Raw genomic sequence first — 57671 nt, 5'->3', positions numbered from 1 at the left:
CCGTCCGGGCTGTACACGGTGGCGGTGAGGAAGAGCAGGCCGTCGTCGATCACGGCCGTGGCGCCGATCGGGGCGGCGCAACCGGCCTCGAGCCGGGCGAGCACGTGCCGTTCGGCGGTGACCGTGGCCTCGGTGGTGGCGTGGTTCAGCACGGCGAGGGCCTTGCTGAGCAGGCGGTCGGGCTTGCCCTGGCGCACCTCGATGGCCAATGCACCCTGGCCGGGCGCGGTGGGCCAGTCGGAGAGCTCGAGATAGTCGGTGGCCATGTTCTCGAGCAGGCCGAGCCGGCCGAGGCCCGCCGCGGCGAGCACGACGGCGTGCAGGGTTTCGTCCTCCACCAGCTTGAGCCGGGTACCGACGTTGCCGCGGATGTCGACAACCTCCAGATCCGGTCGCAGCTCGCGCAGCTGGGCCGCACGACGCGGTGATCCTGTGCCCACCCTCGCGCCCTCCGGCAGCGTGGCGAGGGTGTAGCCGGCCCTGGCGCAGAGCACGTCCCTGGCGTCGGCACGCTTGGGCGTGGCACCGATGACCAGGCCGGCGTACGGCTCGGTCGGGAGGTCCTTGAGGGAGTGCACGACAACGTCGCACTCGTCGTTCAGCAGGGCCTCGCGCAGGGCGCTGGCGAACACGCCGGTTCCGCCCAGGCTGGACAGGGACTCGCGGGAGACGTCACCGTGCGTGGTGATCGGGATGATCTCCACCTCGCTGCTCGTGGCCGCCTGGATGCGGTTGGCCACGGCCGTGGTCTGTGCCATGGCGAGGGCGCTCCCCCTGGTGCCGACGCGAATGACGCTCACGGCGCCACACCCGCGACGGCGGGCTTGAAGCCGAGACGCACGTTCTCGCAGCAGCCGGGGCGGCAGATGTCGTACCAGGGTCCCAGGTCGGTCAGGGCCGGACGATCCTCGGCAGGCACGTCGTTCAGGCGCTCCTCGACGAGGTCGATCAGGCCGCTCACGTAGACCGGGTCGGCGCCCGGGGTGGGCACGCGCACCGAGAACAGGCCGTTCTCCGCGGCCGTTTCGGTGGCCTCGTTGTCGAGGTCCCACATGACCTCCATGTGGTCGCTGACGAAGCCGAGCGGCACGATGACGACCGCACGGATGCCGCGGGCCGGCAGCAATCCGATGGCGTCGTTGATGTCGGGCTCCAGCCACGGCATGCTGGGCGGGCCGCTGCGGGACTGGTAGACCAGCTGCCACGGCGACTCGAGGCCCTGCATGACCACATCGGCCACGGCCATGTGCTGGGCGGCGTAGGCGCCGTCCGGTCCGAAGCCGCGCTCCGCTGGGCCGCTCTTGGCGGCATCCGTGGACGGGATCGAGTGGGTGGAGAACAGGACCTCGACCTCGGTGGCCAGGTTGATGCCGGGGTTGGCGGCTACAACATCGGCCAGGCCCTGGCGCACACCGGTGATGAACGGGGTGACGAAGCCGGGGTGGTCGAAGAACTGGCGGATCTTGTCGATCTGCACGGTGCCGGTGAGCCCGGTCGTGTCCAGCGCCTGCGCGAAGTCCTCGCGGTACTGACGGCAGCCGGAGTACGAGCTGTACGCGCTGGTCGCGATCGCGAGCAGGCGGTCCTGGCCGTTGGCGTGCGCCTCAGCGATGGTGTCCGGCAGGTACGGCGCCCAGTTGCGGTTGCCCCAGATGACCGGGATCTCGATGCCGCGGCGGTCGAGCTCGGCCTGCAGGGCGGCCTGCAGCACGCGGTTCTGCTGGTTGATCGGGCTGATGCCACCGAAGTGGCGGTAGTGCACCGCGACCTCTTCCAGGCGTTCTTCCGGGATGCCGCGGCCGCGGGTGACGTTACGCAGGAACGGGATCACGTCGTCCTGGCCCTCTGGTCCACCGAAGCCGGCGAGCAGGATGGCGTCATAGTTGGCCATTACTGCAGGACCTCCACGAGCTCGGCGGTGGTGATGCGACGACCCGTGTAGAACGGAACCTCTTCGCGCACGTGCATGCGGGCATCCGTTGCACGCAGTTCGCGCATCAGGTCGACCAGCTCGACCAGCTCGTCGGACTCGATCGGCAGCAGCCACTCGTAGTCACCCAGAGCGAAGGAGGACACCGTGTTGGCGATGGCCCCGCGGAACGCGGCGCCCTTGCGGCCGTGGTCGGCGAGCATCTTGCTGCGCTCGGCCTCCGGCAGCAGGTACCACTCGAAGCTGCGCACGAACGGGTAGACGGTGAGCCAGGACTTGGGCTCGACACCGCGGAGGAAGCCGGGCACGTGACTCTTGTTGAACTCGGCGTCACGGTGCACGCCCATGGCATTCCAGGTCGGCAGCAGGCTCTTGAGCAAGCGGCTGCGACGCAGCTCCCGGTTGGCCCACTGCAGGGTCTGAGCCTCATCGGCGTGGGTCCAGAGCATCACGTCGGCGTCGGCGCGGAGGCCGGACACGTCGTAGATGCCGCGCAGGGTCACACCCTCGGCCTCGACGAGGGCGATGATGTCGTCGAGCTCGTCCACGAAGCGCGGAACGTCACGGCCGTCGAGGTCGTCGGGGTTGGACGGGTCCTTGCGCAACACAGTGAAGAGGGTGAATCCAGAGGGCGATGCCTCGGTGGGTTCAGCCTCTGCTGAGGTGTGTGAATCGGGGGTGGGCACGGTCATGTCTACTGCCTCTCCGGCAGCCGGGTGAGTCATGTCTACTAGTCTCTACCGCTTTGCCCGGAGAGCCAAAAGTAGACCGACTCACCCGGTCGATCAGCGGCGGTCGAGAACCGCCCGCAGGCCCCACCACACGCAGGTGCCGACCGTGGCGGCCGCCGCGAGCGCGATGCCGGCCAGCGCGGCCGGGTTGTCGTCGCCGAGCCTGTGCAGGCCCAGGGTGACGCGCCTGGTGTTGATCTTGATCTGCTTGGGCACGTTGAGCTTGTACTCGATCGCGTCCAGGGTGCCGGCCAGCGCGGCGCGGGCGCGGTCGGCGTCTGCACGCTTCTCGGCGGTGCTGCGGTGGTCCGGCCGGGTGTCCTGGGTCTTGTCAGTGCTCATACTGGCCAACTCCCTTGAGTGCGTCGACGTCCTTCTGGATGTTGGCGGTCACGCCGTCCGGGTCGTGACTGGTGCCCTTCTTGACCTTGTTCAAGCCGATCAGGGCCAGGATCACGGCGACGAGGAGCAGTGCGACGGCCACGATCAGCGCCGCCAGCCAGAGCGGCAGCACCAGGTCGAGGGCGATGACGGCCAGCGCGATGAACACGATGATCGCGAAGAACGCGAAGACCGCGGCGCCGACGAACAGGCCGATCCCGATGCCCACGTTCTTGGCCTTGCCGGAGATGTCCGCCTTGAAGGCGTCGATCTCCGCCTTGATCAGGTCGGTGATCTGGCCGGGGAGTTCACTGAGGAGCGTGAACAATGACTGTTTGCTCTTGGGGTTGTACCCGCTGGTGCTCACTGGCATCCTTCCTGGACGGCTGGGGCTTGAGTTACTGCGCGTCGGAGTCGGACGCGGCCTTCGCGGACCTGGCCGCGGATCCGGCCGATGCGGCTGCCGATTTGGCGGACTTCGTGGCCGCGGCAGCGGCCTTGCCTGCGGCCGTGGCGCTGCCGGCCTCTGGGGCCGACGCGTCGGAACCCGTGGCGGCCTTGCCAGGAGCCGACTTGGTCTTGTCCTGCACGGCAGAGACGACCTTCTTGCCCGCCTCGAAGAGCACACCGGGAACGTCGCCGACGCGCTCGAGCGCGAAGTCCTTGACCTCGTTCACGCGGCGCTGCACGGGAGGCCGGTTCCACAGGTCAGAGGCGGCCGACGCGATCTGGTCGTAACGCTGACGACCTGCACGGGCGCCGAGCACATAACCGACGAGCCCGCCGGTGATGAAAAGAAGCTTTCCCCGCATTGTGACTCCATTCCGTTACGTTCATGTTTTTTCCAGCGTAACCCCCCGAACCGGCGAGGAACATGTGCGCGGCCGCAACAACGGCCCTGATCAGAGGTCTAGCACTGCCCGTCTGCCGCGGATACCCGCCTGGATCGCATCGGGAATCACGGATGCCAGACCGGTGCCGGAGAGCCACCCGCCGGTCACCTCGAGCCCCGGGGTCTGCTCGACCACAGCACGCACCCGGCGGATGCGCTCGGGGGCGCCGATGGTGGCCGGCGAGAGCCCGTCGCTCCACAGGGTGCGGGCGAAACCGTGCACCGTGGCCGCGGACAGGTCGACACCGAGGATCGCGGCGGCGTCGTGCAGAGCGAGGTCCCTGAGTTCCTCGTCGCTCAGGCCGAGGGTGGGCACGGGGGCGCCGGCCCGACCGAACGACAACCTGATCACATGCCGGCCCGGCGGGGTGAGGGCGTCGAGCCAGCCCCATTTGGCGGTGGCATGGGTGAGCGCCTTGGCCGTGACGCCGGGGGTGTCGACGGCGACGAGTACTCCGGTGCCGCGCGGGTTCGCGTCGAGGGCTGGGGCGTCGAGCACCAGGGTCGCCAGCTCCACCGCGGCGGGAGCCGGCCAGTCCAGCGCGGCCGCCTGCGCGAAACCGGGGCCGAGCGGCGCGAGCAGCGCCAGGGCCGGCGCCGCGGGAACGGCGAGGATCAGGTGCCGCGCCTGGACGGTGTGCGGCTCGGCGCCTGGGCTGTCGGCGGCGGAAGCGGCAGCCGGGGTCTGGACGAGGTCGACGACCCAGCTGCGCGTGTCGGTCACGGCGCCGTCGGCCGCGACCGTGTCGGTGTCCACCGGGCGGAAACCCGTGACGGTGACCCCGGTCTGGATCGTGGCGCCGTACGTCTCCAGGTCGGCGACGAGGGCGGCGACCAGCCGGTGCATCCCGCCGTTCAGGCCGCGCACGGCCGACCCGGCCGGGGCCGCGGTACGGAGGGCCATGACCGCACCGGAGAGCGACCCGGCCGTGGCGAGGGCCTTGTTCAGGCCGGGCGCCACGACGTCGACGTCGAGGTCGCCCGCTGCGGTGGCGTAGACCCCGCCGGCGACCGGGCTGACGAGCCGGTCGAGCACCTTGGTGCCCATCCGTTTGCCCACCAGCTCGCCGAGGCTGTGCTCGCGGCCGATCTTGAGCACCGGCATCAGCCGGTCGGCGTAGGCGCGCAGGGCGCCGGACCAGCCGATGGCCCTGCGCACGTCGTCGGAGAGCGGCGACCCGGGGATGCCGAGCACGCCGGCGGCGGGCAGCGGCACCGACATCGGGGCTCCGCCGGCTCTGGTCGCCGGCAGGTGCAGCCAGGCGCCGGCCGGGTTGGGTTCCACGATCTCGCCGGCCAGGCCGAGGTCGTCGATGAAGGCCGTCACGGTGTTGCCGCGCACGGCGAAGCTTTCCGCCCCGCTGTCCAGCCGGAGGCCGGCCACCTCGTGGCTGTTCACGGCACCGCCGACGGTGTCGGCCGCTTCCACGATCTGCACGCTGAGTCCGAGGTGGGCGCATTCACGGGCGGCCACCAGCCCGGCGACGCCGCCGCCGATGACCAAGACGTCTTTCATGACCGTGCCTTCCGCCCGCGGGGCTCGCCGCGGGCTCACTGCTCGTTACAGGGCGAGCGAGGGGGTGGAACTGTTCTCGTGCACGAACTCGACCAGACGGGTGAGCACGTCGGGGTTCGTCTCTGGCGGAACGCCGTGGCCGAGGTTGAGCACATGCGCCGGCGCGGCGCGGCCGCGGTCGAGCACATCCAGGACGTGGGCCTCCAGCACCGGCCAGGGCGCGTTGAGCAGGGCGGGGTCGATGTTGCCCTGCACGGGCACCACACCGCCGAGGCGCCGGCTGGCCTCGTCGAGCGGCACCCGGTAGTCGACACCGACGACGTCTGCACCGATGCCGTGCATGGCCTTGAGTAGTTCGCCGGTGCCGACACCGAAGTGCACCACGGGCACATTACGGCGAACGGTCTCCGGGTTGGCGGCCTCGTCGGCAGCGGCCTCGAGGTAGGTGAGGTCGCGCACATGCGCGATCGCCGCGGTCGACGCCGGGGCCACGAAGCGGGAGTAGTCGGCGAGGGAGAGCGCGCCGGCCCAGGAGTCGAACAGTTGCGCGGCGCTGGCGCCGGCGAGCACCTGGGCGCGCAGGAACCGGCCGGTGACGTCGGCTGTCCACGCCATCAGCTTCGCCCAGGCGTCTGGGTCCGAGTGCATGAGCGTGCGGGCATGAATGTGGTCCTTGGACGGACCGCCCTCGACGATATATGCCGCCAGCGTGAAGGGGGCCCCGGCGAAGCCGATCAGCGGGGTCGAACCCAGCTCGGCGACGGTGAGCGCGACGGCCTCACGGATGGGGGCGAGTGCGTCATCGAGCACGGCGGGGTCCAGCGCGGTGAGGCGTTCGACATCCGCTGCCGTGCGCACGGCCTCGGCGAGCACCGGGCCCTTGCCCGCGACGATCTCCACCTCGACACCCACGAGCTTGAGCGGCACGACGATGTCGCTGAACAGGATGCCGGCGTCGACGCCGTGCCGACGGATCGGCTGCAGGGTGATCTCGCTGGCCATCGCGGGGTCCAGGCAGGCGTCGAGCATGCGGGTGCCCACCCGCAGCTCGCGGTACTCGGGCAGCGATCGGCCGGCCTGGCGCATGAACCACACCGGGGTCACGTCGGGCCGGGTGCCTTGGTAGGCCCGAAGCAGGCGGGAGTCGGAGGTGAGGCCGGCGGAAAGTGGGTGGAACTCGTCGAGGTTCATCACCATCAATTGTCTCCTATATCCGGGCGTCAAACGATTCTCGGCCGCGCTGCTACACAACGTAGAATTGAGCGGTGTTGATTTGTCTGTCCGCGAACCACAAGAACTCCAGCTTTGACGTGCTCGAAAAGCTCTCCGTCGGTGCTGACGCCGCCGCCGGCAGCATGCTCACCGGGCACGAGACACTCAGCGGAGCCGTGGTCGTGGCCACCTGCAACCGCTTCGAGGCCTATCTCGACCTGGACGAACCGTTCGGTGTTTCACCGCTGCCCGCGGTCTACGCCGCCATCGACGCCGTGAGCGCGAGCACCGGGGTGAGTGCCGACCTGCTGCGCGACACCCTCGACCTCGTGCACGGCAACGGCGTGGCCGAACACCTCTTCGCCGTGACCAGCGGGCTCGAATCCGTCGTCGTCGGTGAGGGCGAGATCGCCGGCCAGGTGCGCCGCTCCCTCGAGGACGCCCGCGCCCAGGGCACCACCAGCCCCGAGTTGGAGCGCCTGTTCCAGCGGGCGTCGCAGACCTCCCGCGGGGTGAAGAACCGCACCGGCATCGGCGCCGCCGGCCGCTCGCTGGTACGGCTGTCGCTCGAGCTGGCCGAGAGCCGGGTCACGGACTGGGCCCAGACGCGGGTGCTGCTGGTGGGCACCGGCCGGTACGCCGGCGCATCCCTCGCCGCGCTTCGCGACCTCGGCGTCACCGACGTGCGGGTGTATTCGCCGTCCGGCCGGGCCGTCGGTTTCGCCACCTCGCACGACATCGAGGCTGTACCGGCGGATGCAGACGCCCTCGCCGCCGAGACCGCGCTGGCTGACCTCATCCTCACCTGCACCACCGCCGAGCACCACGTCATCGATGCCGGCATCCTCACCGCCGGCCGCGCGCTGCTGGCCGCCAGGCACGCCGAGGTCATCCCCACCATCGACACCGACGGACCCGCGCTGCGCACCTGCCCGGTGGGCCTCGGCACCGAGGCCAGCCGGCAGCTGGTCATCGACCTGGGCCTGCCCCGCAACGTCGACCCCGATGTGAGCGACGTGCCTGGGGTGGAGCTGCTCGACCTCGAGACCATCCGCATCCACGCGCCGCTCGAGCAGCTCAACGCCACCAGCGAGGCCCGCGAACTGGTGGGTCGCGCCGCCAAGAAGTTCTCCGCCGTGGCCGAGGAGCAGAGTCTCGCCCCCGCTGTGGTCGCGCTGCGCTCCTATATCTTCGACATCCTCGACGGCGAGATCGAGCGGGCCAAACGCCGCGGCGACACCAGCGAGGAGACCGAGTCCGCCCTGCGGCACCTCGCCGGGGTCCTGCTGCACACGCCGATGGTGCGCTCCCGCGAGCTGGCCACGGCCGGCGAGCAGGACGCCTTCCTCGGCGGGCTCGACGCCCTGTTCGGCATCAACGTGACCCTGCCGGAGACCGCCGTAGCGGTGGCGGACATCGCCGGCGGCGGTACCCGACGCTCGCCGGCTCCCGGCGACGCCACGGCCGACCCCACCGCCATCGCCGACGCGTCCTGACGTGCGCGCGGTCTGGTTCGACGGGTTCGGTGCGCTGCCCGAACTACGCGAGGTGGCCGACCCCGTGCCCAGTGCCTCCGGTGCGGTGGTGCGGGTTCAGGCCACCGGCCTCTGCCGCAGCGACTGGCACGGTTGGCTCGGCCACGATGACGGCATCGTGCTGCCGCACGTTCCCGGGCACGAACTCGTCGGTGTGATCGACGCGGTCGGGCCCCTGGTCACCCGCTTCAGCGTGGGGCAGCGGGTCACCGTGCCGTTCGTCTGCGCCTGCGGCGACTGCCAGGAGTGCGCCAGCGGCAATGCCCAGGTCTGCCGCAATCAGACCCAGCCCGGCTTCACGCACTGGGGCTCATACGCCGAGAAGGTGGCGCTGCACAACGCCGACGTCAACCTCATCGCGGTGCCGGAGACCCTGGACGCCGGGGCGGCCGCACTGCTGGGCTGCCGTTTCGCCACGTCCTACCGCGGACTCGTGCACCAGGCGAAGCTGGTCGCAGGGGAAACCCTCGTGGTGATCGGCTGTGGCGGGGTGGGCCTGTCTGCCGTGATGATCGGCGCCGCACTCGGTGCCCGGGTGATCGCCGTGGACATCAGCGTGGACGCCCTCGCCGCCGCCGCCCGCGCCGGCGCCGTCTACACGGTCAACTCCAGCGGCATGACCGACGCCCAGGTGGTCGAGCGGGTGCGGCTGCTCGCCGACGGTGGCGCCCAGGTGTCTGTGGAGGCACTCGGCCGCCAGAACACCGTGGGCATCGCCATCCGCTCGCTGGCCACCCGCGGCCGGCACGTGCAGATCGGCCTGCTCGCCGAAGACCCCGTGGTACCCCTCGGCGTGGTGATCGGCCGGGAACTGGCCGTGCTCGGCAGCCACGGCATGCCGGCGAGCGACTACCCCGAGCTGCTGGCGCTCGTGGCCAGCGGCCGGCTGCGCCCGCAGGACCTGATCAGTCACCGCATCCCGTTGGCCGATGCGCCCGCGGCCCTCGCCGCGATGTCGGCGCCGCAGCCCGCGGCCGGCGTCACCCTGATCGACCTCACCCTGCCCTGACCTGCCCCCACGAGCTCCCACCCGAACACGACGGCGGCGAGCGGGCGCAAGCATAACTCCTGCAATTTTCATCCCAACCGGCCGGATTGGCCGGTTTTGGGCTGTTTTCAGGAAAATTGCAGGAGTTATGCGCGACGGGGCTGGCTCTCGGAGGCCGAGCCGGGCCGGGGGCGGGGTTACGCTCCGCGCAGGCGCACCGCGAGGTAGGCGTCGAGCTCGGCCAGGGGCACCCGCTCCTGCGCCATGGTGTCGCGGTCGCGCACGGTCACGGCCTGGTCCTCGAGCGAGTCGAAGTCCACCGTGATGCAGTACGGGGTGCCGATCTCGTCCTGGCGGCGGTACCGGCGGCCGATGGCGCCGGCGTCGTCGAAGTCCACGTTCCACGATTCGCGGAGGCGCGCGGCCAGCGAGCGGGCCATCGGCGAGAGGGCCTCGTTGCGGCTCAGCGGCAGCACGGCGGCCTTGATCGGGGCCAGGCGCGGGTCGAGCTTGAGCACGGTGCGCTTGTCGACGCCGCCCTTCGCGTTGGGCACCTCTTCCTCGTGGTACGCGTCGACCAGGAACGCCATCAGCGAGCGGGTGAGGCCGGCCGCGGGCTCGATCACGTACGGGATCCAGCGTTCGTTCTTGGTCTGGTCGAAGTAGGAGAGGTCCTTGCCGGATGCCTCGGAGTGCGTCTTGAGGTCGAAGTCGGTGCGGTTGGCCACACCCTCGAGCTCACCGAACTCGCTGCCGGAGAAGCCGAAGCGGTACTCGATGTCGACGGTGCGCTTGGAGTAGTGCGAGAGCTTCTCGGCGGGGTGCTCGAACAGGCGCAAGTTCTCGATGTTGATGCCGAGGCCCGTGTACCAGCTCATCCGCTGGTCGATCCAGTACTGGTGCCATTCCTCGTCGGTGCCGGGCTCGACGAAGAACTCCATCTCCATCTGCTCGAACTCACGGGTGCGGAAGATGAAGTTTCCGGGGGTGATCTCGTTGCGGAAGCTCTTGCCGATCTGGCCGATGCCGAACGGGGGCTTCATGCGGGCGGCCTGCAGCACGTTGGCGAAGTTCACGAAGATGCCCTGCGCGGTCTCGGGGCGGAGGTACACCATGCCGGCCTCTTCGTCGACCGGGCCGAGGAAGGTCTTGAGCAGGCCGGAGAACGCGCGCGGCTCGGTCCAGGTGTGCCGGTTGCCGCAGTTGGGGCAGGCGATGCCGTCGATGCCGCCCTCGGGCGCGCGGCCCTTCTTCTCTTCGAACTCCTCCACGAGGTGGTCCTCGCGGAAACGCTTGTGGCAGCTGGTGCACTCCACCAGCGGGTCGGAGAAGACCTCGACGTGGCCGGAGGCCTCCCAGACCTTGCGCGGCAGGATCACCGAGGAGTCCAGGCCCACGACGTCGTCGCGGCTGGTGACCATGAATCGCCACCACTGCTTCTTGATGTTCTCCTTGAGCTCGACGCCGAGGGGCCCGTAGTCCCAGGCCGACCGGCTGCCGCCGTAGATTTCACCGGCCTGGAAGACGAAGCCGCGGTGGCGGGCGAGGGCGATGACGGAATCAAGACGGGAAAGTGCGGCCACGGTGGCTCCAATGGTCCAAAAGGATGGTCAAAAACACCGGGCGGGGGCCCGGGTACGGATTCGTCCATTTTAGCGAGGCGGGCACGGCCCCCGATTACGGGCGTTGTCTGCGGCCGGCGGCGGCGATATCTTCGACTCGTTCGGCTCTCGCTCGGCTCGCTCCTTCGCTGTTCCATCAGCTCCATCGACCGGCTCCGGGGGGAGGACCGCCGTGCGGCAGGACCCAGACCTCACCCGGCGCACCGTGCTCGCCTCGCTGGGCCTCTCCCTCACCCTCGCCGGCTGCGCGGCCCTCGCGCCCGCCGCGCGCCCGGGTGTCCCGGCCCAGACGACGCCGCCGATGCCCAGTCCGCTCCCCCGGCCGCTGCCCGCCGCGGTGCCGCCGCCGGCGCCCCTCGTCTTGCCCGCACCCAGCCTCGTGCGGGTGCCCGTGCCGCCCGGGACCCTGTCCGACCTGCCCGGCGAGGGCGCCCTGCTGGCCTGGACGGTCGACGACGGCACCAGCAGTGAGGTGCTGGCCCGGTACATCCGCTTCGCCACCGAGACGGGCACCAGGCTCACCTTCTTCGTCACCGGCTGTTACGACGCCTGGACCGACAACGCCGACCAGCTGCGGCCGCTCGTGCAGTCCGGCCAGATCCAGCTCGGCAACCACACCTGGTCGCACCCCGACCTCAGCACCCTCTCCGACGCCGACGTCACCGCAGAGCTCCAGCGCAACCACGATTTCATCAGTGACAGCTACGGCGTCGACGCCCGGCCCTACTTCCGGCCGCCGTACGGGGTGCACGATGACCGGGTGGATGCCCTGGCGGCCGCGCTGGGCTACACGGTCCCGACCACCTGGTACGGCTCGCTGGCGGACTCGGGGCTCCTCACCGAAGACCAGGTGGTGGCCTTCGCCACCACCTGGTTCCTGCCGCAACACATCGTGATCGGACACCTCAACTTCGACCCGGTCACCAACGTGTTCCCCCAATTGAGCGCTCTGCTGCACGACCGGGGGCTGAGCACGGTGACCCTCAACGACGTGTTCACCAGCACGGCGCACCCCTGAGCCGGACCGGCGGGAAGGTCGTCCGGCGACACGCGCGGGACCTTAGGCCCCCGTCTGAGAAGTTCTCGGCTGTTACCGTTACGTAGTTACCCGGCAATCAGCTGTGAGTTTCTCTGCATCTCAAAGGGGAGAATATGGGCGCCACGTCCAAGATTCCGCACGACGCCATCGACGACCCAGACCTGACCCAGGACCCGGCCCTTCCGCCCGTGGCCCTGGATCCGAGAATCCACGAGGCCGAAGAGGCCCACTGGACCCCGGTGAAGGTCGCGATCTGGGTGGCCATCGCGCTGCTCGGCGGGCTGAGCTGGGTGATGCTGGCCGTCGTCCGCGGCGAGACCGTGAACGCCATCTGGTTCGTCTTCGCCGCGATCTGCACCTACCTGATCGGGTACCGGTTCTACTCCAACTACATCCAGAAGCACCTGCTGCGCCCGGATGACCGGCGCGCGACGCCCGCCGAGTACAAGGCCGACGGCAAGGACTACGCCGCCACCGACCGCCGGGTGCTCTTCGGCCACCACTTCGCCGCCATCGCCGGCGCCGGCCCCCTGGTGGGCCCGGTCCTCGCCGCGCAGATGGGCTACCTGCCCGGCACGATCTGGATCATCGTCGGCGTGGTCTTCGCCGGCGCCGTACAGGACTACCTGGTGTTGTTCTTCTCGATGCGCCGCGGTGGCCGGTCGCTGGGCCAGATGGCCCGCGACGAGCTCGGCAGGGTCGGCGGCACCGCCGCGTTGCTCGCCACGCTCACCATCATGGTCATCATCGTGGCCATCCTCGCCCTCGTCGTGGTCAACGCCCTCGCCGAGAGCGCCTGGGGTGTCTTCTCGGTCGGCATGACCATCCCGATCGCCCTGTTCATGGGCTGCTACCTGCGCTTCCTCCGCCCGGGCAAGGTCACCGAGATCTCGATCATCGGCTTCGTGCTGCTCATCGCCGCGATCGTCGGCGGTGGCGCGATCAGCGAAACCACGTGGGGCGCGGCCCTCTTCACCATCGACAAGGTGCCGCTGGCGATCGGCATCATCGTCTACGGCTTCATCGCCGCCATCCTGCCGGTCTGGCTGCTGCTGGCCCCGCGCGACTACCTCTCCACCTTCATGAAGATCGGCACCATCGGCATGCTCGCCATCGCGATCATCATCGTGCGACCCGAGATCCTGGTTCCCGCGGTCACCGAGTTCGCCTCCAGCGGCGCCGGCCCCGTCGTCAGCGGCACCCTCTTCCCGTTCCTCTTCGTCACCATCGCCTGCGGTGCACTGAGCGGTTTCCACGCCCTGATCGCCTCCGGCACCACGCCCAAGCTGATCGAGAAGGAACGCCAGAGCCGCTTCATCGGCTACGGCGGCATGCTGATGGAGTCGTTCGTGGCGATCATGGCGCTCGTCGCCGCGCTGTCGATCGACCAGGGCATCTACTACGCCATGAACGCGTCGCCCGCCCTCACCGGCGGCACCGTGCAGGGCGCGGCAGCGTTCGTGAACGGCCTGGGCCTCACCGGCGTGAGCGTCACCCCTGAGCTGCTCACCCAGACCGCGATCAACGTCGGCGAGGAGTCGATCGTGTCCCGCACCGGTGGCGCCCCGACCCTCTCGGTGGGGCTGGCCAACATCATGCAGCAGGTCGCCGGCGGCAGCGGCATGATGGCGTTCTGGTACCACTTCGCGATCATGTTCGAGGCACTGTTCATCCTCACCGCAGTGGATGCCGGCACCCGCGTCGCCCGGTTCATGCTGCAGGACAGCCTGGGCAACATCTTCCCGAAGTTCAAGGACACCGGCTGGCGCACCGGCGCCTGGATCTGCACCGGCATCATGGTGGCAGCCTGGGGCGCGGTGCTCGTCATGGGCGTCACCGACCCGCTCGGCGGCATCAACACGCTGTTCCCGCTGTTCGGTATCGCCAACCAGCTGCTGGCCGCGATCGCCCTGGCCGTGTGCATGGCCATCGTGGCCAAGCGCGGACTGTTCAAGTACATCTGGATCGTGGCGCTGCCGCTCGGCTTCGCGGCCGTCGTGACCATCACGGCCTCGATCCTGAAGATCTTCTCGACGGTGCCGTCGGTGGGCTACTTCGCCCAGAACGCCGCGTTCTCCAACGCCCTGGCCGCCGGGGAGACGAGCTTCGGCACGGCCACCTCGGTGGAGGCGATGGAAGCCGTGGTGCGCAACACCATGGTGCAGGGCATCCTCTCGATCGTCTTCGTCACCCTCGCCGTGGTCGTGATCTTCACCGCCCTGCAGGCCACCTGGAACGCGTGGAAGACCCACGCCAGTGCGACCAGCGAAGACCCGGCCGTGCCGTCGCGGATGTTCGCGCCGTCCGGCATCATGGCCACGCCGGCCGAGAAGGCCACCCAGGCCCTCTGGGACGCCCTCCCGAAGACCGGCAAGCGCAAGGCCCGCGAGCACTGATGGGCGTCGCCACCGCGGTGCGCTCGGCGGCGGCCGGGCTGGCCTGGTACGTCAAGGGGGTCATGGGTGAGGATGCCTACGACAAGTACCGCGCGCACCACGAGGCCGTGCACGGCACGGCCGCCGCGGTGCCGGTGATGACCGAACGGGAGTTCTGGCGCGACCAGACCGACCGGCAGGACACCAACCCGCAGGGCCGGTGCTGCTGAGCCCCTGCCCCACGGTTGTTGCGGCCCGCCCGGGTGGAAATCCGGGCGGGCCGTAGCATTGGAGGCGATGACTGACTCAACGAAGCCCACGCTGCCGACTCCCACGCCGACCAAGCCCGCGCTGAACAAGGACACCCGCCTCTGCATCTCGCTGGCCGCACGGCCGAGCAACTTCGGCACCCGGTTCCACAACTACCTCTACGAGCAGTTCGGGCTGGACTTCGTCTACAAGGCGTTCACCTCGACCGACCTGGCCGGCGCCATCGCCGGGGTGCGGGCGCTCGGCATCCGCGGCTGCTCGGTGTCGATGCCGTTCAAGGAAGACGTCATCGCGCTCGTCGACGAACTCGACGCCTCGGCCACGGCCATCCAGTCGGTGAACACCATCGTCAACGACGACGGTTACCTGCGGGCGTACAACACCGACTACATCGCCGCGGCCGACCTGCTGAAGAGCAACGCCCTCGACCCGGCCACCCCGTTCCTGCTGCGCGGCTCAGGCGGCATGGCCAAGGCCGTCGGAGCGGCCCTCCGCGACTCCGGCTTCGCCCACGGCGCCATCGTGGCCCGCAACGAGAGCCGCGGCCGCGCCCTGGCCGACGAGCTCGGCTACAGCTGGCTGGCCGAGCCGGGAACCGCGACCGCGCCGTTGCTGGTGAACGTCACGCCGATCGGTATGGCCGGTGGAGCGCAGGCCGCCGAGTCCGCGTTCACCGACGCGGTCATCGCGGCCGCCGACACGGTCTTTGACGTCGTGGCGCTGCCCGCGGAGACACCGCTGATCCTCGCGGCCCGCGCCGCAGGCAAGACCGTGATCACCGGCGCCGAAGTCATCGCCCTGCAGGCCGCCGAACAGTTCGAGCGCTACACCGGCGTGCGGCCAACGCCGGAGCAGGTGCGGGCCGCGTCGGCCTTCGCCCGCGCGTGAGCGACGCCCCGGCCGCGCACCCCGACATCCTGGTCGCGGCCGTCGCGCTCATCCGCGACCGCAGGGTGCTGATGGTCACCGCCCGCGGGCGCGACGTGTGGTTCATGCCCGGCGGCAAGATCGACCCCGGCGAGAGCGAGGCGGATGCCGCCGCCAGGGAAGCCTGGGAAGAGGTGGCGGTGCGCCTGGACCCCACCGCCCTCACACCCCTGTTCACCGTGTTGATCCAGGCACACGGCGAACCCGACGGCCGGCTGGTGCGGATGAGTGTCTTCGGCGCGGAGAGCACCGAGGAACCCGCCGCCAGCGCCGAGGTGAGCGCCGTGCACTGGGCCACCTCGGCCGACCAGCCGCGCTGCCCGCCGGCCGGCGTCGAGGTGCTGCGCCGGCTGCACGCCGCCGACCTGATCGACTGAGCATCCGGCGGCGCGGGCGGTGGGCGCCTCGAATGCCCCTGCCAGGGTGAAGCCGGTACGGTGGACAGGCCGAACACGATCACGCAGCACCTGAGCTGCCTTCGGCTTCCCCATTGCACGAAGGAGATCTATGTCGGTGCTCGACAAGCAGCTGGTTCCCATCTTCGAGGAGGTCCTCGACCGGAACCCGGGCGAAGCCGAATTCCACCAGGCGGTCCGAGAGGTTCTGGAGAGCCTCGGACCGGTGGTGACGAAGCATCCGCAGTACGCCGACTCGGCCGTGATCCGGCGCCTGTGCGAGCCCGAACGACAGATCATCTTCCGGGTGCCGTGGGTGACGGATTCGGGCAAGATCGAGGTGAATCGCGGGTTCCGGGTCGAATTCAACTCGGCCCTCGGCCCGTACAAGGGCGGCCTCCGGTTCCACCCGAGCGTCAACCTCGGGATTGTGAAGTTCCTGGGCTTCGAGCAGATCTTCAAGAACTCCCTCACCGGGCTGCCCATCGGCGGCGGTAAGGGCGGCTCCGACTTCGATCCCAAGGGCCGCTCAGACGCCGAAGTGATGCGCTTCTGCCAGTCGTTCATGACCGAGCTGTACCGGCACCTGGGCGAGTACACCGACGTCCCGGCCGGTGACATCGGCGTCGGAGGGCGTGAGATCGGCTACATGTTCGGCCAGTACAAGCGAATCACCAACCGCTACGAGTCCGGCACCATGACCGGCAAGGGGCTGAGCTGGGGTGGGTCGCAGGTGCGCACCGAAGCGACCGGCTACGGCACGGTCTTCTTCATCGACGAAATGCTGAAGGCGACCGGTGCGAGCTTCGAGGGCAAGCGGGTGGTCGTCTCCGGCTCCGGCAACGTCGCCATCTACGCGATCGAGAAAGTGCACCAGCTCGGCGGCACGGTCATCGCCTGCTCGGATTCCGGCGGCTACGTCGTCGACCCGGCCGGTATCGACGTGGCGCTCCTCCAGGAGGTCAAGGACGAACGTCGTGGACGTGTCTCCGAGTATGCGACCCTGCGGGGCGACACCGTCACCCATGTGGCCGACGGCTCAATCTGGGACCTGGCGTGCGACATCGCGTTGCCCTGCGCGACCCAGAACGAGCTCGACACCGAGGGAGCTCTGGCCCTGATCCGCAATGGCTGCCAGATCGTCGCCGAGGGCGCGAACATGCCGACCACCCCGGATGCGGGCCGGCTGTTGCTGGAGGCCGGCGTTCGGTTCGCTCCGGCGAAGGCGGTCAACGCGGGTGGCGTGGCTACCAGCGCGCTGGAGATGCAGCAGAACGCGTCGCGGGACTCGTGGACCTTCGAGCACACCGAGGATCGTCTCGCCGAGATCATGCGCGGCATCCACGATCGGTGCCTGGAAACCGCTGACGAGTACGGCACGCCGGGAAGTTACGTGGCCGGGGCGAACATCGCCGGCTTCACCCGGGTAGCCGACGCGATGCTCGCGCTCGGCGTGATTTAGCGGGGTCCGCGCAGGGTGCGGCCGGGTGGGAGCGGGCGTAGCCTGCCTGCATGACCGACGAGCAGCCGCTGCCCTGGGCCGATATCCGGCTCTGGGAGATCGGTATGCTGCAGTTGGCCACCGGCAGCGGGCTCGAACACTGGCTCGCCCGCATCCGTGAGCTCGACCCGCCGGACGAACGGGCCCTGCGCGACTGGTTGAACACCGAGGGCGTCACCGGCTACCCGCGGTCGCTGCTGGTGCACGAGACCTTCGGCTACCCGCACTCCACGGTGCGGGCCGCCGACGAGCTGATCGACGCGCAGTACGCCGACCGTTCGGCGCTACGCCCCATTCTCGACGCGGTGCTGCTCCTGGCCGGCGAACTCGACGATGTGGGCATCCAGACCCGCACCACCCACGTGGCCCTGACCGGCCCGCAGCGGATCTTCGCCGTGGTGCAGCCCACCACCAGGCACCGGGTCGACCTGGGCCTGCGCATAGAGCTGCCCGCACCGGCGCCGAGCACCCGGTTGCGCCCGGCCACCGACCTGGGCGCCGACTTTCCCGCGCGCATCATTCTGACCTCCAGCAGCCAGGTCGACTCCGAGGTGGCGGCCTGGCTGAAGCACGCCTACGACGCCACCCAATAACAACGCCACCCCGACGGGCACGGCGGGGTCAGCGCGCGAGGCCGCGTTCGGCGAGGATCTCCTCGACGGTGGTGATCTCGATCAGCGGTGCGTACAGCGCCATGATGTTCAGCGCCCGCCGGTGGTCGGCGTCGGTGAGCCCCGCGCAGGCGTCAGCCACGACCCGCACGCGCACCCCGTCATCGGCCGCGGCGAGCGCCGTGGAGAGCACACAACAGTCAGTGGAGACCCCGGCCAGGACGATATCGCGGGTGTCGCCGAGCGCCGCGCGGGTGCCGGCATCCCACTTGCCGAAGGTGGACCGTTCGATGAGCACGGCGTCACCGGGCGGCAGGGCCGGCATCAGGTCGTACAGGCCGGCGTTGCCGGGGTCCAGCGCGAACGAGAACCGCTCGTAGTAGGGCACCCAGGCGCCCATCGGTGTCTCAGGGGCCACGAACCGGCTCAGCGCCGTGCGGCCGGGGAAGAGTTGGCGCAGCCGGACGGCCCCGGCCTCTGCCTCGGCGAAGCGCGGCGTGAACCACTCGCTCTGCGGCTCACCGAAGATGCGTTGCAGGTCGATCAGGACCAACCAGGACCCGGCGCTCACGCGCGCTCCGCCGCATCCATCGCGTCCGTCAGGTGGTCACCGTCGGCCAGCGGCAGGGCCTCCTGGCGGCGCACGGCGCCGCGGCCGAGAACCAGGGTGCCGGCGAAGCCGATCACCAGGGCGACGAGCACACCGAGGTTGGCGTAGGCCCAGTCACCCTCGCGGCCGCCGAGACCGACGGGGTCGAGCAGGTAACCCTGCCAGGCCAGCCACTCGGCCGACCCGTTGGTGACCAGGCCCCAGCCGATCACCGCGCCGAACACGATGAGCAGAATCGCGCTCCAGCGCACGCTGCCGTACCGGCCGGCGGGGTCGAACAGGTCCCTGGCCGAGTAGCCGGTGCGGCGCATCAGCACGTCGGCCATGACGATGCCGCACCAGGCGGCCACTGGCACACCGAGGGTGATCAGGAAGCCCTGGAACGGGCCGAGGAAGTCGGCCGCGAAGAAGACCACGTAGATCGCGCCGAGCACCATGATCACGCCGTCGATGGCCGCTGCGACGGGTCTGGGCACACGCACCCCGGTGCTGAGCAGCGCCAGGCCGGAGGAGTAGACGTCGAGCACGGCGCCGCCGACCAGGCCGAGCACGGCGGTGAGCGCGAACGGGATGAGGAACCAGACCGGCAGGATGGTGGTGAGCGCGCCGATCGGGTCGATGGCGATGGCCGCGCTGAGCTCGGGCGACGAGCCGGCCAGCAACAGGCCGAAGAGCAGCAGGATGAGCGGTGCCAGCGACGCGCCGAAGGTGGTCCAGCCGATCACCCCCGCGCTCGACGCGGTGCGCGGCAGGTAGCGGGAGTAGTCGGCGGCGGCGTTCACCCAGCCCAGGCCGAAGCCGGTCATCATGAACACCAGCGCCCCGATCACCTGCGGGGTGGACCCGGCCGGGATGGCGGCGATGGTGGCGACGTCGATCTGGCCGAAGGTGAGCACGATGTACACCACGGTGAGCACGCCGGTGATGATGGTGATCCATTTCTGCAGCTTCATGATGAAGTCGAAGCCGAGGATGCCGCCGGTGACGATCAACGCCGCCACGACGATCAACGCCACCACCTTGGTGGTGTCGCCGGCGGCGAGTCCGAGCTCGCCGAGCACGGTGGCCGTGGCCAGCACGGCGAGGGACGCCAGCACGGTCTCCCAGCCGACCGTGAGCATCCAGGACAGCGCGGAGGGAACCCGGTTGCCGTGCACACCGAACGCGGCCCTGCCCAGGGTCATGGTGGGCGCGTGCCCCCGCTTGCCGGCCAGGGCGATGAACCCGCAGAACAGGAACGACAGCACGATTCCGATGCCGCCGACGATGGTGGCCTGCCAGAAGGAAATGCCGAAGCCGAGCAGGAACGAGCCGTAGCTGACCCCGAGCACCGACACGTTGGCGGCGAACCACGGCCAGAACAGGTCGCGCGGATGCCCCCGATGCTCGCTCTGGTCGATCGAGTTGATGCCGTTCACTTCCACGCTCAGCGCGCTGGTCTGCTCACCCATGCGATGACCCTACCCGTGCGGAAGGCCGCAACCCGCCGATTTTCGGGCGCGGCTCCCGGATCGAGAATCGTCAGTGCACGTATTCGAGCAGGTCAAGACCCACCGACCGCATGCCGTCGAGCACCGAGAGACGGCTCGAGAGGTTGTGATCCTCGAAGAAGACCGAGACCGCGTAGGCGACGCCGGCCCGCGGGCCGCGCAGCACACCGACGTCGCTGCGCACGCCCGCGTCTGAGCCGGTCTTGTTCACCAGCAGCACCCCGTGCGACGGCTGCCGGTGGGCGTGCGGGGAGAGCCCGAACGCGCTGGCGACCATGGACAGGTCGGAGTTCAACGACAGCCAGCCGAGCACCCGTTCGCTGCCCTCGTCGTCGAGGATCTCGCCGCGGGCCAGGGCCGTGAACAGCCAGGTGAGCTCGTTGGCGCTGCCGATGGACAGGTTGGGGGCGTCGTCGGGGCCGCGGCTGTCGCGCACCAGGTCGAGCAGCCCGGTTCGGGCCAGGCCGAGTTCCTCGGTGCGCCGCCGCACGGCCTCGAGTCCGACGGCGCGCAGCAGAACATTGGTGGCCAGGTTGTCGTTCGTGGCGCCGACGAGGGCGGCAAGGTCGGCCACCGGCAGCGACGGCGCCTGCAGGTGCTGCCACAGCCCGGATCCGGCCACGGAGTCGCTCACCGTGCGGTCGAGGATCGTGTACGCACCGAAGTCGGGGTCGCGCAGCCGGGAGGCGACCTCGATCAGCAGCAGCACGGTGCCCACCCCGGCCATCGGCATCACCACGTGGTCGTCGACGGAGAGCAGCACCCGGCCGGTGGCCAGGTCGGTGGCGCGGGCGGACACCTGCGCTCCGCCCATGGCGAGCTCGCCGAGCGACTGGAAACCCCGGTCGAAACTGGACGGCACCGGTGCCTCGCGGTGTTTGCCGTGCCGGTCGACGGCGTGCCGGGAACGTCTTTCTGATTCCTGTGCTGGCGCGACCACTACTGTACTGTCCTTACCGCTCTCACGGGCTGCTTCGGCCCTCGCGAACACCCTAACCCACCGGGTTTCACCCCGCTCGGGTCGCTACCAGATCGTGACGCGCTTCTCAGGCGCCAGCCACGCCGCATCCGTCTCGGTGACGCCGAAGGCGCTGTAGTACTCGTCGATGTTCGCCACGATCTGGTTGCAGCGAAACTCGTTCGGCGAGTGCGGGTCGATGGCCAGCAGACGGATGGCCTCCTCGTCGCGCAGCTTCATCTGCCAGGCCTGCGCCCAGGAGAGGAAGAACCGCGCTGCGCCGGTGAGACCGTCGATGACGGGCGGTTCTGCGCCCTCGAGGGAGAGCAGGTACGCCTTCCAGGCGATGGACAGGCCGCCGAGGTCGCCGATGTTCTCGCCGATGGTGAGGGCGCCGTTGACGTGGTGGTCGGGCACCTGCGCCGGCGAGAGCGCGTCGAATTGCTCGATCAGCGATGCGGTGCGCTGCTCGAACGCCGCCTTGTCGGCCTCGGTCCACCAGTCGGTGAGCCTGCCGTCGCCGTCGTACTTGGAGCCCTGGTCGTCGAAGCCGTGGCCGATCTCGTGGCCGATGACGGCACCGATCGCGCCGTAGTTCGCGGCCGCATCCCTGTTCACGTCGAAGAACGGCAGTTGCAGGATGGCGGCGGGGAAGACGATCTCGTTGAAGCCGGGGTTGTAATAGGCGTTGATGGTCTGCGGGGTCATGAACCACTCGTCGCGGTCGAGCGGGTTGCCGATCTTGCCGAGTTCGCGGTGGAACTCGAACTCCCCGACGGCGCGCACGTTCTTGATCAGGTCGCCCGGCTCGATGCTGAGGCTGGAATAGTCCCGCCACTTCACCGGGAAGCCGATCTTGGGGGTGAACTTGTCCAGCTTCTCCAGCGCGCGGCCGCGGGTCTCCGCCGTCATCCAGTCCAGCCCGGTGATGCTGGCCCGGTATGCCTCGACGAGGTGACCGACGAGCACGTCCATGCTGGTCTTGGCGTCCGGTGAGAAGTGCCGCTCGACGTAGATCCGGCCAACGGCCTCGCCGAGCGAGCCCTCCACCAGCGAGACGCCGCGCTTCCAGCGCGCCCGCATCTGCGGGGTGCCGGTGAGGGTGCGGCCGTAGAAGTCGAAGTTAGCCTCGACGAAATCGCTCGACAGGTACGACGCGCTCGAGCGGATGACCTGCCAGCGCAGCCAGTCCCGCCAGGCGTCGAGCCGGTCGTCCGTGAGCATCTCGGCCAGGCCCACCACGAAGCTGGGCTCGCGCACCACGAGTTCCGCGAACGCCTCGGCCGGGGCATCCAGGCCCTGCAGCCAGAGGTCGAGGTCGGCACCGGCGGCGAGCGCGGAGAGCTGGTCCCAGGTCTTGAGGTTGTAGGTCTTCTCGCTGTCGCGGGTGCGCACGTTGTCCCAGTGGTGACTGGCCAGCTCGGTCTCGAGGGCGACGATGCGGCCGGCACGCCCCTGGGCGTCGTCGAGGCCGGCGAGGGTGAGCATCCGTTCGACGAACGCGAGGTAGGCGGTGCGCACATCGGCGAACTTCTCCTCGCGGTAGTAGGACTCGTCCGGCAGGCCCAGGCCGGCCTGCTCGACGAAGACCAGGTAGCGCTCGGGGTTGCCGGGGTCGTTGTCGACGTAGAGCTGGAAGGTGCCGGCCACTCCGGCCCGCTCGAGGCGGCCGAGGGTGGCCAGGAACACCGGCACGCTGCTGATGCCGTCGACGGTGGCCAGGTCGGCCGCGAGCGGGGTGGCGCCGAGCTGCTCGATGCGCTCCTCATCCATGAAGCTGGCGTAGAGGTCGCCGAACTTGCGCTCCTCTGTGCCCTCCTGCGCGGTCTGCGCCTCGAGGATGATCGCCTGCACGGCCTTCTCGGCCTCTTCGGCGAGCAGATAGAACGAGCCCCAGCGGGCCTTGTCGTTCGGGATCTCGGTGCGGGCGATCCACTTGCCGTTCACGTGGCGGAAGAGGTCGTCCTGCGGGCGCACGCCCGGGTCGAGTTCGTCGGTGTCGATTCCGGATGCAGTCACCTGATCAGTCATCGCACCAGCCTAAACCTCGTCGGCTGTTCAGAGGATGGGATCCGGTCGGAGTGGGACCATCGGCCATGGTGGGGGGTGGTGTGGCCATGGGACCATGAGCTTCACGGCGCTCCACCCGGGTCGCTGGTGACCCTGACCCAGGAGACCCCCATGCGCGTCATCACACTGCCCGAGTTCGGTTCCGCCCTCGAGCTGGCCGAGATCCAGACCCCCCAGCCGGCCGCGGGCGAGGTGCGCGTGCGCGTGCACGCCGCATCCGTGAACGGCTTCGACCTGGCCGTGGCCGCCGGCGCCCTCGATGGACTGCTCGAGCACCGTTTCCCCGTGGTGCTCGGCAAGGACTTCGCCGGCATCGTGGACGCCCTCGGCGACGGGGTGACCGGGTACGCGGTCGGCGACCGGGTCTTCGGTGTCGTCACCAAGGCGCACGTGGGCGACGGCTCGTTCGGCGAGTTCGTGGTCGTGGACGCCGCCACCGGCCTGGCCCAGCTGCCCGCGCAGATCGACTTCGCCCGTGGCGCCGCCCTGGGCCTGGCCGGGACCGCCGCCCAGGCCGCGGTGGATGCCGCCGAACTGACCGCAGGCAGTACCGTGCTGATCGTGGGTGCCACCGGAGGGGTGGGCAACCAGGCCGTGCAGCTGGCCGCGGCCACCGGCGCCACCGTGATCGCCACCGCCCGCACCGCACTCGGCATCGCGCAGGTACGGATGCTCGGCGCGAGCGAGATCGTCGACCACACCCAGAACCTTTCCGCGGCCGTGCTCGCCAGCCACACCGACGGCGTGGACGTCGTGCTGCACTTCGCCGGCGACGCGGCCACCGTGCTGCCGACGGTGCGCGCAGGCGGCCGTCTCATCTCCACCCTGCTCGGCTCGCCAGACCAGCTGACCCGCGACACCGTCACCGTCGTGCCGATCCACGCCGACCCCACCACGGCGGTGCTCACCCGCCTGGCCGAGAACCTGGCCGCCGGCCGGGTGTCGGTCACGGTGCAGGGCAGCTACGCGCTGGAGGACACGGCAGAGGCCCTCGACGACTTCGAGTCCGGGGCGCGCGGCAAGCTGGTGATCCTGCCGTAGCCACCCTCCCCACCGGGGGCCGGACTAGCCGGCCGCCGGTGGATCGAGTACGGCGTTGATCTCCGCCGGCGTCAGCTGGCGCCACGGCGAGACATCGGCATCAACCGCGGCAGCCTGCGGGCTGTCGCCGGTCGTCCACCACTTGGCTTCGAAGGTGTGCGAGTCGAACATCACCCGGTCCCCCGCGGTGAACACGCTTGAACCGTCCCACTCCGGGTAGCTTCCGGGCGGCAGCGTGGCGACCGGCACCGGCGTCTCGCCGGGCAGAACGGGTCCGATCAGGGTCCAGGGCGTCTCGGTGGCCTGCAGCACGGGGTTGTCTGGCAGGTCGCCCTGCGTCCAGTACTTCGCGACGTAGACCTCGCGATGCCACACCACCTTGGTGTCCTTGGCGTACGCCACCAGCTCCGACCACACCGGGTACGGGCTCGTCTCTGGGTCGTCGACCAGATCGGCGGCCGACGTCGTCGGCCCTGAGGTGGTCACGGCCCCCGCCGAGGCCTCCGGCGTGCCGGTGAAGGAGGCGCCGAGCAGGTCGGCGTAGCGCAGGTCGCCCTGGTCCACGCCGCTGCAGGAGTCGGAGACCCTGGTGACATCGGGGTAGTTCGACCCGCAGGTCTGGTCACGGTTGAGCGACCACATCGACACCCGTCCGATGCCGCTCTCGAGCCCGAACGCGTTCAGGGCCGTGGCGTCCTCGAGGGTGAGGATCTCGCCGGCCACATCGTTCTGACCGATCATCGGGGTCATCCCGATCTTGTTCCACAGTTCCCGGCTGCCCAACTCCACCCCCTGACGCTCGTAGAGCGTGCGCAGCTGGCTGTGGGTACCCGTCAGGGCCCCCTCGGTCGCCGCCACCATGCTCAGACCCTCCCGGCTGGCGCCGTAGTCCATGGTCATCACGTTCACACCGGCCAGGTCCACCCCGGCGTCGAGCATCTGGGCGACGGCCGTGGTGCCACCCTCCGAGAGCCCGGTGGGCAGGACCGGCAGGGTCAGCCAGACCGCCAACGGCGACTGGGTCGTCGAACGCTCCTGCTGGATGGCGGCGATCGCCTGTGCGCGCCGCTCGCCGGCGGCGGTGTCGGTGAGGTTCTCGCCCTCGATGTCGAGGTCGATGGTGTTCAGCGAGTACCGGTCGATCACCGACTCGTAGCCGCGCCGCAGGTCGGCGGCGTCGGTGCAGCCGGTGGCCAGCTCGTTGTTGAGCAGCCCCCCGAACGAGACCAGCACGTCACCGCCCTGCTGAATCCGGCGGGCCACCCGGCGATCCAGGTCAAGCGCGACGTCCGCCTCGTCGAGCGAGTAGTAGGTGCCCCAGGACGGTGTGCAGGCGTCGTCGGTGGACGCGACCACGAACGACAGCACCACGTGCGAGCCGGCCGGACCGGTCGGGTTCTCGAACGCATAGCTGGGCGTCGCGGTGACGTCGACGTAGCCGGCCATCCAGGCCGCTGCCCGCTCCGTGGTGGTGTCCTGGAACCAGCGCCAGCCCTGAAAACCGGAGAACAGCAGACCGGCGACGACGACGATCACGCCGGTCAGGCGAAGAATCGACAGCCGCTGGCCGGGAAAACGCTTGGACATGGGCACCCCGTTCATGGTTCACTACGATCACGATACAGTTGCATACAATTTCGGCGCGTGGGGAACTGAGGAAAAGATGGACCTGACCGGTGAGATTACGGCCGGACGCCGTCGTCAGTGGGGATCGGAGCGGCGCAGTGAGCCGCTCCCGATTGTGCACGCCCGACCCTCGACGCGCACCATCACCCTCGGGCGCCTCGGAATTGTATGCACGGTGGGCTTTTGGCTGTTCTACGTGTTCACGACCATCGTGCGGGAATTCGTCAACAACCCCGAGTCCGGGTTTCGCTTCACCGTCGAGGCCGTCGGCTATGTGACCGTGGTCACGATTCTCAGCTTCTCCGCGCTGATGTACCTCGTGGCCCGCCAGGGCGCCCTGTACCGGTTTCGCAGCCACGACCGGGTGCCGCGCGGTGAACTGGACCGGCACTTCGCCGACTACGACGAGGCCATCACCGTGCTCGTGCCCAGTTACGCGGAGGAGACCAACGTGGTGCGGGCCACCCTGTGGTCGGCGGCGCTGCAGGAATTCCCGCACCTGAGCGTGGTGCTGTTGCTCGACGACCCGCCGTTCCCGACCGATCCGGACAAGTTGGCCACGCTCACCGCCACCCGCGCGCTGCCCGGCCAGATCGAGGATGCCCTGCGGGAGCCCGGCGAGCGATTCCGGGCCGCCGCGGCGAACCGGGCGGCGCGTTTCGCCACCGACAGCGTCGTGGTGCACGCCGATGTCGAGCTTCTCGCCGCCGACTACGCGGCCGCGGCCGACTGGCTGGAGGCGCTGGCCGACGCCGAGCCGGTGGCCGACCACGTGGACGAGTTCTTCGTCGACCAGGTGATCATGGGCCTGGCCAGAGAGCTCCGGCTGTCCCTCCTGGCGCTGAACGCGTCACTGGCGCAGGGCAGCTATCCCACCGCTGAGGCTCTGGGAACCTTGGGGCTGCGCCTGGCCAGGGTGTTCACCAGCACGGTGGGGTTCTTCGAACGCAAACTGTTCTCGTCGCTCTCGCACGAGGCGAACAAGGCCATGAACCTGAACTCCTACATCGGACTGATGGGCACCAACTGGACGACCGAACAGACCTCGGACGGCGTGGTGTTGCGCGAGACCCCGGACGGTGACGTACCGGACCTCGTGGTGCCGGACAGCACCTACCTGCTCACCCTGGACGCCGATTCGCTGCTGCTGCGGGACTACTGCGTGCGCCTGGTCTACCTGCTCGAGCAGGCCGAGAACGCCCGGGTGGCCGTGACGCAGACGCCGTACTCGGCCTTCCGCGGGGCGCCCACCCGCATCGAACGCGTGGCCGGCGCGAGCACCGACCTGCAGCACATGCTGCACCAGGGCATGACCTACTTCAACGCCACCTTCTGGGTCGGCGCGAACGCCGTCATCCGCAAGCGTGCCCTCGAGGACATCGTGGAGACCGAGGTCGTGGCCGGCTTCACCGTGAAGACCTTCATCCAGGACCGCACCGTCATCGAGGACACCGAGTCGAGCATCGACCTGGGCACCCACGGCTGGACGCTGGTGAACTACCCCGAGCGGCTCAGCTACAGCGCCACCCCGCCCGACTTCGGGTCGCTGATCGTGCAGCGCCGGCGGTGGGCCAACGGTGGTCTGCTCATCCTGCCCAAGTTCTTCGATCAGCTGCGCACCAGGCGATTCAACCGCGAACACGTGCTGCTGACCGAGATCGCGCTGCGCGGCAACTACATGGCGTCGATCGCCTGGGGCAGTTTCGGCCTGCTGTTCCTGCTCGCCTACCCCTACGACAGCCGGCTGCTCAGCCCGTTCGTGTTCCTCGCCGCCATGCCGTACTTCATCGCCATGGGCTTCGACCTGCGCGAGGCCGGCCACCGGTTCAGCGACATTTTCCGCATCTACGGCTTCAACCTGGTGCTGCTGCCGGTCAACCTCGCCGGAGTGCTCAAGTCGTTCCAGCAGATGCTCAGCGGCGAGAAGATCCCGTTCGTGCGCACCCCCAAGGTGAAGGACCGCACCGCGGCCCCGGCACTGTACGTGGTGGTGCCGTACCTGATCGTGCTGTTCTCCCTGCTCACGCTCTACCGCGATGTGGTGCAGCAGAACTGGGGCAACGCCCTCTTCGCCGGGTTCAACGCGGTCATGGCCGCGTTCGCCATCCGCAACTACATCGGCCTCCGCAACTCGATCGTGGACATGTGGCTGGGCCTGCTCGGTTTCCTCTACGTGGACAAGAAGAAGCCCAAGAAGCCCCCGGTCGACCCGGCCTCGCTCGTCGATCCGACCAAGCCGGTCGACTGGCAGCGCATCCTGTACCACGGCGACCGCCGCCTGGCGCGGGACGTGCGGAGCACCAAGGACCGCCGTCGCCGGATCGGCATCCGCTGACCGGCGTGGGCTGACCCACCTCCACTGACCGGCTCAGGGGCGCAGGCCGGGCGGTCACCCGGCCAGATCGCGGCGGCGGATGCCCAGGGCCGCCGCGGCCGCGAGGAGCACGGCCAGCGCGCTCATCCACCAGGCGCCGCTCCAGTCCACCTCGGCGGCGGCCACCACGGGCGTGTGGCTGAACGGCGACAGGTCCTGCACCCAGTCGGGCAGGTCGAGCAGGTCCCCGAACTGGCCGATGACCACGGCGGCGAGCAGCAGGCCCCAGCTCAGGCCGATGCACAGGCGCGGCAGCACCGCCACGAGCACCGCGGCGACGGCGAGCAGCAGCAGCGCCGCGGGCACCTGGGCCGCGCCAGCCTGCACCACGCTCTCGATGCGGTCGGCGGCCGCATCCGTGGGCAGCAGACCGACCGCGGCCCCAGCCACGGCGGCCACGAGCACCAACGCGATGGCGACGACGCCGACGGTGAGGTAGTCGAACAGCCAGCGGATGCGGCCAAGGCCGGTACTGAGCATCGCCTCGGCCACTCCGGCGGCCTCCTCCTGGCGCGCCCGGAGCACGGCCTGGATGCCGGCGGCCGCGGCGATCACCCCGACGAGGCTGAACAGGGTGGCGGTGAAGAGGTCGATGATCGCGCCAGGGCCGCCGGCCAGGCCGACGAGCACGTTCTGGAAGACCGGGTTGCCCTCCATCAGGTCGACCACGGTTTCGCCGAGGCTGCCGGCCAACAGGCCGAAGAGCAGCCCGGTGATGGCCCAGCCGAGGATCGACGACCGTTGCAGCCGCCAGGCCAACCCCCACGACCCGCGCAGCAGCGCGCCGGCCGCCGGGCGGCCGGCGCGTTCGGCGAACACGCTCGAGCCGGTGTCGCGGCGGGACTGCAGCAGCACGGCAACGGCCACGAGCAGGGCGGCGCAGCCGAGGGCGAGCAGAAGCGGCGCCGGGTTGTTCTCGGTGAAGGCACGGGTGCGCTGGCCCCAGCCGATCGGGGACAGCCAGCTCGGCCAGGCGCTGGCCAGGCTCAGGCCGTCGGCGGCCGGAGTGCCGCCGGCGTCACCGACCGCCCGCAGCACGTACGCCACGCCGATGACGGCGGCGGCCAGCCCGTTCGCGCCGCGGGAGGTGCACATCAGCTGCGCCGCCACCAGGCCCACCCCGAGGAAGACGACGCCCGTGCCGGCCAGGGCGGCGCCGGTGAGGAGTGACCCGGTGGGATCCAGCCCGGCCACGACGAGAGCCGCGGCCACCACGGCGCCCGCACCCAGGGCCGCGACGGTGCCGAACAGCACCGTGGCCACCAACGGCACCACCCGGGACGCCACGGTGGCGCCGATCAGTTCGCTGCGGCCGGCCTCCTCCTCTGCGCGGCTGTGCCGCACCGCCAAGAACGTGCTCATGAACGCGACCGCGGCGGCGAGATTGGCGAACAGGCTGAAGAACAGCAGCGCGTCGGCGGCGGGGCCGCGCGGTTCGCCGCGCAGCATCAGGATGCTCGGCGTGCCCACCGCGATCTGCACGAGCGCCTCCCGGTCGGCGACGGTGCCGAAACTGGCGGGCACCGCGATGCCGCTGAGCAGGGCGATCAGCCCGAGGGAGAGCAGCCAGACCGGCACCTGCACGCGGTCCCGCCGCCAGCGCAACCGCAGCATCGGCCACAGGGTGGGCACCGCGGTCGCGGGCGGCGGCGTGATGGCCGCGCGGGCCGTGCCGGCGGCGGAGGTCATCGTTCGTGCCGAAGCTGATCGGGGGACGCCCCCGGGGTGTCGCTCTGCCCCTCCCCGTCGGCGCCGTAGTGGCGCAGGAACAGGCTCTCCAGCGTGGGCGGGGACACCGTCAGGCCCTGCACCCTCAGCTCGGCGAGGGCCGGCAGCAGGTCGGGCAGGGCGGCGCCGTCTATCGTGAAGCTCACCCGGCCGTCCCCCGCGACCAGATCCTGTGCGCCAGGCAGCCGCCCGCTCAGACCGGCCAGCTCGGCCGGCGTGACGTCGGCATCGGCGAAGGCCACCTCGGTGTGGGTGAGGTGGCGCAGTTCGGCCAGGGTGCCGGTCTCGATGATGCGGCCGGCACGGATGATGCTCACCCGGTCGCAGAGCCTCTCCACCTCGCTGAGGATGTGGCTGGACAGCAGCACGGTGGTGCCGGCCGCGACCGCGGCGGCGACCTCCGTCCGGAAGACGGCGTCCATCAACGGGTCGAGGCCCGAGGTGGGTTCGTCCAGAATGAGCAGCTCTGCCGGCACGCTGAACGCGGCGACCAGGGCCACCTTCTGCCGGTTGCCGGTGGAATAGGTGCGGCCCTTACGGGTCGGGTCCAGCTGGAAACGCTCGAGCAGCTGCCGCCGCCTGGCCTGGTAGGCCGGATCGCTGGTGCGGGCACCGCGCAGCCGGGCGAGCAGGTCGATCGCCTCGCCGCCGGAGAGGTTGGGCCACAGGCTGACGTCACCGGGCACGTAGCCGATGCGCCGGTGCAGGGCGGACGCATCCGCCCACGGATCACCGCCGAGCACTGTGGCCGAGCCGCCGCCGGCGCGCATCAGGCCGAGCAGGATGCGGATGGTGGTGGACTTACCTGCACCGTTCGGGCCGACGAAGCCGTGCACCTCGCCCTCGGCCACCGAGAGGTCGAGACCGGCCAAGGCCTGCACCCGGCCGAAGCGTTTGCTGAGATCACGCGTCTGAACAACAGGGTTCATAACCGTGAGACTACGCCCGACCCCGGGGGCTGTCCTCCCCTGCCGGTGCGGCCTGTCGGTGCGGCTAACTAGAGTCGAGACATCGAACTTCTACGCCCCCAACCCATCGACCGCGAGATCCGCCGGCTGGCCGTGCCTGCCCTCGGCGCGCTGATCGCCGAGCCCCTGTTCCTGCTGGCCGACTCTGCCATGGTCGGGCACCTCGGCGCGGTGCCGCTGGCCGGTCTGGGCCTGGCCAGCGCGGTGCTGCAGACCGTCATCGGCCTGATGGTGTTCCTGGCGTACAGCACGACACCGGCCGTGGCCCGCTGGCTCGGAGTCGGCGACCGGCGCCGCGCCGTCATGGTGGGGGTGGATGGCCTGTGGCTCGCGCTCGGCCTCGGGGTGGTGCTCGCCGCTGCGGGCTGGTTCACGGCACCCACGCTGGTGGCCGCCTTCGGCGCCGATGCCGAGGTGAGCAGGGCGGCGGCCGACTACCTGGGCCTGTCGATGCTGGGCGTGCCGGCCATGCTGCTGGTCTTCGCCGCCACCGGGCTGCTGCGTGGCCTGCAGGACACCCGCACCCCGCTCTGGGTCGCCGGGCTCGGCTTCCTGGTCAATATCGTGCTCAACGCGGTCTTCATCTACGGGATGGGCCTCGGCCTGATCGGCTCGGCACTGGGCACCGTGATCGCCCAGTGGGGCATGGTGGCGGTGTACGTCGTCATCGTCGTGCGGCACGCCCGGCGGGAGCGCGCGCCACTGCGACCGCACCGCGGCGGACTGGCCCGCGGGGCGACCAGCGGTGGCTGGCTGTTCCTGCGCACCGTGAGCCTGCGGGCGGCCATGCTGCTGGCCGTGTTCGTGGCCACCAGCCTCGGCTCCCCGGAGCTCGCGGCGTTCCAGGTGGCGATGACCCTGTTCGCCACCCTGGCCTTCGCCCTCGACGCCCTCGCCATCGCCGCGCAGGCCCTGGTCGGGCGCGGGCTCGGCGCGGGCGACGCCGAGCAGGTGCGCCAGGTGCTGCGCCGCTGCCTGGAGTGGGGCATCGGCGGCGGGCTGCTGCTCGGCCTGGTGCTGGTGGCCGTCAGCGGTGTGCTCGGCCGGGTATTCACCAACGATGAGGCCGTCACCGCGCTGCTGCCGCCGACCCTGATCGTGCTCGGCCTGTCCGTGCCGCTCGGCGGCCTGGTCTTCGTGCTCGACGGCGTGTTGATCGGGGCGGGCGACGCGCGATACCTGGCCCTCACGGGCCTGCTCAACCTGGCCGCCTTCGTTCCGCTGGCCGGCCTGGTGCTGCTCTGGGCGCCCGCAGGGGCACCAGGGCTGGCCTGGTTGATGGCCGCGTTCGCGCTCGGTTATCTGGGCGCCCGCGCGGTCACGCTCTCGCTACGCGCCCGGGGTTCCACCTGGATGCGCCCCGGCGCTCCGGTCTGACCCGACCCAGGTCAGCGGAGTGTCGCGTCGTCCGGCACCGAATCGGGGTCGGCCGGCACGGGGTCCGTCCTGACCGGGTAGGCCAGGACGGGATGGCGGATGCTCACTCTCACCCTGGTACCGCGTGCGGGCAGGTCTGGGGCGGCTATCCGCGCCCGCACGGGCTGGCCGGAGTCCAGCAGCACGCTGACCAGGGCGTCGTGCCCGGCATAGGCGATCGCGGTCACCGTGGCCGGCACACCACGCGCCCCGGTATCCGTCGGGTCGGCATCCCCGCGGTCGTCGACCACCCGCAGCCACTCCGGGCGGAGCATCACACGCACCGAGGCGCCCTCCTGGGGTTCAGCCACGCCAGGTCCGTCCTGATAGGCGGCATCGAGCAGACCGAACGCGCACTCGGCCCGACCATCGGACCAGCGCCCGTCGAGTTCGACGGTGTCACCGACAAAACCGGCGACCCACAGGCTGGCCGGTCGCTCGTAGACCTCTGCGGGGGTTCCCCACTGCAGGATGCGCCCGTGGCGCATGACCGCGATGAAGTCGGCCAGTGAGAGTGCCTCCTCCTGGTCGTGGGTCACCAGCAGGCTCGTGTTCTGCTGGGACCTGAGCAACTCCGCCACTTCGATCCGCAGGGCGGAGCGCAACAGGGGGTCCAGGGCCGCGAACGGTTCGTCCAGCAACATCAGATCGGGCCGGGAGGCGAGTGCCCTGGCCAGGGACACCCGTTGGGCCTGCCCGCCGGAGAGCTGCGAAGGAGCCCGCTCGGTGAGCCCGCCGAGCCCGACGATGGCGGCCAGCTCGTCGATCCGGGCCCGGCGTGCTTCACGGCCGCCGCGGCCGCCGCGAGGGAGGCCGAATCCGATGTTCTCGCCGACAGACAGGTGCGGGAAGAGCGCCGCGTCCTGGGGCACCCAGCCGATGCCGCGCTTCTCCGGAGGGACCGTGTTCCTGGCCGACGAGAGCAACCGGTCCCCGACCCTGATGGTGCCCGCGGTGGCGGGGAGCAGGCCGGCAATGGCACGCAGCAGGGTGGTCTTGCCGCAGCCGCTGGGTCCGAGCACGGCGACCAGGCTGCCACGCGGGATGGTCAGGGTGATGCCGTCCAGCACGACGGCGTCGCCGTAGCCGACCCGCAGATCCTCAACCGAGACCCCACTCACACTTCCTCCTTCGCGACACCGCGGATGCCGGACAGGATGACGGCCGGCACGGCCGCCAGCAATACCAGGGCTGCCGCGTACGGCGCCGCGGCCCCGAACTCGAAAACCGTGGTGCGGTTCCACAGCTCGGTCGCCAGCGTCGAGATGCCTGTGGGCCGCAAGAGCAGCGTCGCAGGCAATTCTTTCATGACCGAGATCGCCACCAGCAGCGCGCCGATGCCCACGGACGGCAGGGCGAGCGGCGCGGTGACCCGCCACCAGACCGCCAACGGCGAGAGCCCGAGCATCCGGGACACGTCCAGAAGACTGCCGGGCACGGCGGCGATCCCGCCCCGCATGGTGCCGATGGCCTTGGGCATGAACAGCACGGCGTAGCCGAAAACGAGCACAACGACGCTCTGGTAGAGCGCCGGCATCACCGAGAGGGTGAAGAACACGAGGGAGAGCCCCACCACGATGCCCGGCAGCGCATGCCCGAGAAAGCCCACCGACTCGATGGCGGACACCAGCCGGCCGCGGTACCGGGCGGCGAGGGCCGCGACGGGCAGCGCGAGCACGGCAGCGACGAGCGCACCGGCCACCGCGAGACCGAGTGTCGCGCCGATGGCCTCCGCCAGCCGCACCAGGTCGATCTCCCGCAGGGTCTCCGCATCGACCAGTCGGCTGACCAGCCCGGCCACCGGTACCGCGACACCGAGCCCCGGAGCGATCAGCAGCACACCCAGCGCCGGCACAAGGGCCCGCCCCGGCCGAATGGTCCCCGGAGCGTTCCGCCCTGGACTGTGCACGACCCTGCCACGGCTGCGGCGTTCCCCGGCCACGACCACCAGGGCGAGCACCACCAGCACCAGGGCGAGCATGGCGGCCTGATTACGGTCGAAACTCGCTCCGTAGGCGGCGTTGATTCCCCAGGTGAGGGTCTGGAACCGGAGCATCGAGACGAGGCCGAAATCGCTCAGGGCGTAGAGGCCCACGAGCAGGCCGCCGGCGATCGCGGCCGGCCGGATCCGCGGCCAGGTCGCCGCCCTGAACGCACCGAGGGGACCACGGCCGAGCGTTCTGGCCACGGCTTCCAGGTCTCCGGAGGCCCCGCGCAGGGCCGCAGCGACGGGCAACGTCACATACGGGGTGCAGACCACGCTCAGCACGAGCCAACTTGCCCAGAAGCCGTTGAAACCGGGAAACCAGACCAGCCAGCCGTACGCGGCGAGGTACGAGGGCACCGCGAGTGGCAACGCCGACACGAGCAGCCAGGCCCGCGCGGACGGCAAGCGCAACCGGGTGAGCAGCCAGGCGCTCAGAGTGCCCAGCACGAGGCAGGTCACGGTGACGAAGGCGGCCAGCACCACCGAGTTGAGGGTCAGCGTGAGCACCCGCGGGCGCAGCAGGGTGTCGGCCAGCTCCGCCAGGCCGGCATCCGCCGAGCGCACCACGAGGTAGACGAGAGGGATGGCCGCAGCAGCCGCGCAGACCGCCGCGAGCCCGACCAGCCACGCCGGCGCGCGACCGACCCGCGACCGGGGGGATCGGCCGCGCGTGGCTGACTCGAGGGTCACGGTAGCCGTGGGGTTCCTTCTGTTCGGGCGGGCGGAGCGGGCTAGATCAGGCCGTACTGGCTGAGCAGCTCCTGGGTGACCTCGAGGGATTCGAGGTCGCTGAGGTCGAGGTCGGGGTTGACCAGGGAGTCCAGTGGCGGCAGGTCGGCCGGGGCATCGACGCCCTCGATGAGCGGGTACTCGAAGGTCTCGTCGACGAAGTACTGCTGGGCCTCGGCCGAGACCAGGAACTCGATGAACGCGAGGGCGTCGGCATCCGTCTCACCGGTCTGCAGCAGGCCCGCGCCGCTCACATTGACGATCGCGCCTGCGTCGCCCTGCTCGGGGAAGGAGAGCTGTGCACGCATGTTCTCTGCACCGGTTTCGGCGGCCTGGGCGTACCAGTAGTAGTGATTGAGCAGACCGGCTTCGACGACCCCCTCGTTGACCGCGGCGAGCAGGGCGCCGTTGTTCTCGAAGATCTGCGGCTTGTTCGCCGCGATGGCAGCGACCCAGGCGTCGGCCGCCTCCTCGCCGTTGAGCACGCGGTAGGCGGTGATGAAGGCCTGGAAACTGGCGTTGCTCGGAGCGATCCCGAATCGGCCCGCCCAGGCGTCGTCGGTGAAGGCGTCGACGGAATCGGGCACCTCGGCGGCGGTGAGCGCCTCGCCGTCATAGACGATCACACGCGCCCGACCGGTGACGCCGACCCAGCTGTCGTCGGTCGAGGTGAAACCGGCCGGTACGGCGGCGGTGATGCTCTCCGGCAGGGTGGCGAACCGGCCGGCGTTGCTCAAGGCGCCGAGGGCACCCGCATCCTGGGAGAGGAAGACCTGAGCCGGGCTCTGGTCGCCCTCCTCGAGCAGCAGGGCGCCGAGCTCGGCGGTGTTGCCGTAGCGCACCTCGACGTCGGTGCCGGATTGCTCCTCGAACAGGTCGATCAGCGGCTGTACGAGCGCCTCGTCACGGCCGGAGTAGAGGGTGAAAACGCCGTCAGAGCTCGCGGCGGTGGCGGAATCCGTCGAGGCGGGTTCGGCCGGGGTGCATGCCGTCACCGCGACGGTGACGGTGGCGACAAGAAGGACGAGTGGGAGAGCGCGGCGCATCAGGGGACTCCTCAGGAAATGACAATTGCTTAGGTGAGGCTAGCCTAAGCGGCTGAGCCAAGCCAATCCAGGGTGACCGGCCTGGCCCGCGGTCGCAGCCCGCCAACGCGTCTCACCCGATGCGCGCCTGCCCAGGCCACCTCCCGGGTCGCGGCCCCCGGGGAGACTAGCGTGAAGGCACCGCCTCGATGTCAGGACCTCCCGTGACCCAGCCCGAACACACGCCCGCCCCCGGGTTTGCACTGTCCCGCCGGAGCCTCGTGGCCTGGCGCACCGCGGTCTTCGCGATCTTCTTCATCAGCGGCCTCGGTCTGGCCTCCTGGGTCTCCCGGGTGCCGACGGTGCGCGACGGGCTGTCCCTCCGCACGGATCAGCTGGGTCTGCTCATCTTTGGGCTGTCGGCAGGATCGGTGCTCGGGCTGATGGTGGCGGTGTGGCTGCTCGCCGGCCTCGGCGCGCGCCGGGCGATGGTCCTGAGCACCTTCATCTCCTCGATCGGGCTGATCACCGTGGGGGCCGGCGCCAGCTATTGGGGATCGGCGCCGGTCGCCTTCCTCGGGCTGGCCCTGGTGGGCTTCGGCCTGGGATCGCTTGACGTGATGATGAACGTCGAGGGTGCCGACGTCGAACGCCAGCTCGGCAGCACCCTGATGCCGCTGCTGCACGCCTGCTTCAGCCTGGGCACGGTGGTCGGGGCTCTCGTCGGCGCCGGCGCATCCGCCCTCGCCGTGCCGGTCTTCTGGCACCTCACCGCGATGGCGATCGTCATCGTGGCCACCGCGATCGTGGCGGTGCGGTTCATTCCGGTGCGCCCTGAACTCGGCGACGCGGCCGGGCACACGACCGCACACCCGCACGAGAGCGCCGTTCGTCCCGATTGGCGCGAGCGCCTGCGGGCCGGCCTGCTGGTCTGGCGTGACCGCAAGATCCTCCTGATCGGCATGATCGTGCTCGGCATGACCTTCGCCGAAGGGTCGGCCAGCGACTGGCTGGCGCTGGCCGTCGTCGACGGGCACGGCCAGAGCGATGCCACCGGCGCCCTCGTCTTCGGGGTGTTCGTGACCGCGATGACCGTGGGCCGGGTGGCGGGCGGGCCGCTGATCGACCGGTTCGGTCGGGTGCCCGTGCTTCGCACCTGCGCACTACTGGGGGTCGTGGGCCTGGTCCTGGTGATCCTCGCGCCGGCAACCTGGCTGCTGGTTCTCGGCACCGTGCTGTGGGGCCTCGGCGCCTCGCTCGGCTTCCCGGTGGGTATGTCGGCCGCCGCCGACGACACCGCCAACGCCGCCGCCAGGGTGAGCGCCGTCGCCATGATCGGCTATTTCGCCTTCCTGGTCGGGCCGCCCCTGCTGGGCCTGCTCGGCGAGCAGGTGGGCATCCTGAACGCCCTCGTCGTGATCGTGGTGCTCATGGCGCTGGCCGGGCTGGCCGCTCCCGCCGCCCGGGAGCGCACCGAGACCCCCGCCGCCGGTTAAGCTCGTTCAGTGCGCCTCGTTATAGCAAAATGCTCAGTTGACTACGCCGGGCGCCTCAGCGCGCATCTGCCGCTGGCGACCCGCCTGCTCATGCTCAAGTCCGACGGCAGTCTGCTCGTGCACTCCGACGGCGGCTCGTACAAGCCGCTGAACTGGATGAGCCCGCCGTGCAGCCTCGCCGTGTCGGCGCCGGACGAGCTGCAGGTGGAGGCCGGTGTCACCGAGCTGTGGACCGTGACGCACACCAAGACCGCCGACCAGCTCATCGTGAGCATCTACGAGGTCGAGCACGACTCCGCGCACGACCTCGGCATCGACCCCGGCCTGATCAAGGACGGCGTCGAGGCGCACCTGCAGAAGCTGCTCGCCGAACACATCCACCTCCTCGGCGACGGCCACACCCTGGTGCGCCGCGAGTACATGACGGCGATCGGCCCGGTCGACATCCTGGCCAGGGATGCGCAGGGCGCCTCGGTGGCCGTCGAACTCAAGCGCCGCGGCGACATCGACGGCGTCGAGCAGCTCACCCGCTACCTCGAGCTGATGAACCGCGACCCGCACCTGGCGCCCGTGGTGGGCGTGTTCGCCGCACAGCAGATCAAGCCCCAGGCGCGGACGCTGGCCGAGGACCGTGGCATCCGTTGCCTGGTGCTCGACTATGACGCGATGCGCGGCCTTGACGACACCGCCTCAAAACTCTTCTAGCTGCTCAACCCGGTCCCACCCGCGGCCAACTGTTCCCCGTGCGGGCAATTGCGCCCGGCACACCGGGCGCAATTGTCCGATCCGGCAACAGTTGGGGCGGCGGGCACCGACCCGGCAGCGTTCGGGCTGACCAGCGGCGGGTTCGGCTGTCAGCACCTGACTCGGAACGGCCCCCGACGGGCCGCGTTGCCATACCCTGATTGGGGTACACGTGCAAGGGTAGCGCTCCCACGGCCCTAAGATGTTGCGAGTGAACCCCACCCTGACGCGCACCTGGAGCGCCATCCTCTTCGATCTTGACGGAACCATCACGGATTCCGCCCCCGCGATCACGAACTCGTTGGCCCGCACCTTCGCCCTCCTCGGCCGGCCGGTTCCCACCGACGCCGAGCTGATGGCCTACGTCGGCCCGCCCCTGCTGGCCGCATTCGGCGAGTACGCCGGCATGACGCCGGACGAGGCCCTCGAAGCCCTGGCCGTGTACCGTGCCGACTACCAGGGCCCGGCCTCACTGGACACCGCGGTCTACCCCGGCGTCGCCGGCCTGCTCGAGCGCATCCACGAGTCGGGCATCCCGCTCGGCCTGGCCACGAGCAAGCCAGAGCACACCGCTATCGCGATCCTCGAGCACTTCGACCTCGCCAAGTACTTCACCATCATGGTGGGCGCGACCGAGAACGAGTCCCGCAGCAGCAAGGCCGACATCGTCGCCGAGGCGATCGTGCGCTTCAAGGCCGCCGACGTCGACACCTCCGCCGTCGTCATGGTCGGCGACCGCATCTACGACGCCGAGGGTGCCAGCGCCCACGGCGTGCCGACCATCCTCGTCGAGTGGGGCTACGGCTCCCCCGCGGAGGCCGCACTGGCCACCGCCGTGGTGCACTCCACCGACCAGCTCGGCAAACTGCTCCTCGGCTGACCGGCGCCCGGCGCCGAGTTGCCGCAAAAATGCCCCTTCACGACGGTGAAGGGGCATTTTTTGGCATGTCGCGCGGATGCGACTGACTGGGCGGGCGGCTAGCTGATGGCGGCGCGCAGCTCGGCAGCGGCGGCGGCCGGGTCGTCTGCACCGTAGATCGCGCCACCGGCAACGGCCACGTCGGCACCGGCCTTCTGCACCGCTGCGATGGTGGCAACGCTGACGCCGCCGGCCAGGGAGAACGGCACCTGGGCGGTCTCGCCGGCGCTGAGCAGGGTGTCGAGGGTGAAGCCCTCCTCGGCCTGCTCGTCGAGACCGGCGTGCATCTCCACGAACACGGCGCCGAGCGCGATGACCTCGCGGGCCCTGGTCACCTTGTCGGACACCCCGATGAGGTCGACGACGATGCCCTTGTTGTGCTTGGTGGCGGCCGCGACGGCGCCCACGATGGTGCTGTCACCGGCCGTGCCGAGCACGGTGACGAGGTCTGCGCCGGCGGTGAAGGCGATGTCGGCCTCGAGCTCACCGGCATCCATCGTCTTGAGGTCGGCGAAGACGATCTTGTCGGGGTGGGCCTGCTTGATCGCGGTGACCGCGCGCAGTCCCTCCGCCTTGATCAGCGGGGTGCCGAGCTCGATGATGTCGACGTGCGGGGCGACCTTGCCGGCCAGTGCCAGCGCGTCGGCGGTGGTGAGAACGTCCATTGCTACCTGAAGCTTCATGAGGATCTGCTTTCTGTCGTGAGTGGGAGGGGAAGGAGTGGGGCTATTCGAGGTTCGCGTGCCGCGGCCAGAGCTCGTCGGCCGTGGCGCCGGATGCCTGCCAGAGCGTGTGGAAGAGCGCGTCGCCGATGACCATGACGGCCTGCTCGAAGAGCGCGCCGGAGTACTGGGCCGAGAGCGTGCCGCCGTGGTCCTGTTTCTGGGCGGCGGGGATGACGACGCTGACGGCGGCCAGGTCGGCCAACGGTGATTCCGCTGCCGTGGTGAGCACGAGCACGGAGGCGCCCACCGAGCGTGCGGTCTCGGCCGCACGCACGGTGCCGGCGGTGCTGCCGGAGCCGCTGGCCACCAGGAGGGCATCGGTGGCGGTGATCGCCGGGGTGCTGACGTCGCCCACCACGTGCACGGTGAGACCGAGGTGCATCAGGCGCATCGCCGTCATCCGCAGAGCCAGGCCGGATCGGCCGGCGCCGAGCACGAATACCCGGTCGGCGGCGCGCAGCCGCTCGGCCATCACCGCGAGGGAGGCGGCGGTATCGGGCGACGAGGCCCGCCGGGCGGCCACGCCGGTGTGCTCGGCCAGGATGAGGTCGACGGCCGAGATGACCGCGCGACCCTGGTCGGCGGGTGCGGCGACGGTGGAGTCGGTGGGGCTGACGTCGGTAGTGGGCATCCATCTATGGTGGCCGCCCCGGCCGCGGGGCGCCGCCCACCGAACGGGCGGCCGACCTACCCGGACGGGTAGGCAGATCCGGCCGGGCGGCCGGGTCCGGGTAGGCTGAGCCGATGAAGTCCATGGCCAACCCCCGTTCCATCGAGCTGCTCGACGCCCTGCAGGCCGTCGTGGCGAGCTCCCTGCTCGAGATCGCCGGCGGGTTCTCCGAGCTGCTGCAGCCGCTGATCGGGCATACCGCCCTGGTGATCTTCACCGAGGACTGCACCGGCCGTCCGCAGAAGAAGGCCGGCGACCCGGCCATCATCGACGAGGTCACCCTGGTCGAGCTGGACGCCGTGCGCCGTTCCCTCGCCTCTGACGCCTCCGACCCGTGGGGTCTCCGTGCCGTGATCGGCGGCACCGACCGCCCGATCACCGCCTGGCTGGCCACGACCGGCGCCCTCCTGGTGCTCACCGACCCCGAGCTCACCCCGGCCGGCGGCACCGACCCCGAGTCCACCCACGCGCTCGTCGGCCGGCTCTGGCAGCTCGTGGCCACGAGCATCCGCCAGCAGGTGGCGTCGGCGGCGCCCGCCTACCTGCTCGACTCGCGCGCGGCGTCAGCCGAGCGGGCCAAGCTCATCGCCGACCTCACGGATGCCCACTCCACGGCCCTCGAGTCGATGCTCGCGGTGCTGCGCTCCAGCACCGTGAGCGCGGAGGCCGCCCGCCAGACCGTCACCGACCTGGCCGCGAGCGCGATGGTCAACCTGCGCGCGGTCTCCGACCGCGACCGGTCGCTGGCCGAGGAGCCGGTGGCGGCGGCGTTCGCCCGGCTGCGTGACGATCTGCGGCCGCTCGCGCGCTTCGGCGACCTCGACGTGCAGTTCATCGAACCGCCCGCGAACGGTCGGGCCCTGCCCGGCGAGGTCGCGCACGCGGGCCGCGCCATCGTGCGCGGGGCGGTGCTGGCGCTGGTGGAACAGGCCGGGGTGAGCCGGGTGCGGGTGCAGTGGGACTGCGACGGCAGCAACCTGCTCATCCAGATCCGCGACGACGGCGCCGGCACCCTCACCACCGACTCCCCCGGCGTGGGACCGGTCACCGCCAGGGTCGCCGCACTCGGCGGCACCTTCGGCGTGCAGGCCACCGCGGGCTGGGGTTCAGAGCTCACCGTGTCACTGCCGCTGGACGCTCCCCTGGCCCCGCTGTCACCGGCCTCGGAGTGGGGACTCAGCCCGCGCGAGCAGGGTGTGCTCGCTCTGGTCGCCGGCGGCGCACGCAACAAGGCCATCGCCGCGGAGCTGTTGATCAGCGAGAACACCGTGAAGTTCCACGTGGCCAACCTGCTGCGCAAGGTGGGCGCCTCCACCCGCGCCGAGCTGGCCTCCCTGGTGCGTTAGCCCCCAGGAGCACGTACCCGGCGCCGCCCGGCTAGTCCGTGGGCAACCGGATGGCGCTGGTCCAGCCGAAGTCGCCGGCATCCGTGCCGCCACCGGCCGTCGCGGCCCGGGTGACGTGGCTGCGGGCGTGTTCGATCGCCGCGTCGAGGTCGGTGAAGAGGTGGTTGCGGTGGCGCAGCGACGTGATCACGCCCACCCGGGTGACGAGCTTGAGGTGCCGCGGCTGGATGCCCTTGATGAGCACCGTGATGCCGCGGCGCTCGAGGGCCTGGATCATCTCGGTGATCACCCGGGCGCCGGTGGCGTCGAGGATCTGCAGCTGGGACATGCGGATGATCACGACGGTGATGTGGCTGGTCTGGTTGACCCGCTCCAGCATCCGCTCGGCCGCACCGAAGAACAGGGCGCCGTCCAGCCGGAACAGGGCGATGCGCTCGTCGCCGGGCGCCGGGGTGCCCGGCAGCTCCTCGCGGTGCACCCCGCTGGAGGCCGACACGGCGCGCAGGGCGAAGAACGCGGCGACCAGGATGCCGATGCCGACGGCCACGATCAGGTCGACCGACACCGTGACGAGCGCCGTGATGATGAACACCGTCGTGTCGCTGCCGGTGGAGCCGATGATGCTGCGCACCGTGGCAACCGAGATCATGCGGGCCGCGGTCATCATGAGCACGCCGGACAACGCGGCCAGGGGGATCTGCGAGACCACGCCGGTGGCGAGGTAGACCACTCCGATCAGCACGATCGAGTGCACGATGGCGGCCAGCCGGGTGCGGCCGCCCGAGCGGATGTTCACGGCCGTGCGGGCGATCGCGCCGGTGGCCGGCATGCCGCCGAAGAAGCCGGAGGCCACCGAGGCCAGACCCTGGCCCACCAGCTCCCGGTCGGCGTCGTAGGGGCCGGTGTCGGAGAGGGTGACGGCCACACGGGCCGAGAGCAGCGACTCGATCGCGGCGAGCGCCGCGATGGTGAGCGCGGGCCCGACGAGGGAGCCGAGCAGACCGGCGTCGATCTGCGGCAGCATCGGCGTCGGCAGGGAGCTGGGCAGTTCGCCGATGCGGGCCAGCGGCAGGTTGAACAGGTTGGCGATCACGGTCACGACGACGATGGCCACGATCGAGCCGGGTAGTTTCCGGTGCACCTTGGGGGCCACCAGCATGATCGCTGCCACGACGAGCACCATCGCCACCGGGATGATCACGGTGGACCAGTCGATCGTCGCAAAAGACTGCACGGCGGCCACGAAGGCGTTGCTGCTCGGCCCCGCGGCCGACCCGATCGCGGCGGGCACCTGCTGCAGGAAGATGATGACGGCGATCCCGAGGGTGAATCCCTCGATCACCGGCCAGGGGATGAACGTGACCGCGCGGCCGAGCTTGAGCGCGCCGGCGGCGACCACGATGAGCCCGGCCATGAGGCTGAGCACCGCGACGACCCCGAGGCCGTGGGCGGCCACCACCGGGCCGAGCACGACGACCATGGCGCCGGTGGGCCCGGAGACCTGGATGTTGGAGCCACCGAACACGGCCGCGACGACACCGGCGACGATGGCGGTGATGAGTCCGCTTTCCGCGCCGGCGCCCGAACTGACGCCGAAGGCCAGGGCGAGCGGCAGTGCGATGATGCCCACGGTGAGGCCGGCGACGATGTCACCGCGCCAGGTGCGCTTCACGTCGCGGTAGTCCTGCCAGCTGGGCAGCAGCGCGCGCAGGTAGCGACCGGACTTGCCGGCCGCGGTGCCGATGACACTCATCGGGACCCCGCTGCGGTGGCCGAAGTGCCGCTGGTCGTGGCATCCGCTGGGGCGAGACCGGGCAGGCCCACCGTGCTGATCAGGCGCTGCTGGGTGGTCTCCAGGATCTCCACCAGCAACTGCCGTGCCACCGCCAGGAGATCGGCCACCTGCGGGTAGGCCAGGCTGTAGAAGACCAGGCTGCCGCGGCGTTCGGCCACCACGAGGTTGTGCCGGCGCAGCACCGAGAGGTGCTGGGAGAGGTGTGAGGCCTCCAGGCCGGTGTCTCTGAGCAGGTCCGAGACCGACAGGTCGGTGTCGGCGTGTGCCAGCACCTCGAGCACCCGCACCCGCACCGGATGCGCCATCCCCTTGAACAGGTTGGCCTTCACCTCGTACAGCGGACGACTCGCATCCGTGAAGTTGTCGATCGGGTCCTGATTCAGCGGTTCCATAAATTCATCATATCGCTCTATCGGAGCGAACATCTAGGAACAAGGTCCCGTCGTCCACCGTCGACGCGGTGCACCGAACCTTCCGGCAGGCGCCGGGAGTCGGCTACTCCGCGTTGGGGTCGGCGACCGTGGAGGCCGGGGCGGCGGTGGGGGCCTTCTGGTGGGTGCGCCAGAAGTACTCGCGCTTGAGGCTTTCCCAGCGCACCATGGTGACGGCGTTTGCGGCGGTGGACTTCGGGTCAGACACGAGATGCTCTTTCTATCGACGTACTTTCACCCAGCCGAGCGGCGGTCGGCTGCGTGTGGCAGGGCGTCAATCAGACTGAACTAGTTGCCGAGATGTGCGTGGCGCCACTGTCGGTGGGTTCGGTCACCATCGACCAGCTCGGCCCGAGAAATTCTTGGTGCCGTGAATCCAGTCTAGAAACCTCCCTCCAGCCCCGACAGGGACGAAGGTCCCCCTGCATCCGCACGGCGATTCAGCAGATTCAGCACATACATAGGTGAAGGGGTCAGACTGTATGCGGCCCAAATCTGACTGGAGACTTCTGCGTGCGCACTGTTCCTACTTTTCTCACCCTGACGGCTGTTGCCGCCATCGCTCTCACCGGATGCGCCGCATCGCCGGACACCGAGGCAACGCCCTCGGCGACCACCGCCGCGATCGGCTGCACCGACCCTGGGACCACGTCGGACGCCGTGGAGGTCACCGGTGACGCCGGCGCCGAACCGACCGTGACCTTCGAGTCCCCGCTGGCCGCAGAGCAGACCGAGCGCACCGTGGTGACCGAGGGCGACGGCGACGCCGTGGACGAGGGAGACACCGTCTCCATCGCCTACGCCGCCTACAACGCCACGACGGGTGCCAAGCTCACCGCCGGCGGCTTCGGCGACGACGCCGGCCTCACGGTCAACGTGGTCGGCAACCAGAGCGCGATCGCCGGCATCCTCAAGGGCGCGGCCTGCTCCAACGTGGGCGACCGCGTGGCCGTGGTCATCACGCCGGACGACGGCTTCGGCGAGGCCGGCAGCACCGACCTCGGTGTGGCCGCCACCGACCAGTTGCTCTTCGTCATCGACATCAAGGACAAGCTCGCCACCCGCGCCACCGGCGAGGAGCAGGAGCCCACGGAGGGCTTCCCCACGGTCGAGCTGGCCGATGACGGTGAGCCCACCGTGACAATGCCGGACACCGACCCGCCCGCCGATCTCGGTGTCGCCGTGCTCAAGAAGGGCGACGGCGCGGCCATCACCGACGCGTCCACGGTGACCGTGCAGTACAGCGGCTCCATCTGGAGCACCGGCGAGGTGTTCGACCAGAGTTGGGGATCCGGACCGGCCACCTTCCCGGTCTCCGGCCTGATCACCGGATTCACCCAGGGCCTGGTCGGACAGACCGTCGGCTCGCAGGTCATCATCGTCATTCCGCCGGGCCCGCTGGGCTACGAGGGCGGCAACGAGACGGCCGGCATCACCGACACGGACACCCTCGTGTTCGTCGTCGACATCATCTCCGCCGCCTAACCGTCGAGCCCAGCCCAGCCCCGCCGGCCGGTGCCGTCACGACACCCACGGGTATCGAGTCGGTCCGGGTGGCGGGGCTGTGTCGTTGCCGGGGGCGGATGCGGCGCTCACGTCTGCCTAGCTTCTGCACAGGGTGGGCGGCTAACCTTGGTACAGGCCGCGCAACAGCGGTTCCGGACGACGGTTCAGTACCCGGCACGCGACAAGACTGGCCACAGGAGTGATGTCATGTCGTGGATCGTGTTGATCGTGTCGGGTGTTCTGGAAGCCGTCTGGGCGACGGCGCTGGGCAAGTCGGAAGGCTTCACCAAGCTCTGGCCCACCGTGATCTTCGGAGTCGGCCTCGTGCTGAGCATGGCCGGCCTGGCGTTCGCCATGCGCACCATCCCGATCGGAACCGCCTACGCGGTCTGGGTGGGCATCGGAGCGGCCCTGACCGTTCTGTATGCCATGATCTTCGGCGGCGAGCCGGCGTCCGTGATCAAGATCCTGCTCATCCTGGGCCTGATCGGCTGCGTCATCGGCCTCAAGCTCGTCGACGGCAGTCACTAACCCACTCGAGGCCCCGCACCTACTCAGTGCCGGTCGCCCGCTCGGTGCCGGTCGCCTGCTCAGTGCCGGTCGTCGTCCCGGTGTTGGTGCCGGTCGGCTGCGGCGGCGCTCTTGCTGCGCATCCGGATCAGGGTTTGGCCGGGGTCGACGCTGGCGGGTGGTCTGAGCCAGTAGATGCCTTGGTTTTCGAAGATCTGCCAGCCCTGACTGTGCAGTAGCCGGTGGTGTGGTGGGCAGAGCAGGATGCCGAGGGCGATGTCGGTGGTGCCGTGGTCGCGCACCCATTCTTCGAGGTGGTGGGCTTCGGTGCGGGAGGGTGGTCGGTCACAGTCGCCCCAGATGCAGCCGCCGTCGCGGGCGGCGAGGGCAATGCGTTGGCCGGCGGTGAAGACGCGTTGTTCCCGGCCGAGGTTGAGCGGTTGGCCGTCGTTGTCGAAGTCGATCTGCAGGGTGCCGCTGGTGCAACACAGCCGGTCGATGGTTTCCTGCGAAACGGGGTCGGTGTGGCCTTCGATGAAGCCGTGTCCGGTGCCGTCGGGAATAGCGACGAGCACCGCGGTCGGGTCGATTTCCGGCGGTGGTTCCGGCACCGCTTCCGGTGCCGGTGCGGCGGTGCCGTGGGCCGGTTCCGATGCCGGGACGGGTGCGTCGGCGGGTCGGGCCGAAGTCAGTGCCGGTGTAGGTGCGGGTGCGGGTGCGTCGGTGGGTCGACCCGGAGTCGGTGCCGTGGCTGTGGTGAGGACGCGGACGGCGGGGGTGCGTCCGCCGAGCATCCGGTCCGGGTTGACGGTGCTGCCGGCCTTGATCAGCTCGATGAAGGTGTCTGCGGTGAGCTGGTCGGTGCTGCGCGGGTCGTCCTGCACGGCTTTGGCCCAGGCGGCCCGCTCAGGGTCGACGAACCGCACCCCGCCGCGGCGGGGGCCGGTGGCGCTGTCGTAGACGGAGAGCAGGAACGCGCCCTGCTCGGGCGGGAACTGGCCGTTGAGGTGCACCTGACCGGAGTCGCTGGTCCATACCCGGAGGTACCGGTCGTCCCAGGCTTTCTGTTCCCGGGTGGCGATGCCGGCGGCGTCGAGGGTGTCGCGCGCCCGTCGGGAGCGTTTGAGGAGCGCGTCGACGGTCATCGTCTTCGCCTCGGCCAGGAGATCGAGAACGGCGGTGCGGAGGACTTCGGCGGTGACGACGGTGTCGATCGCGCCGAGCCCGGCGCGGATCGCGTGCGCGGCGGCCACCGAGAGAGATCCGGTGGCGACCGCGGCCGAGATCGGGCTGTACCAAGGCAACCCAGTCGGCTCCGAACAGGCAGGTTCATCGGAATCGTCCGCCTCGGCCTGCACAGCCTGCTCGGCCTCGGCGGTCTCGGTGTCGTCGAGCATCGTGCCCACATCCATCAATTTGCGGGCGTCGGCCTTGGTGCAGCCGGTGAGGTCTTGGATCAGCTCCGCCGGGGAGAGGAACCCTTGCTTCGCGGCCAAGCCCTGCTGACCCAACTCGCGGCGGGACCGGTGGGTGAGGGTCTTCGCCAGCCACACCGCCCGGGTCTCGACCAGACCACGCAAAGTCGCCAGCTTCTTCTGGCCCGCGATCAACTCCGCATCCGTCAGCGCGTCGTAGTCGGCACTGGACGCCCCGAGCATCTCGACCGCCTCAACCGCTGCGGCCAACGACTCCGCAAGCACCGAATCCGCAAGCACCGAATCCGCAGGCACCGAATCCGCAGGCAGCAGAGCCTTTTGCGGGGTGTCGGGGGCGGATACAGCTGCGATGCTGGGCATGTAGTGAGAATAGCTCAGTATCGAAGTCGTGTGTTGGGAAAATCACACCTGTGGAGAACTTTTTTGCTGATTCTCCAGGGCGTGATCTGGGCATCCTGAGCCCGTCGGTCAGACCGCGAAGGGCGGGCGTTCCAGGTCGTCATCCCCGTCGACAGCGGCGGGGTCGGCGCCCACCGAGATGATGGCGTTGTTCGCATCCACGTGCACGACGGCGGGAACATACACCTTGGCCTTCTTCGTGCTCATCTGGGCGTAGGAGATGATGATGACCAGATCGCCCTGGTGCGCCATCCGTGCGGCCGCGCCGTTCACGCCGATCACGCCGCTGCCGCGCTCACCCGCGATCAGGTAGGTCTCGAAGCGGGCACCGTTGTTCACGTTCACGATGCTCACCAGTTCGCCCGGCAGCAGGTCCGCGGCGTCGAGCAGGTCGAGGTCGACGGTCAGCGAGCCCACGTAGTGCAGGGCGGAGTGCGTCACGGTGGCGCGGTGGATCTTGGACTTGAACATGGTGCGACGCATCGTAAGAGGGGCCTTTCTGGGTCAACCTCTCCACGATACGCGCCCAGTGAGGCCGGAATGTCAGTGGGCCGAACTATAGTCGTTCGAATGCCTCACACTGCACAGATCTCTCCGGCACTGAATTCTCCGGCCCTTCCCGCCGAACTCGACGCCCACCCCGGCGCGGACGGCTTCGTCCGTGTGCGCGGCGCGAGGGAAAACAACCTTCGTGACGTGGACGTCGACATCCCGCGCGACGCGATTGTGGCGTTCACCGGGGTGTCCGGATCGGGCAAGTCCTCGCTCGCGTTCGGTACCATCTTCGCCGAGGCGCAGCGCCGGTTCTTCGAGTCCGTGGCGCCCTACGCCCGCCGGCTCATCCAGCAGGGCCACACCCCGCACGTCGACCTCATCACCGGCCTGCCGCCGGCCGTCGCCCTGCAGCAGCGCCGTGGTTCGCCCAGCTCCCGGTCCAGCGTGGGCACGGTCACCACCCTCTCCAACTCGATGCGGATGCTCTACTCCCGCGCCGGCACCTACCCGGCCGGGTCAGACCTGCGCCTGGACTCCGACGCCTTCTCCCCCAACACCGCCACCGGCGCCTGCCCCCAGTGCCACGGCCTGGGCATCGCGCACACCGTCACCGAAGCGTTGCTGGTGCCCGACCCCAGCCTGAGCATCCGCGACGGCGCCATCGCGGCCTGGCCCGGCGCCTGGCAGGGCAAGAACCTGCGCGACGTCACGGCCGGTCTCGGCTACGACATCGACGCGCCCTGGTCCTCCCTCCCCCGCGAGTCGCGCGACTGGCTCCTCTATACCGAGGAGCAGCCGGTCGTGGAGGTCACCCCGCAACGGGACCGGGTGGCCAAGCCCTACAAGGGCCGGTTCTGGAGCGCCAAGAGCTTCGTCATGCACACCCTGCACGATTCGAAGAGCGCGCAGATGCGGCAGAAGGTGCTCGCGTTCGTGGAGACCGGTCCCTGCCCGCTCTGCGGCGGCAGCGGCCTGAAGAAGGACGCCCTCGCCGTGCTGTTCGCCGGGCGCCCGATCAACGAACTCAACGCCCTCACCCTCAGCGAACTCGCCGAGGTGCTGCGGCCCACCGCCGAACTCACCGGCGCCACCGGCTCGCACCGCTCGGCGCAGTCCGGCGAGGTCACCGAGGTGGCCGTCACCGTCGCCGGCGACCTGGTGCGGCGCCTCGAGGTCCTCATCGACCTCGGCCTGGGCTACCTCAGCCTGAACCGCGCCACCCCCACCCTCTCCCCCGGCGAGATGCAGCGCCTGCGCATCGCCACCCAGCTGCGCAGCGGCCTGTTCGGCGTCATCTACGTGCTCGACGAACCCTCCGCCGGCCTGCACCCCGCCGACGCCGAACCGTTGCTGGTGGTGCTCGAACAGCTCAAGACATCCGGCAACTCGGTCTTCGTAGTCGAACACAACATGGACGTCGTGCGCCGCGCCGACTGGCTCGTCGACGTGGGCCCGAAGGCCGGCGACGGCGGCGGCGAGGTGCTCTACAGCGGCCCGGTGGCCGGCCTGGCCGAGATCGACGCCTCCGTCACCCGTGACTACCTGTTCCCGGGTACGACCGGCGCTGCGGTGCGCGTGCGCCGCGAGCCCGGCGCCTGGCTCGCCCTGGCAGGCGTCACCCGGCACAACCTGGTCGACCTCGACGTGCGGGTTCCGCTCGGCGTCTTCACCGCGGTCACCGGCGTCTCGGGGTCCGGCAAGTCCACCCTGGTGAGCAAGGTCCTGGCGGATGCCGTGGGCCGGGAGCTGCGCCAGGGCTCGGTCGACGCCGCGCCCGCGGGCAGCACCGCAGACGACAACGCGGATGAGTCGGGCAGCGACGAGGACGAGGCCGGCGCCGACCGGGCCACGACGGTGGTTGAGTCGATCACCGGCGCCGGCGCCATCGACCGCCTGGTGCGAGTGGACCAGAAGCCGATCGGCCGCACCCCGCGTTCCAACCTCGCCACCTACACCGGCCTGTTCGACGCCGTGCGCTCCACCTTCGCGGCCACGGATGCGGCCAAGGCGGCCGGTTTCGGCGCCGGCCGGTTCTCCTTCAACGTGCCGGGTGGCCGCTGCGACACCTGCCAGGGCGAGGGCTTCGTCGCCGTCGAACTGCTCTTCCTGCCCGGCAGTTACGCGCCCTGCCCCACCTGCGGGGGTTCGCGGTACAACGCCGAGACCCTGGCGGTGCTCTACAACGGCAAGTCCGTCGCTGACGTGCTCGGCCTCACCGTGAACGTGGCCGCCGAGTTCCTCGCCGACGTTCCCAGCGCCTCCCGCAGCCTCGAGACCCTGCGCGAGGTGGGCCTGGGCTACCTGCGGCTCGGCCAACCGGCCACCGAGCTCTCCGGCGGCGAGGCGCAGCGCATCAAGCTGGCCACCGAGCTGCAGCGCGCCCGCCGCGGGCACACCCTGTACCTGCTCGACGAGCCCACCACCGGGCTGCACCCGGCCGACGTGGCGCTGCTGATGACCCAGCTGGGCCGGCTCGTCGACGCCGGCAACACCGTCGTGGTGGTGGAGCACGACATGGGCGTGGTGGCTGCCGCGGACTGGGTCATCGACCTGGGTCCCTCCGGCGGCAGCGCTGGCGGGCGCATTGTGGCGGAGGGCACGCCGGCCACCGTCGCGGCGCATCCGCACAGCCGCACAGCGCCCTACCTCGCCGAACGCTTAGAGGCAGCTGTGTAAAGAGTATCCTCCCCGGTCAAACGGGACTTTGGTCCCCGTTCCCGGCTCAGCGACGAATCTAAGCTGAGCCGGGAGTGGAGATCAATGAAACGCAGCACGCTGTTTCGCAGACCCGCCGTCGAGCCGCTCGACACGGGCCGCACAGGCGATTTCGGTTACCTGCAGCCGGGCGAGATCTACCTCGATGCCGCCTGCCAGAGCCTGCGCCCGCAGAGCGTGATCGACGCGGTCACGGAGTACTACACCAGCTACAACGCCTGCGGCGGCCGGGTGAAGTACGCCTGGGGCCAGAAGGTCGACCACGCCGTGGCCGACACCCGCCGGGCCGTGCTCGACCTGCTCGGTCTCTCGACTAAGAGCCACGCCGTCTCGTTCACCCTCAACACCACCTACGGTCTCAACCTGCTTCTGCAGCAGTTGCCGCAGGGCCGCTTCGGCCGGGTCGTCACCAGCCACATCGAACACAACTCGGTGTTCCTGCCCACCATCACGGCCGCCAGACGGCTGGGTGTGGAACGGCTGGTGCTCGACCGCGCCGTCGACGGCGCGCTGCTCTACGAGCCCGCTCAGTTGGAGAGAGCCGTCGTCGTCGTCAACGCCACCTCCAACATCGACGGCCGCCAACTCGGCAACCTCACCGACCTCGTGCGCGACACCCACGCCCGCGGCGGCATCGTCATCGTCGACGCCGCCCAGGCCATGGGCCACAGCCGCGCGCTGCTGCAGAAGACCGAGGCGGATGCGGTCTGCTTCTCCGCCCACAAGATGTACGGCGCGAGCCTCGGCGTGGTCGTGGCGCGGCACGAGCTGCTCACCTCGCTGGAACTCGGCTTCGTCGGCGGCGGCATGGTGCAGGACGTGCGCGAAGAGGACTTCGACCTCGTACGGGGCGACCCCGGCGCGCTACTCGAGCCCGGGCTGCAGGCCTGGGGCGAAATCATCGCGCTCGGCCGGGCGATCGACTGGCTGGGCAGCGTCCGCCCCGGCGGGTTGTCGCCCGCCGAGCACATCGACGCCCTGTCCACCCGGCTCCATGCCGGCCTGGTCGGCATCCCCGGGCTCACCCTGCTGAACACCGCGGCCAGCCCGGTGATCAGCGTGTACGCGCCCACCCAGGACTCGCACCGACTCGCGGTGTTCCTCTCCCGCTCACAGGTGATGGTGCGCAGCGGCTATTTCTGCGCCCACCACTACCTCAAGGAACAGCTCGGGCTGCCCCCGCTGCTGCGCTTCTCCCTCGGCCTGCACACGACAGAGTCAGACATCGACTCGGCCACGCACGCCCTCGCTCGGCTGATGAAGGGCCTCTCCTAAGTGTTCTGTATCGCGGCTTTCATCGTCCTCATCGTCATGGCCGCCTTCTCGGCGCGGTACCGGCGCTACGTCGGCACGGCCTGGAACTGCACAGTGCGGCGGGTCACCTTCCGGCCCTGCGACACCACCTTCAAGCAGGACATCAAGGATCACCTGCTCGCACCCATAGCGGTTCGCCGGCCCGGCCTGGTGAAGCCGGCCGGCATTGGTCTTGAGATCCTCGCCGTGCTCGTCATCGTCACCACCATCTGGTCGGGCTACACGGTGGTCAAGAGCGGCGTCAACCTCTACGTCTACGGCACCTGCAACAAGCAGGACTCGGCATCCTGCACCCTGGGCGCTGAGGCCTGCTCGATCCCGGAGGAGACACCGGGGTTCATGGCGTCGCTGGCCGCCTTCGACGTGCTCGGCGCGTTCGGCAACGAGTTCGCGAGCTTGGGCGAGACCTTCGCGGCCATCCCGGCCCGCACCCAGACCTGGACCGCAGAGGACTACCTGCCCGCCAACGCCAGCTACCTCACCGAGGACGCCGCCAACCCCGTCGCCGTCGAGGTCATCGATCCCGGCTGCACCTTCTGCAAGGCGCTCTTTGCGAACATCGAGGAGGCCGGCTTCGAGAACAACTACAACCTCACCTACATCGCCTACCCGATCGCGGGCACGGAGGGCTACAAGTTCCCCAACTCCCTGCTGGTGACCCAGTACCTCGAGGCGCTCCGGCTGCACCCGTTGCCTGGCGCAGAGACCCCGGTCGACTGGCAGGTGCTCGAGCGCATCTTCACCGAGAAGACGGATGCCGGCCTGCCGTGGCAGGAAACCATCAACACGATGGACGCCGATGAGGTCACCACGACCCTGGTCGAGTGGCTGGACGAGTTCGGCCTCACCGCCGCCGAGGTCGACGCGGTCGTGACCGAGGCCGCCTCTGACTCCGTGACCGACATCATCGCCGCCAACAAGTCCCTCGTCGAAGACGACATCCACACCCTGAAGATCCCCACGATCATCTTCGACGGCCGCCGCCACGACGGGCTGGTCTCGGTCGACAACCTGCGCTGACCCTCCGGCTGGGCCGGAGGGTGGCATAGTGACCTCACGACCGAGGGAGAGGCCGATGACGAAGTGGCGCATCCGTGACTTTCACACCGACGACCTGGACGGCATCCTGCGCCTGTGGGAGGAGATCGCCGCGACCAGCACCGACCCGGTCTACGGGCTCTCCGAGGTGCTGGCCTCCTGTCAGAAGGACGACGCGGTGGTGGCCGTGCACGGCGACGAGGTGGTCGGCGCCGCGGTCGGCCGGGCCGCGCATGCGCAGGGCTGGATCGTGTTCCTGGCCACGACCGGGCCGTGGCAGAGCCGGGGCATCGGCTCGGCCCTGCTCGCCGCCCTCGAGCGACGGATGGCGCCGCACGGCCTGACCAAGCTGTCCGCGCTGATGCCGGAGACCGCCACCCGGGTGGACGCGTTTCTCAACCGCGGCTTCGAGATCAAGAACCACCTCAGCTACTTCGAGCGCCGCATCCCGGTGCAGGGCGAGGAGATCCGGGCCCTGGCCGACCTGGGTGGGCGCATCCTGCCGCGAGACCTGTGGGCGAGTGTGGGCGGCATGGTGCACGAGAAGGAACTGCTCGAACGGCGCCTGGTGATGCCCCTGGCCCGCCCGGAGATGGCCGAGCAGTACGGTGTCGTGCCGCCTCGGGCCGTGGTGCTCTTCGGCCCGCCCGGCACCGGCAAGACCACCTTCGCCAAGGCCATCGCCTCCCGGCTGGACTGGCCGTTCGTCGAGGTCTTCCCGTCCCGGCTGGCCAGCGACCCGCAGGGCCTGGCCGGGGCGCTGCGGTCGACCTTCCAACGCATCGACGATCTCGACCACGTGGTGGTGTTCATCGACGAGGTCGAGGAGATCGCCGCCCAGCGCGGCGGTGAACCGCCCTCGCCGCTGCAGGGGGTCACCAATGAGCTGCTCAAGCTCATCCCGGCCTTCCGCGAGCGGCCGGGGCGGCTGCTCGTCTGCGCCACCAACTTCATCCGCACCCTCGACTCGGCGTTCCTGCGGCACGGCCGGTTCGACTACGTCGTGCCGATCGGGTTGCCGGATGCCGCGGCCCGGCAGGCCATCTGGGAGCGGTACATCCCGGCAGCGGTCGCCGGAACCGTCGACCTCGCGGCGCTCGTGGCCGCCAGCGACGGCTTCTCCCCCGCCGACATCGAGTACGCCGCCAGACGCGCCTCACAGCAGGCCCTCGAGAACGCCCTCTCCGCCGGGGCCGACGAACACGCGCCGGGCGGGCCCGCTACCGCGGACTATCTGGCCGGCATCCGTGGCACCCGCACCACCGTGTCGGCGCAGGTCGCGGCGGAGTTTCTCGAAGACATCGAGCGGCTCGCCCGGCTCTGAAACGCCAGGGCGCCCGGGGTCAGCCCGGGGTATCGCCGGCCTCGCGGCCGAACTCGACGAGGGTGGCCTCGAGGGTGGCGTACGCGGCCGAGTAGGCGGCATCCGCATCGCCCGCGACGATGGCGGCGGCCAGGGCACTGTGCCGGTGCGCGGATGCCGGGGTGTAGTCGGTCACCGTGTACCGCTTCTCCTGCTCCCGGGTGCGCAGCAGTGCCGCCACGGTGTGGGCGAAGTGCGCCATCACCGTGTTGCCGGAACCCCGCAGCACCAGGGTGTGGAACTCGACATCCGCCTCGAGGTAGCGCCGACCCTCGTTGTCGTGGTCCGCAGCCACCATCACGGCGGCCACCCCGGCGAGCTCCTGGCGCTCTGCCGGCGTCATCACCTGGGCGCTCAGCCGGGCGGCCACGGGCTCGATGCCCAGGCGCAGCTGCAGCATCTCGCGCATCTGGGCGAAGTAGTCCCCCCGGCCCCGCCACTCGATCACGAGGGGGTTGAGCAGCTCCCAGTGCTGCCGGGAGAGCACCTGGGTGCCCACCCGCTGGCGAGGTTCCACCATCCCGACCGACTGCAGCACCCGCAGGGCCTCACGCAGCACCGACCGGGACACGGCGAACCTCTCGCTGAGCCGGTCCAGGTTGAGGATGTCGCCGGGCGCGTAACTGCCGTCGACCACCTCCTGCCCCAGGGTGTTCACCACCAGGGCGTGCAGCCCCCGGTCACGCCGTGTTTCCTCGCCCGCTGCGGCCATCCGTCACACCTCACTCACCCGGCGCGAACTCGTCGCGTCGATTCGTCCCGGCCTGCGTCATCGCAGGTCGTACCCCGAAGACCTTGACCGGATCATCGTGGTTGTGACACACTTCCAATTAATCAGATTAATCAGATTACGTACGCCTTCCCTCACTATGCCGCATCCGGCACCGCGACGGGTGCACGTGTTCAACACAATGACGATGAGGTCGCAGGGACGCGGGCTCGGAACGGATGTCGAGATGAATGTCACCCCCGCGATTGAGGCGATGGCCGGCCATGTTTGAGAATCAGCAGCCCGTGCTCGTGGTGATGGGAATCTCCGGCTCCGGCAAGTCCACCGTGGCGGGCATCCTGGCCGGGCAACTCGGCTGGGACCTCGAAGAGGGCGACGACCTGCACCCGCAGGAGAACATCGACAAGATGAGCGCCGGTGAGCCGCTCACCGACGAGGACCGCGCGCCCTGGCTCGACACGATCTCGTCGTGGATCATCGAGCACACCATGGCCGGGGTGCCCGGCATCATCACCTGCTCGGCGCTCAAGCGTCGCTACCGCGACGTGCTACGCGAGCACAACGTCGTCTTCGTGCACCTCACCGGATCAAAAGACCTGATCGGACGCCGTCTGGCTACCCGGCACGACCACTACATGCCCACCTCGCTGCTCGACTCGCAGGTGGAGGCGCTGGAGCCACCCGAGCCAGACGAGAACGCGGTCACCATCGACGCGGGCAGGAAGCCCGCCGAAGAGGCCGCCGAGATCGTGCGCCGTCTGGGCCTGACGCCCAGCCCCGGCTCCTCCACCCTGGGCGCCCCGGCGCCCGGCCAGTCCTCTGTGGGCCGCCCGCCGGTCTAGCTCTCCGCGCACCGTCCGCTCCCCACTGTTCCCAAGCTGGTCCCGGCTGTCCCCAACGGGCGCGGGTGCGCGCAGCGGATGCGCGGGGCCGGCTGATCAGGGCGGTCAGGCCAGCGCGGGATGCCCGGCCGGCAGCGCGTGCCGCTGGCCTGCGGCGTGCAGCTTGAGGTTTCTCGCCTCCCAGTCGCCCAGCGCCTGACGCACCGAATTCAGTGCCCTGGCCTCTGGGCACTTGGCGGCCGACTTGCCGCATCCGCAGTGCTGCGGATCCTCGGGCGCCACCCGGTGCAGCCGGTCGATCTCCCAGAGCGCCGTCATGGCGGCATCCGTGCGGCGTTGGCCCAGCTCGGCCTTGCGCTCGGCACGCTTGAGCACCTCGGTCTCGAGCAGACCGCGCAGGGCGGCGTCGGGGCCGCGGTCGAACCGGCCGGCCACGATGCCGGTAAGGTCGGCGACCTGGGCCGTGAGCGCGGCGATCTCGGAGTCCCGCTCACTGATCGTCGCGGTGGTGGTGGCCTCCAGCTCCTGCAGGGTCTGCTGCTGCGCGGCGAACTGCCCCAACCAGAGCGTCACGTGATCGGTGTCGCGCTGCTCGGCCTTCTCTGGCCCGAGGTGCCGCAGGCAGTGCGCGCAGACCACCTGGTCGGTCGCCGAACTGAAGTGGAACGGCTGCAGTGACCGGCAGCAGAAACACTGCGCCAGCACGTTCACATACAACGGATACGAGTGGGCCACGGGCTCTCCAGGGTCGAGGTGCTGCATCCGAGCCTAGCCGGGGCTGCGGACGGGGCTCAGCGCAGGCGGGACTCATCCCACTCCTGCCCCCGGATCGACTCCCGCCCCGTTCGAAGGCATAACTCCTGCTGTTTTTCGGAAACGAGCCCAGAACAGGCTGCGGTGACCCGGTGTTTCCGGACAGTCCATATGAGATTTGATTGGATTGTTGTTATGGCACATCGAAAGTACGGGCGGTTTACCCCTGAGATAAGGGCGGATGCGATCCGTCGGGTGAAAGAGCCCGGCGGGTCGGTCAACCGGGTCGCCGTCGAGCTCGGAATTGATCGGACCACGTTGTGGGGTTGGGTGAACGCGGCCCGGCTGGAGGAGATCGATCCGGCCGGCGAGATGACCGGTGCCGCGCAGCGACGGATTCGGGACCTTGAGCGTGAGGCAGCGATGTTGAAGCGAGACGTGGAGTTCGAAAAAAAAGCCCGCGCCTTCGCTCGGGAACTCGATCAAGAAGACAACGG

The 57671-nt window shown here is 69.9% G+C and carries 52 protein-coding genes and 1 riboswitch (1 of these 53 running past the window's edge); of the genes, 24 read left to right on the top strand and 28 right to left on the bottom strand.

All coding sequences use genetic code 11. The features are described 5' to 3' along the window. The 8 genes from hemC to hemE all read right to left on the bottom strand — a co-directional run. Positions 1 to 800, bottom strand: partial view of a hydroxymethylbilane synthase gene (gene hemC / locus K2F54_RS14595; RefSeq protein ID WP_220606581.1) — the 5' portion only. It extends 154 nt beyond the left edge of the window; 800 of the gene's 954 nt are visible here — the first part of the coding sequence; its start codon is at positions 798 to 800; its stop codon lies beyond the left edge, outside the window. Further along, positions 797 to 1891 (bottom strand): ferrochelatase, encoded by a 1095-nt coding sequence (locus K2F54_RS14590; RefSeq protein ID WP_220606580.1) that lies wholly within the window; start codon positions 1889 to 1891, stop codon positions 797 to 799. The genes hemC and K2F54_RS14590 overlap by 4 nt, the downstream gene beginning before the upstream one ends. Beyond that, positions 1891 to 2622, bottom strand: a complete 732-nt coding sequence (gene hemQ, locus K2F54_RS14585) for a hydrogen peroxide-dependent heme synthase (RefSeq protein ID WP_220606604.1) — start codon at positions 2620 to 2622, stop codon at positions 1891 to 1893. Before hemQ ends, K2F54_RS14590 begins: the two co-directional genes overlap by 1 nt. Before the next feature lie 93 nt (positions 2623 to 2715). After that, positions 2716 to 3003 carry a DUF3618 domain-containing protein gene (locus K2F54_RS14580; protein ID WP_220606579.1) on the bottom strand — a complete coding sequence of 96 codons (288 nt, stop codon included), beginning with the start codon at positions 3001 to 3003 and terminating at the stop codon, positions 2716 to 2718. Next, positions 2993 to 3409, bottom strand: a complete 417-nt coding sequence (locus K2F54_RS14575; protein ID WP_308287680.1) for a phage holin family protein — start codon at positions 3407 to 3409, stop codon at positions 2993 to 2995. Before K2F54_RS14575 ends, K2F54_RS14580 begins: the two co-directional genes overlap by 11 nt. 31 nt (positions 3410 to 3440) lie before the next feature. Continuing rightward, a complete protein-coding gene (locus K2F54_RS14570) occupies positions 3441 to 3854 on the bottom strand; it encodes a hypothetical protein (protein ID WP_220606577.1) in 414 nt (137 codons plus the stop codon). 90 nt (positions 3855 to 3944) lie between these two features. Continuing rightward, the gene (hemG, locus tag K2F54_RS14565; RefSeq protein ID WP_220606576.1) at positions 3945 to 5450 is read right to left on the bottom strand and encodes a protoporphyrinogen oxidase; all 1506 of its coding nucleotides are present in this window, start codon (positions 5448 to 5450) and stop codon (positions 3945 to 3947) included. 45 nt (positions 5451 to 5495) lie between these two features. After that, positions 5496 to 6641 carry a uroporphyrinogen decarboxylase gene (gene hemE, locus K2F54_RS14560; RefSeq protein WP_220606603.1) on the bottom strand — a complete coding sequence of 382 codons (1146 nt, stop codon included), beginning with the start codon at positions 6639 to 6641 and terminating at the stop codon, positions 5496 to 5498. Between the two features lie 74 nt (positions 6642 to 6715). Here hemE and K2F54_RS14555 point away from each other — a divergent pair, with 74 nt between their 5' ends. Further along, entirely contained in the window at positions 6716 to 8158 is a 1443-nt protein-coding gene (locus K2F54_RS14555) for a glutamyl-tRNA reductase (RefSeq protein ID WP_220606575.1), read from the top strand. 1 nt (position 8159) lies between these two features. Further along, a complete protein-coding gene (locus tag K2F54_RS14550) occupies positions 8160 to 9206 on the top strand; it encodes an alcohol dehydrogenase catalytic domain-containing protein (protein ID WP_220606574.1) in 1047 nt (348 codons plus the stop codon). Between the two features lie 176 nt (positions 9207 to 9382). On the opposite strand, the gene K2F54_RS14545 is transcribed toward K2F54_RS14550, so the two are convergent. After that, on the bottom strand, positions 9383 to 10768 hold the full coding sequence (locus K2F54_RS14545; RefSeq protein ID WP_220606573.1) for a glycine--tRNA ligase: 1386 nt from the start codon (positions 10766 to 10768) through the stop codon (positions 9383 to 9385). 211 nt (positions 10769 to 10979) lie between these two features. On the opposite strand from K2F54_RS14545, the gene K2F54_RS14540 reads away from it, so the two are divergent. From K2F54_RS14540 to K2F54_RS14510, 7 genes are all read left to right on the top strand, one after another. Beyond that, entirely contained in the window at positions 10980 to 11825 is an 846-nt protein-coding gene (locus K2F54_RS14540) for a polysaccharide deacetylase family protein (protein ID WP_220606572.1), read from the top strand. A gap of 134 nt (positions 11826 to 11959) precedes the next feature. After that, on the top strand, positions 11960 to 14242 hold the full coding sequence (locus K2F54_RS14535; RefSeq protein ID WP_220606571.1) for a carbon starvation CstA family protein: 2283 nt from the start codon (positions 11960 to 11962) through the stop codon (positions 14240 to 14242). Next, complete coding sequence (locus K2F54_RS14530; protein WP_220606570.1) at positions 14242 to 14451, top strand: YbdD/YjiX family protein; 210 nt, start codon at positions 14242 to 14244, stop codon at positions 14449 to 14451. The genes K2F54_RS14535 and K2F54_RS14530 overlap by 1 nt, the downstream gene beginning before the upstream one ends. Positions 14452 to 14518: 67 nt before the next feature. After that, the gene (locus tag K2F54_RS14525; RefSeq protein WP_220606569.1) at positions 14519 to 15379 is read left to right on the top strand and encodes a shikimate 5-dehydrogenase; all 861 of its coding nucleotides are present in this window, start codon (positions 14519 to 14521) and stop codon (positions 15377 to 15379) included. Continuing rightward, a complete protein-coding gene (locus K2F54_RS14520; protein WP_308287679.1) occupies positions 15376 to 15795 on the top strand; it encodes an NUDIX hydrolase in 420 nt (139 codons plus the stop codon). The genes K2F54_RS14525 and K2F54_RS14520 overlap by 4 nt, the downstream gene beginning before the upstream one ends. Positions 15796 to 15925: 130 nt before the next feature. After that, the gene (gene gdhA / locus K2F54_RS14515; RefSeq protein WP_220606568.1) at positions 15926 to 17275 is read left to right on the top strand and encodes an NADP-specific glutamate dehydrogenase; all 1350 of its coding nucleotides are present in this window, start codon (positions 15926 to 15928) and stop codon (positions 17273 to 17275) included. A 50-nt stretch (positions 17276 to 17325) separates the two neighbouring features. Then, positions 17326 to 17907: a DUF5655 domain-containing protein gene (locus tag K2F54_RS14510; RefSeq protein WP_220606567.1), complete on the top strand. Its 582-nt coding sequence runs from the start codon at positions 17326 to 17328 to the stop codon at positions 17905 to 17907. A 28-nt stretch (positions 17908 to 17935) separates the two neighbouring features. Here K2F54_RS14510 and K2F54_RS14505 read toward each other — a convergent pair whose 3' ends face one another. From K2F54_RS14505 to K2F54_RS14490, 4 genes are all read right to left on the bottom strand, one after another. Then, a complete protein-coding gene (locus K2F54_RS14505; protein ID WP_220606566.1) occupies positions 17936 to 18496 on the bottom strand; it encodes a cysteine hydrolase family protein in 561 nt (186 codons plus the stop codon). Then, the gene (locus K2F54_RS14500) at positions 18493 to 19986 is read right to left on the bottom strand and encodes a purine-cytosine permease family protein (protein ID WP_220606565.1); all 1494 of its coding nucleotides are present in this window, start codon (positions 19984 to 19986) and stop codon (positions 18493 to 18495) included. The genes K2F54_RS14505 and K2F54_RS14500 overlap by 4 nt, the downstream gene beginning before the upstream one ends. 70 nt (positions 19987 to 20056) lie before the next feature. Further along, on the bottom strand, positions 20057 to 20965 hold the full coding sequence (locus K2F54_RS14495; RefSeq protein WP_220606564.1) for a serine hydrolase: 909 nt from the start codon (positions 20963 to 20965) through the stop codon (positions 20057 to 20059). Positions 20966 to 21049: 84 nt separating this feature from the next. Beyond that, positions 21050 to 23014, bottom strand: a complete 1965-nt coding sequence (locus tag K2F54_RS14490; RefSeq protein ID WP_220606563.1) for a M13 family metallopeptidase — start codon at positions 23012 to 23014, stop codon at positions 21050 to 21052. Between the two features lie 150 nt (positions 23015 to 23164). On the opposite strand from K2F54_RS14490, the gene K2F54_RS14485 reads away from it, so the two are divergent. Beyond that, positions 23165 to 24094, top strand: a complete 930-nt coding sequence (locus K2F54_RS14485) for an NADP-dependent oxidoreductase (protein WP_220606562.1) — start codon at positions 23165 to 23167, stop codon at positions 24092 to 24094. Positions 24095 to 24118: 24 nt separating this feature from the next. Here the strand turns inward: K2F54_RS14485 and K2F54_RS14480 are convergent, their stop codons facing one another. After that, positions 24119 to 25681, bottom strand: coding sequence for a chitinase (locus tag K2F54_RS14480; protein WP_220606561.1), 1563 nt, complete (start codon positions 25679 to 25681; stop codon positions 24119 to 24121). Positions 25682 to 25757: 76 nt separating this feature from the next. Here K2F54_RS14480 and K2F54_RS14475 point away from each other — a divergent pair, with 76 nt between their 5' ends. Continuing rightward, on the top strand, positions 25758 to 28055 hold the full coding sequence (locus K2F54_RS14475; protein ID WP_220606560.1) for a glycosyltransferase family 2 protein: 2298 nt from the start codon (positions 25758 to 25760) through the stop codon (positions 28053 to 28055). A 54-nt stretch (positions 28056 to 28109) separates the two neighbouring features. Here the strand turns inward: K2F54_RS14475 and K2F54_RS14470 are convergent, their stop codons facing one another. Together K2F54_RS14470 and K2F54_RS14465 are read right to left on the bottom strand one after the other, a co-directional pair. Then, on the bottom strand, positions 28110 to 29783 hold the full coding sequence (locus tag K2F54_RS14470) for an ABC transporter permease (RefSeq protein WP_220606559.1): 1674 nt from the start codon (positions 29781 to 29783) through the stop codon (positions 28110 to 28112). Further along, entirely contained in the window at positions 29780 to 30751 is a 972-nt protein-coding gene (locus tag K2F54_RS14465; RefSeq protein WP_220606558.1) for an ABC transporter ATP-binding protein, read from the bottom strand. Before K2F54_RS14465 ends, K2F54_RS14470 begins: the two co-directional genes overlap by 4 nt. Positions 30752 to 30883: 132 nt before the next feature. On the opposite strand from K2F54_RS14465, the gene K2F54_RS14460 reads away from it, so the two are divergent. Beyond that, positions 30884 to 32167, top strand: coding sequence for an MATE family efflux transporter (locus K2F54_RS14460; RefSeq protein ID WP_220606557.1), 1284 nt, complete (start codon positions 30884 to 30886; stop codon positions 32165 to 32167). An 11-nt stretch (positions 32168 to 32178) separates the two neighbouring features. On the opposite strand, the gene K2F54_RS14455 is transcribed toward K2F54_RS14460, so the two are convergent. From K2F54_RS14455 to K2F54_RS14445, 3 genes are read right to left on the bottom strand one after another with little or no spacing between them, the layout of a single operon-like run. Continuing rightward, a complete protein-coding gene (locus K2F54_RS14455; protein ID WP_220606556.1) occupies positions 32179 to 33327 on the bottom strand; it encodes an ABC transporter ATP-binding protein in 1149 nt (382 codons plus the stop codon). Continuing rightward, positions 33324 to 34883, bottom strand: a complete 1560-nt coding sequence (locus tag K2F54_RS14450) for an ABC transporter permease (RefSeq protein ID WP_220606555.1) — start codon at positions 34881 to 34883, stop codon at positions 33324 to 33326. The genes K2F54_RS14455 and K2F54_RS14450 overlap by 4 nt, the downstream gene beginning before the upstream one ends. Positions 34884 to 34924: 41 nt before the next feature. Next, positions 34925 to 35968, bottom strand: a complete 1044-nt coding sequence (locus tag K2F54_RS14445; protein WP_220606554.1) for an extracellular solute-binding protein — start codon at positions 35966 to 35968, stop codon at positions 34925 to 34927. A gap of 203 nt (positions 35969 to 36171) precedes the next feature. Here K2F54_RS14445 and K2F54_RS14440 point away from each other — a divergent pair, with 203 nt between their 5' ends. From K2F54_RS14440 to K2F54_RS14430, 3 genes are all read left to right on the top strand, one after another. After that, entirely contained in the window at positions 36172 to 37443 is a 1272-nt protein-coding gene (locus K2F54_RS14440) for an MFS transporter (RefSeq protein ID WP_308287678.1), read from the top strand. A gap of 9 nt (positions 37444 to 37452) precedes the next feature. Continuing rightward, entirely contained in the window at positions 37453 to 38148 is a 696-nt protein-coding gene (gene nucS / locus K2F54_RS14435) for an endonuclease NucS (protein ID WP_220606552.1), read from the top strand. Positions 38149 to 38389: 241 nt separating this feature from the next. Continuing rightward, on the top strand, positions 38390 to 39067 hold the full coding sequence (locus K2F54_RS14430; protein ID WP_220606551.1) for an HAD hydrolase-like protein: 678 nt from the start codon (positions 38390 to 38392) through the stop codon (positions 39065 to 39067). 98 nt (positions 39068 to 39165) lie between these two features. On the opposite strand, the gene hxlA is transcribed toward K2F54_RS14430, so the two are convergent. Then, positions 39166 to 39789 (bottom strand): 3-hexulose-6-phosphate synthase, encoded by a 624-nt coding sequence (hxlA, locus tag K2F54_RS14425; protein WP_220606550.1) that lies wholly within the window; start codon positions 39787 to 39789, stop codon positions 39166 to 39168. Between the two features lie 43 nt (positions 39790 to 39832). After that, positions 39833 to 40462 (bottom strand): 6-phospho-3-hexuloisomerase, encoded by a 630-nt coding sequence (gene hxlB / locus K2F54_RS14420; protein WP_220606549.1) that lies wholly within the window; start codon positions 40460 to 40462, stop codon positions 39833 to 39835. Between the two features lie 113 nt (positions 40463 to 40575). On the opposite strand from hxlB, the gene K2F54_RS14415 reads away from it, so the two are divergent. Next, positions 40576 to 41847: a LuxR C-terminal-related transcriptional regulator gene (locus K2F54_RS14415; protein WP_255577132.1), complete on the top strand. Its 1272-nt coding sequence runs from the start codon at positions 40576 to 40578 to the stop codon at positions 41845 to 41847. Positions 41848 to 41878: 31 nt separating this feature from the next. Here K2F54_RS14415 and K2F54_RS14410 read toward each other — a convergent pair whose 3' ends face one another. The 3 genes from K2F54_RS14410 to K2F54_RS14400 form a co-directional block, all read right to left on the bottom strand. Beyond that, positions 41879 to 43600, bottom strand: a complete 1722-nt coding sequence (locus K2F54_RS14410; RefSeq protein WP_220606548.1) for a SulP family inorganic anion transporter — start codon at positions 43598 to 43600, stop codon at positions 41879 to 41881. Further along, entirely contained in the window at positions 43597 to 44034 is a 438-nt protein-coding gene (locus K2F54_RS14405) for an ArsR/SmtB family transcription factor (RefSeq protein ID WP_220606547.1), read from the bottom strand. The genes K2F54_RS14410 and K2F54_RS14405 overlap by 4 nt, the downstream gene beginning before the upstream one ends. Before the next feature lie 103 nt (positions 44035 to 44137). Beyond that, complete coding sequence (locus K2F54_RS14400) at positions 44138 to 44281, bottom strand: hypothetical protein (RefSeq protein ID WP_220606546.1); 144 nt, start codon at positions 44279 to 44281, stop codon at positions 44138 to 44140. A gap of 305 nt (positions 44282 to 44586) precedes the next feature. On the opposite strand from K2F54_RS14400, the gene K2F54_RS14395 reads away from it, so the two are divergent. Beyond that, on the top strand, positions 44587 to 45558 hold the full coding sequence (locus K2F54_RS14395) for an FKBP-type peptidyl-prolyl cis-trans isomerase (RefSeq protein WP_220606545.1): 972 nt from the start codon (positions 44587 to 44589) through the stop codon (positions 45556 to 45558). A gap of 152 nt (positions 45559 to 45710) precedes the next feature. After that, positions 45711 to 45775, top strand: a riboswitch (guanidine-III (ykkC-III) riboswitch). An 11-nt stretch (positions 45776 to 45786) separates the two neighbouring features. Continuing rightward, positions 45787 to 46110, top strand: coding sequence for a DMT family transporter (locus K2F54_RS14390; RefSeq protein WP_220606544.1), 324 nt, complete (start codon positions 45787 to 45789; stop codon positions 46108 to 46110). A 59-nt stretch (positions 46111 to 46169) separates the two neighbouring features. Here the strand turns inward: K2F54_RS14390 and K2F54_RS19465 are convergent, their stop codons facing one another. Together K2F54_RS19465 and panD are read right to left on the bottom strand one after the other, a co-directional pair. Next, positions 46170 to 47885: an HNH endonuclease signature motif containing protein gene (locus K2F54_RS19465; protein ID WP_220606543.1), complete on the bottom strand. Its 1716-nt coding sequence runs from the start codon at positions 47883 to 47885 to the stop codon at positions 46170 to 46172. A gap of 108 nt (positions 47886 to 47993) precedes the next feature. Further along, positions 47994 to 48407 (bottom strand): aspartate 1-decarboxylase, encoded by a 414-nt coding sequence (gene panD, locus K2F54_RS14380; protein ID WP_220606542.1) that lies wholly within the window; start codon positions 48405 to 48407, stop codon positions 47994 to 47996. A gap of 87 nt (positions 48408 to 48494) precedes the next feature. Here panD and K2F54_RS14375 point away from each other — a divergent pair, with 87 nt between their 5' ends. The 4 genes from K2F54_RS14375 (at position 48495) to K2F54_RS14360 (ending at position 54810) form a co-directional block, all read left to right on the top strand. Further along, complete coding sequence (locus tag K2F54_RS14375; protein ID WP_220606541.1) at positions 48495 to 51095, top strand: excinuclease ABC subunit UvrA; 2601 nt, start codon at positions 48495 to 48497, stop codon at positions 51093 to 51095. Positions 51096 to 51179: 84 nt separating this feature from the next. Next, complete coding sequence (locus K2F54_RS14370) at positions 51180 to 52409, top strand: aminotransferase class V-fold PLP-dependent enzyme (RefSeq protein ID WP_220606540.1); 1230 nt, start codon at positions 51180 to 51182, stop codon at positions 52407 to 52409. After that, a complete protein-coding gene (locus K2F54_RS14365; RefSeq protein ID WP_220606539.1) occupies positions 52410 to 53468 on the top strand; it encodes a DsbA family protein in 1059 nt (352 codons plus the stop codon). It begins immediately after the preceding gene. A 55-nt stretch (positions 53469 to 53523) separates the two neighbouring features. Then, positions 53524 to 54810: an ATP-binding protein gene (locus K2F54_RS14360; protein ID WP_220606538.1), complete on the top strand. Its 1287-nt coding sequence runs from the start codon at positions 53524 to 53526 to the stop codon at positions 54808 to 54810. Positions 54811 to 54829: 19 nt separating this feature from the next. Here the strand turns inward: K2F54_RS14360 and K2F54_RS14355 are convergent, their stop codons facing one another. Next, positions 54830 to 55561, bottom strand: a complete 732-nt coding sequence (locus tag K2F54_RS14355; RefSeq protein ID WP_220606537.1) for a FadR/GntR family transcriptional regulator — start codon at positions 55559 to 55561, stop codon at positions 54830 to 54832. Positions 55562 to 55842: 281 nt separating this feature from the next. Between K2F54_RS14355 and K2F54_RS14350 the strand changes: the two genes are divergently transcribed. Then, positions 55843 to 56421: a gluconokinase gene (locus tag K2F54_RS14350; protein ID WP_220606536.1), complete on the top strand. Its 579-nt coding sequence runs from the start codon at positions 55843 to 55845 to the stop codon at positions 56419 to 56421. Between the two features lie 105 nt (positions 56422 to 56526). Here the strand turns inward: K2F54_RS14350 and K2F54_RS14345 are convergent, their stop codons facing one another. Beyond that, positions 56527 to 57156: a hypothetical protein gene (locus K2F54_RS14345; protein WP_220606535.1), complete on the bottom strand. Its 630-nt coding sequence runs from the start codon at positions 57154 to 57156 to the stop codon at positions 56527 to 56529. Positions 57157 to 57369: 213 nt separating this feature from the next. On the opposite strand from K2F54_RS14345, the gene K2F54_RS14340 reads away from it, so the two are divergent. Then, positions 57370 to 57671 (top strand): transposase (locus K2F54_RS14340; protein WP_220606534.1); only part of this gene is annotated, 302 nt, incomplete at its 3' end.

Origin of the sequence: Cryobacterium inferilacus, assembly GCF_019599185.1 — a bacterium.
Lineage (GTDB): Bacteria > Actinomycetota > Actinomycetes > Actinomycetales > Microbacteriaceae > Cryobacterium > Cryobacterium inferilacus.
Note: the sequence above shows the minus strand (reverse complement) of the source record. Positions and strands in the feature narration are given on the sequence as shown.

Bases quoted from the DNA above. Each gene is read 5' to 3' on its own strand.
- K2F54_RS14375 (WP_220606541.1), top strand. From the start codon at position 48,495: ATGCCTCACACTGCACAGATCTCTCCGGCACTGAATTCTCCGGCCCTT.
- K2F54_RS14480 (WP_220606561.1), bottom strand. From the start codon at position 25,681: ATGTCCAAGCGTTTTCCCGGCCAGCGGCTGTCGATTCTTCGCCTGACC.
- K2F54_RS14580 (WP_220606579.1), bottom strand. From the start codon at position 3,003: ATGAGCACTGACAAGACCCAGGACACCCGGCCGGACCACCGCAGCACC.
- gdhA (WP_220606568.1), top strand. From the start codon at position 15,926: ATGTCGGTGCTCGACAAGCAGCTGGTTCCCATCTTCGAGGAGGTCCTC.
- K2F54_RS14525 (WP_220606569.1), top strand. From the start codon at position 14,519: ATGACTGACTCAACGAAGCCCACGCTGCCGACTCCCACGCCGACCAAG.
- K2F54_RS14470 (WP_220606559.1), bottom strand. From the start codon at position 29,783: ATGACCTCCGCCGCCGGCACGGCCCGCGCGGCCATCACGCCGCCGCCC.
- K2F54_RS14370 (WP_220606540.1), top strand. From the start codon at position 51,180: ATGAAACGCAGCACGCTGTTTCGCAGACCCGCCGTCGAGCCGCTCGAC.
- hemG (WP_220606576.1), bottom strand. From the start codon at position 5,450: ATGAAAGACGTCTTGGTCATCGGCGGCGGCGTCGCCGGGCTGGTGGCC.
- K2F54_RS14510 (WP_220606567.1), top strand. From the start codon at position 17,326: ATGACCGACGAGCAGCCGCTGCCCTGGGCCGATATCCGGCTCTGGGAG.
- K2F54_RS14490 (WP_220606563.1), bottom strand. From the start codon at position 23,014: ATGACTGATCAGGTGACTGCATCCGGAATCGACACCGACGAACTCGAC.
- hemQ (WP_220606604.1), bottom strand. From the start codon at position 2,622: ATGACCGTGCCCACCCCCGATTCACACACCTCAGCAGAGGCTGAACCC.
- K2F54_RS14590 (WP_220606580.1), bottom strand. From the start codon at position 1,891: ATGGCCAACTATGACGCCATCCTGCTCGCCGGCTTCGGTGGACCAGAG.
- K2F54_RS14350 (WP_220606536.1), top strand. From the start codon at position 55,843: ATGTTTGAGAATCAGCAGCCCGTGCTCGTGGTGATGGGAATCTCCGGC.
- K2F54_RS14570 (WP_220606577.1), bottom strand. From the start codon at position 3,854: ATGCGGGGAAAGCTTCTTTTCATCACCGGCGGGCTCGTCGGTTATGTG.
- K2F54_RS14465 (WP_220606558.1), bottom strand. From the start codon at position 30,751: ATGAACCCTGTTGTTCAGACGCGTGATCTCAGCAAACGCTTCGGCCGG.
- K2F54_RS14415 (WP_255577132.1), top strand. From the start codon at position 40,576: ATGAAGTCCATGGCCAACCCCCGTTCCATCGAGCTGCTCGACGCCCTG.
- K2F54_RS14410 (WP_220606548.1), bottom strand. From the start codon at position 43,600: ATGAGTGTCATCGGCACCGCGGCCGGCAAGTCCGGTCGCTACCTGCGC.
- K2F54_RS14530 (WP_220606570.1), top strand. From the start codon at position 14,242: ATGGGCGTCGCCACCGCGGTGCGCTCGGCGGCGGCCGGGCTGGCCTGG.
- hemE (WP_220606603.1), bottom strand. From the start codon at position 6,641: ATGAACCTCGACGAGTTCCACCCACTTTCCGCCGGCCTCACCTCCGAC.
- K2F54_RS14485 (WP_220606562.1), top strand. From the start codon at position 23,165: ATGCGCGTCATCACACTGCCCGAGTTCGGTTCCGCCCTCGAGCTGGCC.
- K2F54_RS14500 (WP_220606565.1), bottom strand. From the start codon at position 19,986: ATGGGTGAGCAGACCAGCGCGCTGAGCGTGGAAGTGAACGGCATCAAC.
- K2F54_RS14430 (WP_220606551.1), top strand. From the start codon at position 38,390: ATGTTGCGAGTGAACCCCACCCTGACGCGCACCTGGAGCGCCATCCTC.
- hxlA (WP_220606550.1), bottom strand. From the start codon at position 39,789: ATGAAGCTTCAGGTAGCAATGGACGTTCTCACCACCGCCGACGCGCTG.
- K2F54_RS14445 (WP_220606554.1), bottom strand. From the start codon at position 35,968: ATGCGCCGCGCTCTCCCACTCGTCCTTCTTGTCGCCACCGTCACCGTC.
- K2F54_RS14535 (WP_220606571.1), top strand. From the start codon at position 11,960: ATGGGCGCCACGTCCAAGATTCCGCACGACGCCATCGACGACCCAGAC.
- K2F54_RS14405 (WP_220606547.1), bottom strand. From the start codon at position 44,034: ATGGAACCGCTGAATCAGGACCCGATCGACAACTTCACGGATGCGAGT.
- K2F54_RS14390 (WP_220606544.1), top strand. From the start codon at position 45,787: ATGTCGTGGATCGTGTTGATCGTGTCGGGTGTTCTGGAAGCCGTCTGG.
- hxlB (WP_220606549.1), bottom strand. From the start codon at position 40,462: ATGCCCACTACCGACGTCAGCCCCACCGACTCCACCGTCGCCGCACCC.
- panD (WP_220606542.1), bottom strand. From the start codon at position 48,407: ATGCGTCGCACCATGTTCAAGTCCAAGATCCACCGCGCCACCGTGACG.
- K2F54_RS14475 (WP_220606560.1), top strand. From the start codon at position 25,758: ATGGACCTGACCGGTGAGATTACGGCCGGACGCCGTCGTCAGTGGGGA.
- K2F54_RS14360 (WP_220606538.1), top strand. From the start codon at position 53,524: ATGACGAAGTGGCGCATCCGTGACTTTCACACCGACGACCTGGACGGC.
- K2F54_RS14355 (WP_220606537.1), bottom strand. From the start codon at position 55,561: ATGGCCGCAGCGGGCGAGGAAACACGGCGTGACCGGGGGCTGCACGCC.
- K2F54_RS19465 (WP_220606543.1), bottom strand. From the start codon at position 47,885: ATGCCCAGCATCGCAGCTGTATCCGCCCCCGACACCCCGCAAAAGGCT.